Below are 46,792 nucleotides of genomic sequence, written 5' to 3' on the forward strand. Positions count from 1 at the left end.
CCATGACGTCGCCAGGGTTGTAATCCCAGAACTGCGTCTTGACGTGTTTTTCGTAGGCCACGTCGCGGATGATACCTAGGCCCAGCCCCTCCGTGCGGAAATAGCTGACTTCCTCCTTGATAGAGTGGTAGTAGAGCGTGTGGCAGTGCCCGGCGCGCGCAAAGCTGAAGCCACCCGCCTGGTAGTCAATGAGGTAAAAGGCGGCCGTAATGAAAGACGAGCGCTCTAGGCAGTGCGTGAGGGCTTCGTTGGCCTGCACCATAAAGCGGTGAGGGTCGGGGTAGCGGTCGCGCTCTTTCTTGGCCAGCGGGTTGGCCTGCATCAAGGCATGGAAGATGCCTTTCATCTGGGCGGTGTGGAAAGCCGCCGTGACGCCCTTGCCCGAAACGTCGCCGATGAGCACCGCCAGCTTCTGGCCCGGCAGGTGCAGGAAGTCGTAGAAGTCGCCGCCTACCTCCTTGGCCGCCTGGGCGTAGGTACTAATTTCAAACCAGTCGTCGGTGGGCAGGCGCTTCGGAATGAGGCGCTCTTGCACCAGTGCCGCAATGCGCAACTCATCCTGCGTGCGCTGGTTGTTGAGCGACTCTTGCGCAAGTTGCAGGTTTTCGAGACTAAGTACCGTCTGGGCCGTGAAGGTGTGCAGAATGCTCAGCACCTCCGAGTCGAAGGCGTGCGGCTCTTTGTGCAGCAGCAGCAGCGTGCCGTAGTTATGCGAGGCACTTTGCAGTGGCAGCACTGCCATAGACCCGTAGGGCATGGCTGAGCCCTCTAGGCGCTTGGAGCGCTCTAGGCTATTGTCAATCAGCTCAACTACGCGCGGCGTGCCGGGCAACGGGGTCAGCAGCGAAGCTATTAGCTCAAGGTCATCGGTAGGAAACTGATAGCGCAGCGGCGTAAGTGGCGACTTGGCCAGTTCGCCGGGTTGGCGCTCGGGCATCAAAACGGCTGCATTCGCCTTGATAGTTTGAATAGCCGAGTTGAACAGCATCTGGTAGATTTCGGGGGCCGACTGGCCGCGCTGAATAATCTGGCTCAGGTGCTGTAGGCCCAGAATCTCGGCCCGCCGCTGCTCAAAAACCTCGGCAATGGGCAGGTTGAATAGCGTAATGAGCAGACCCGCAATGGCGTAGAAACTAGCAAAAAACGAGCTCAGTACCAAAAAGGAGAGCTGCGTGGCGGGCGCCAGCAGCACGGGGTCGGCCTGGGCATTGCGCAGGTAAAACAAAAACAGCAGCGTAAAGCCCAGAATACCCAACTGTAGTAAAATGGCTTGCCACTTCTGCGAACTATTGAGGTACGCTACCCAGCGCTGATGCCCGCTCAGGTACACTCCAAACAGCCCCAGCCCAATACCTACCCCTAGGCGCAGGCTCGGCGACATTTGCCACACCAGCAGCTGCATGAGCAGGGCTAGCCCTAGGGTAAGCTCAAATACCATCCACTCGCGCCGCAGCTTAGCCCCACCCCGAAAATTGACGAGCGACCGCCAGGCATAAAGCACCTGCGCCAAAAAGACGATAAACAGCGCCAGCGCAATGGTATAGACTACCGCCGTTGTGACATTGCCAGGTAGGGGTAGCGCGTGCGTCGCCGCCGAGCGGTCGATGCCAATGAGCACTACTAGAGCCACACTGAGGGCCAGCCCCCGGCGAAACAGGGCCCGCAACAGCCCGATAAAGTTCTGACCAACCAGCGCGTCTGGCTGCACCCGCATATAGAGAAATACGCAGGCTGCAAAGCCACCTTGCGCCACCAGCAGCAGCCAGCGCGGCCAGTCGGCAGCTAGGCCCGGAATAGGTTGCCCGCGGCTTAGGGTGCTGAGTAGCAGAAGAAGCCAGCACAGGCCAGCGGCTATCAGGAACCAAGCAGAAGGGCGTATTTTGGGCATAAGAAGCGTGAAGGTAACCCCATCGGCGCTAGTACCCCGCTATTCTCCGCTGGCCGTTGGAAAAGCAAAAATACAACTTAGGCCAATACCACTAGCAGCGGCCCGCCCTAAGGCAAGCCGCCGCCGTTGGTACTAGCGACTCGAGTAGTTCGGCGCTTCGCGAGTAATCTGCACATCGTGCGGGTGGCTTTCGCGCAGGCCTGCCCCCGTGATGCGTACAAACTGGGCTGCCTGCAGCGCCGGCAGGTTGGCCGCGCCTACGTAGCCCATGCCGGCCCGCAGGCCCCCGGCCAGCTGGTACAGCACTTCATTAACATCGCCCTTGAAAGGCACGCGGCCCACGATGCCCTCGGGCACCAGCTTCTTCACATCGTCTTCCGCATCCTGGAAGTACCGGTCCTTCGAGCCGTCTTCCATGGCCTCGACCGAGCCCATGCCACGGTAGCTCTTGTACTTGCGGCCTTCGTAAATGATGAGGTCGCCGGGGGCCTCCTCGGTGCCGGCCAGCAGCGAACCTACCATCACGGCGGCTGCGCCGCCCGCGAGGGCCTTCACGATATCACCCGAGAACTTGATGCCACCGTCGGCCACCAGCGAGATGCCGGTACCCTCTAGGCCGCGGGCGGCTTCCATTACGGCCGATAGCTGCGGCACGCCAATGCCCGCAATAATGCGGGTGGTGCAGATGGAGCCGGGGCCCACACCCACCTTCACGACATCGGCGCCGGCATCGGCCAGGGCGCGGGCCCCGGCGGCGGTTGCTACGTTGCCGGCCATCACGTCTAGGTTCGGGTATTCTTTCTTGATGAGGCGCACCGCATCGAGCACACCCTTGCTGTGGCCGTGGGCAGTGTCAACGCTGATGAGGTCGACGCCCGCTTCGTGCAAGGCGGCCACGCGCTGTAGCAGGTCGGCGGTGACGCCCACGGCGGCACCCACGCGCAGGCGCCCTAGGTGGTCTTTGCTAGCGTGTGGGGCCCGGCGGCGCTTGCGAATGTCCTTGTAGGTCATCAGGCCGGTGAGGCGGCCCTGCTCATCCACGAGCGGCAGCTTATCTACCTTTTTGTCTTGCAGCATGTCCTCGGCTGCGCGCTGGTCAATGCCCGCCGGGGCGGCCACCAAGCGCGCCAGCGGCACCATAATAGTCGAAACCGGGGCTGAGAAGTCTTTCTCGAAGCGCAGGTCGCGGCTAGTGATGATGCCCACTAGGCGGCGGTCATCCTCAATAATCGGAATGCCCCCGATGTTGTGCTGGCGCATGAGGCTGCGCGCATCGGCCAAGGTAGCGGTGGGCGGCAGGGTGAAGGGGTCTTGGATGAGGGCCGACTCGGAACGCTTGACGCGGCGCACCTGGTTGGCCTGGGCCTTTACGCTCATGTTCTTGTGAATGATACCTAGGCCGCCTTCCTGAGCCAGGGCAATGGCCATGTCGGCCTCGGTCACGGTGTCCATCGCGGCTGAGATGAGGGGCAGGTGCAGCCGGATGCGGGGGGTGAGCTGGGTGCTGGGGTCGCAGTCGCGAGGTAATACCTCCGAATAAGCGGGTAGCAGCAGTACGTCGTCGTAGGTCAGGGCCTCGAAGGCGATTTTGGGGGTGGCGGGGTCGGCCATAGCAACAGGGGGTTTAGCAGGAAAACCGTATTGCCAGACAAATATACGCCAGCGGGCACTGACCTACCCAATAAGTGCCTAGGCTAAGTATTTATCTTTCTGGCACGGTCTTCGTTTAGGTATATACGTTCTCGATTTTCTTCAATCTTCTTTAAACAGACTTACTGCTATGTTGTCGCTCTTTCTTCGTCGGGCTTTGCCCCTCTTAATACTTGGAAGTATCACGCTCAGCTCGTGCGTAGTGCACGACCATGACCGAGGCCGCGGCTACGGCCGCCGGGGCTACGACCGCGGCCATGGCCACGGCCACCACGACCGGGGGTATGGCTACGGCTACGGCCGCCACTAATTCCTAGGTCAATAAAATAACCTTAGCTTAATGTAAAGCGCCGCTGCCTACCTAGGCAGCGGCGCTTTGCGTTGGGAGTAGTGCTAGCCGGGCAGTTCAGCGCCTTCACCCGTAATCGGCCGGCCCTGCGCCGACGAGTAGTGGCGGTGCAGCCAGCGGCTGAGGCCTCCTAGCCCGGGCATAAGCACACGCTCGGTGATGTTGGCTTGGTCGAGCTTGTCGCGCACTTCCCACTTGAGGCGGGCCGGAATACGGATGCGAAAGAAAAGCTCGGGCCGCTCGGCCAGCCAGTGGTGCAGCACGGCCTGTGGGGTGCTCATGCACGAAAACAGCGCGTACTGGTGCACGATGCGCGTGTCGAGGGAGGGCGGCTCTAGGAAGAGCACGAACGGCTCTTCCTGCAGGTCTTGCAAGGCGGGCAGCGAAGGCGCGGCGGGCGACAGCAGCTCGGAGGTGAATACGTTGGAGCCCTCGCGGGCCAGCACACCTTGCAGGGCAGGGGGCAGCTGGTCGGCAGCCTTCACGTAGTTGAGTGCCCAAATAATACCGTCTTGGTGGTAAGCGTGCAGGTCGTCGGTGGCGAAGTGCAGCGCCACGTAGGGCGAGTAGGTCCAGTCGAGCAAGCGCGTGGGCAGGCCGTGGTGCTGGGCCAGGGCTAGCCAGTCCCAAACGGTGGCGTTAGGCGGCGTCGTGGTGTCACGGGCGTATTTGCGGAAGTTGCGCAGCAGGTGGTGCTCTAGCTCGTGGTAATTACCACCTAGGCGCTGCAAGCTGGTGCTGAGCGTGTAGCCAAAGCTGCGCATGCCGCGATACACAAATGGTGAGCGGTAGCGACCGAGGCGCGCATCCCAGGTATCGCGAAAAACCAGGTCTTGCAGGTGCTGCCAGCTCTGGGCTTCAAAATCGTTGGCGGAGTAGGAGGGAGGTGCGGGCATAGGGCTAAGGTAAAAGCACGGACTTGCTCTATAGGCTAGCGCGCAGCTTACTGCCATAGGCGCGGCGGTAGGTTCGGCGTATTTTTGAAGCACTAAGCTTCTGCCCCACCCACCATGAAAATTTTGCTCGTTGAAGACCACGCTGAACTGGCGCGGAGCATTGCCAGCTACCTCGTGCAGGAGCACTACATCTGCGAGGTGGCGAGCACCTTCGACGAGGCGCGCGAAAAGCTGGCGCTGTTTAGCTACGACTGTGTGTTGCTTGATATCATGCTGCCCGATGGCAACGGTATCAACCTATTAAAGCTACTGCGCAAGGAAGGTGTAGAAAGCAGCGTTGTTATTATCTCGGCCCAAAACGCGCTCGACTTTAAGCTCACTGGTCTCAGCGAGGGTGCCGATGACTATATCACGAAGCCGTTTCCGCTGCCCGAGCTGCATGCGCGCATCAAGGCTATTATGCGCCGCCGCAGCCCGCACAAAAACAACATCATCACGTTTCGCGATATTACCGCCGACCTAGAGTCGCTGGAGTGCCGTGTGGGCGGCAAGCTGCTGAATCTCACGCGCAAGGAAACCAACTTGCTGCTCTACTTTATCAACAATAAGGGCCGAATGCTGACGCGCCAGGCCATTGCGGCGCACCTCTGGGGCGACTACACCGACAACCTAGATAGCGTGGATTTTGTGTATCAGCACGTCAAGAACCTGCGCAAAAAAATAACCGATGCGGGCGGCCAAGACTACATTAGCACAGTGTATGGGTTTGGATATAAGCTAAATGCGCCCGAGTAGTGAAGCTCAACTATCGCTACACCATCGCCTACGCGGTTATCACGTTTTTCGTGCTCAGCATCGGGTTTGCTATCGTGTATGCAGCCTTGTCGCGCAGCGTCACGCAGGCTACCATCGGCCGGCTCGAGCACCTAAACGAGGTAGTGGCCACCCACCTGCTCCGCAGCCGCGACGCTGGTGGCGAGTTCAGGCGCCCTAATGTGCGCATTCAACTGCTGCCCGATACCCTAGGTAGGCCGCGCACGGTGCTGGTGCGCCCAGAGTGGGACCCGGCCCTGCAAGCGCGGGTGGTAGTGGTACGCCTTACTACTTATCCACTCATCGGAGCATCGCGCTACGCTATCACTAGCCGGGCTTCGGTGGTCGAGCCGAGCGACGTGTACCTCACAGGCTTGATATTGGTTTTTGCCTGGACGTTCATATTTCTACTAGCCTTGGTGGTGATACTAAGCGAGTTGATTTCCTGGCGTATTCTGCGGCCCTTCAATGCCACGCTGCGGGGCATTCAGCAGTTTAAGCTCGGTCAGAAAACACCTATTGACTTGCCTACTACCCGTACTGCCGAGTTTGAGGAACTCAACAGCTTTTTGGTGCGCATGACGGCCCGCGCTCAGCGCGACTACCAGGGCTTACAAGAGTTTTCGGAAAATGCCTCGCACGAGCTGCAAACGCCCATTGCTAGCATCAAGGCCAAGATAGAATTGCTGATGGATGCAGATGAGCTGGCCGAAAAGCAGCTGCGCACATTGGCTGCCATGCACGACGAGCTAGAGCGCCTCGCCAAAATCAACCAAGCCCTCACGCTGCTGGCCAAGCTCGAACATTACGAGTCGCGCCCCAGTGACCTCGCCGACCTCAGCCAGATGGTGCCGGCCACCGAAGCTGCCTTTGCCGACCTCGCTGAGATGAAAGGCCTGACCACTAGCCAGCACGTGGCGGCTGGGGTGCGCGTGCCCTTTGATGAATCGCTAGCGCAATTGCTGCTTAATAACCTCTTCAGCAATGCCATCAGACACAATCTGCCAGGTGGCGAGGTGCGGGTAGAGCTGTCAGCCACCGAGCTACTGCTAGCCAACACGGGCCTCGCGCCAACGGCCCCGGTTGAAGAGCTATTTGGGCGCTTCAAGAAGGGCAATGCGGCTCTTGATTCTATCGGAATTGGGCTGGCCATTGTTAGGCGCATCGGCGAATTATACGGACACCAGGTCAGCTACGAGTATGCGAAGGGGTGGCACCGCTTGCGCGTAGTTTTTGGGTCGCTAGCGGAATAGAAGACAGGAGAAGGCGCATGAAATTTCAAGTAAATCATAAGGTTTATTTGAAATTTCTATAAAATTGGGTTTCTCCTTTGTATCGTCTTTTAGGGTGAGTGAATACTTACTCTGGCAAGGCATCCCACTCTCGCGCTTCCCAATTCTCACACTTCGGTGGCTCAACTGCTCTCGCCCGTTTTGCTTGCCCCCTCTGCTAACGCAGAGCCCGCCCGGCCGGAAAATATTTCCAATCGTCGGCTGCGGGCTATCCTGAGTGGGTCGGTAGGTAACCTAGTAGAGTGGTATGATTGGTACGTGTTCTCGTCGTTCTCGCTGTATTTCTCGGGCTCATTTTTTCCTTCCGACGATGCCACCGCGCAGCTCTTACACACGGCTGGTATTTTCGCCCTAGGGTTCCTGATGCGGCCTATTGGGGGCTGGATGTTTGGGCGCATAGCCGACAAAGTTGGCCGCAAGCAGTCGATGACGTTGTCGGTACTGCTCATGTCGCTGGGCTCGTTGCTCATTGCCCTCACGCCCACCTACCAAACCGTGGGCCTCGTAGCTCCGGTAATGCTGCTTACGGCTCGGCTGCTGCAAGGCCTGAGCGTGGGCGGCGAGTATGGCGTATCAGCCACGTACTTGGCCGAGATGGCGACGCCGCAGCGCCGAGGCTTTTATTCCAGTTTCTTATACCTAACCCTGATTGTGGCGCAATTGCTGGCCCTAGGTATCCAGCTGGTGCTACAGAAGTGGCTGCTCAGCGAGGCACAGTTGCTGGCCTGGGGGTGGCGCATTCCGTTTGCCATTGGTGCGGCCTTATCAGTGGTAGCGCTGCTGCTGCGCAGTAATCTCGACGAAACCAACGACTTTGAAGCGCAGCGGCACACGCCCGAAGAGCTGCGCGGCAGCCTACGCGTACTGCGGCAACACCCGCGTGCCGTGCTCACGGTGGTGGGGCTCACCATGGGCGGCACACTGGCGTTTTACACCTTCACGGCCTACATGCCCAAGTTTTTGGTGAACACCACGCACATGAGCAAGTCGGCCGCGGCCAATGTCTGCTTTCTATCGTTGCTGGGGTTTGCGGCCCTACAGCCGGTGTTTGGGGCGCTGTCCGACCGCATTGGGCGGCGGCCGCTGCTGCTGTTTTTCGGGGTGTTTGGGGCCTTGGGCACGGTGCCCCTGCTCATGGCGCTCAGCCATACCAGCAGCCCGTGGGCAGCGCTGGGGCTGCTGCTCGTGGCGCTCACTATCGTGAGCGGCTATAGCGGCATTAATGCCGTGGTGAAGGCCGAGCTGTTTCCGGTTGAAATCCGGGCCCTAGGTATCGGGTTGCCGCACGCGCTCACGGTAGCCGTGTTTGGCGGCACGGCCGAGTACATCGCCCTGTGGTGCAAGGGCGCGGGCCACGAGGCCTATTTCTACTACTACATCGCAGGCTGCATTGGCATCTCGCTCCTGCTCTTCTTTACGATGGCCGAAACCCGGCCTACCCGGCCGTTTGGTCAGGCAGCAAGGCCCTAGGCGGTCGTCATTCTCCTGCTGGATTTAAGCAAGATAAGCTTCGCTGTGCTGGCGATGGCTTCTACAGTTGTATTACCCTTTCCCACCCCACTTATATGAGCACTACCCTCACCGCCGATGCGCTGCAACGTCTTCAGCCGCTAGGTATTAGCCAAGCCAGCGAGGTATGCCTAAACCTGCCGCCCGCCGCCCTGGTCGAAGCTGCGCTGTGCCGCGGCGAAGCCGTGCTCACTGACACCGGTGCGCTCATGGCCGATACGGGTAAGTTTACCGGCCGCTCGCCTAAGGACCGGTTTGTGGTGCGCGACGAAAACACGGCGAATAGCGTGTGGTGGGGCGAGGTAAACATTCCCTTCGACGCTGACAAGTTTGACCAGCTGCACCAGAAAATGGTGGCTTACCTAGCCGACAAGACCCTGTATGTGCGCGAAGGCTACGCTGGGGCCAACCCCGATTACCAGCTCAAACTGCGTGTGGTGAATGAGCTAGCTTGGCACAACCTGTTTGCCTACAACCTGTTTCTGCGTCCCAAGGCAGGCGCCGATACTAGCTGGGCGGCCGATTTCAGTATTATCTGCGCGCCTGGTTTTGAGGCCGACCCAGCCGTGGACGGCACCCGGCAAGCCAATTTTGCTATCCTCAACTTCACCAAGAAGCTGATTCTCATTGGAGGCACGGCTTATGCGGGCGAAATGAAAAAGGGCATCTTTGGGGTGCTGAATTACCTGCTGCCCCACGAGCAGGACACGCTGCCCATGCACTGCTCGGCCAACGTGGGTGCCGACGGTGACACGGCCATTTTCTTCGGTCTATCGGGCACTGGCAAAACCACTTTGTCGGCCGACCCTAACCGTGGCCTCATTGGCGACGACGAGCATGGTTGGACACCCGCGGCCGGCATCTTCAACTTCGAGGGCGGCTGCTACGCGAAGGTTATCGACCTGAGCCAGGAGAAGGAGCCCGAAATCTGGCAGGCCATTAAGTTTGGCTCTATTGTCGAGAATACGCGCTTCGTGCCCGGCACCCGCTCCGTGGATTATGCTAACACCAGCGTCACCGAAAATACCCGTACGGCCTATCCCCTAGGGTACATCGCCAATGCGGTGGAGCCCTCAGTGGGCGCCGCGCCCAAGCACATTTTCTTTCTTACTGCCGATGCGTTTGGCGTGCTGCCCCCCATCAGCAAGCTCGATAAGAGCCACGCCATGTACCACTTCATGAGCGGCTACACGGCCAAAGTAGCCGGCACTGAGATGGGCATTACCGAACCGCAAACTACGTTTTCAGCTTGCTTTGGCCAGGTGTTCTTGCCTTTGCACCCCACCCGCTACGCCGAGATGCTAGGCCAGAAGATGGACGAGCACCCCGAGGTGAGCGTGTGGCTGGTAAACACCGGCTGGACGGGCGGCAGCTATGGCACCGGCTCGCGCATGAAACTGAGCTACACCCGCGCCATGATTACGGCCGCTCTCACTGGCCAACTCGACGAGGTCGATTTCCACGCGCACCCAGTGTTTGGGGTGCTGGTGCCGGCCGCCGTGCCCGGCGTGCCCACCCACCTGCTCGACCCGCGCCAAACCTGGGCCGATGCCGCTGCCTATGACACTACGGCCGCCGACCTAGCTCAGAAATTCGTAGACAATTTCCAGAAGTACGCTGATTATGCCAGCGCCGACATCTTGGCTGGTGCACCAAAGGTTGCTGCCGAGCAGCCCGCCTAGGTCGCTAGCTGCCCTTATTCGGCAGTTGTCTTAAGGCTTCTTGCTTGGTAGGGCGTGGTCTTCAATAAGCTTCACTGGGCCATGTCTTAGCCTTACTACCGCTACATTCCCACCCTCTTCTCTTTGCTTTAAATATGAAACGCTGGTATTCTAACCTTACCGTGCAGGTGCTCACGGCCATTGCCCTAGGGGTGGTGGTGGGCGCATTGTTTCCCAAGTTCGGCGCGGCCCTCAAACCAGTGGCCGACACGTTTATCAACCTCATCAAGATGTTGATTGCCCCCATCATTTTCCTGACTGTTGTGCTCGGTATTGCGGGCATGGGCAGCATGAAGAAAGTGGGCCGCGTGGGCGGCAAGGCTCTCCTTTACTTCGAAATAGTGACGACGCTAGCCCTGGCCATTGGCATTGGAGTAGCCAACCTGACGCAGCCTGGCGCGGGCGTGCAGGCCACCGCCCAGGCCGTGCTGCACGACAGCAAGAAAGCCGAGGAAGCCGCCAAATTCACCGAGAAAGCGGGCGAGATGAACTGGGTTGAGTTCTTCACCCACATTGTGCCTAGCAACGTAGTCGAGGCCTTTGCGAAGGGCGACATTTTGCAAGTGCTGCTATTTGCGGTGCTTTTTGGTCTGGCGCTCAATCGTATGGGCCAGGTTGCTCAGCCATTGGTAAAGACCTTCGACCGGCTATCGCACGCCATGTTTGGGGTGCTGGCCATCGTGATGAAGTTGGCCCCGCTGGGCGCGTTTGGCGGCATGGCTTTCACTATTGGCAAGTATGGTATTGCCACGCTGCTGCCGCTAGGCAAGCTTATGCTGGTCGTGTACACGACGATGTTCCTCTTCATCTTCGTAGTGCTCAATCTCATCTTGCGCTACTATAAGCTGCGCCTAGGTCCCTATTTGCGCTTTATAAAGGAAGAAATCCTGCTGGTGCTTGGCACATCGTCGTCGGAGTCGGCGCTGCCGCGCATGATAGACAAGATGGAGCGCCTAGGGTGCTCGCGCTCGGTGGCCGGGTTGGTTATTCCCACGGGCTACTCCTTCAACCTCGATGGCACGAGCATCTACCTGTCCATCGCGGTGATTTTCCTAGCGCAGGCTTTTAATATCCCGCTTTCCTTCACGCAGCAGCTCACGCTCATTGCTATTCTGATAGTTACGAGCAAGGGTGCGGCGGGCGTTACCGGCTCGGGCTTCATCGTATTGGCTTCTACGCTGGCGGCCACCAAGGTTATTCCGGTCGAGAGCGTAGCCCTGCTGCTGGGCGTCGACCGCTTCATGAGCGAGGCCCGCGCCATTACCAACGTTATCGGCAACGGCGTGGCGACGCTGGTCATTGCCAAGAGCGAGGGCGAGTTTGACGAGGCTCGCTACCAACTAGCCTTGCAAGGCAACTCGGTACCGGAGGCACGTGCCGCCGAGCCAGTGGCCGAACTGCCGCTCGTGGAAATAGCGCGGCACTAGGTTCCTCGCCGGGGTGAGTGTTTCTCACACCAGCATTATCACAGTTGGGTATTGTCTTTTTTCGGCCTAGGTCGAAAGCAGGCCACGCCTTGCTCTTTTTCTTCCATCCCCACCCATTTTACGCTCTTGATAATGAGTGCTTTTTACGGCCGCCTGCTGGCTGCGAGCTTATTGCTGCTAGGTGCTACGGCCCAGGCCCAGGTAGTGGTGCCACCTTCTACGGGCAAGGCCCCCGACCCGGCCCCAGTACAGTTACCCAAGCCCGCCCCAGCCCCTGCCAAGTCGGCGCCCTACGCGGGCGGCATGAAAATCAACCTCTCGCCCGACGGCTCGAAATACGTGCGCGTGATGACGGCCCATCAGTTTTGGGCGCGTTATACCGAGAATAATAGCAACACTACTAACGCCACCGAAGAGCTAGCCTACGACCAGGTAGACTTTGGCATCCGGCGCTCGCGTGTGCTACTGGTCGCACAACTCAATCCGCGGTTTCTTATTATTACGCAGTTAGGTATCAATGTGCAAACCACCATTTCGGGTGGTGCGCCCGGCGAGGCGACTGGCCCTGGCAAGAAGCCGTTCTTCTTCTTGCACGACGCGCTAGTAGAGTACAAGATTAATAAGTACCTCAACTTTGGCGGCGGCCTGCACTACGTCAATGGTATTTCGCGCCAGACCAGCTTCGCGGCCTTTTCGCTGCTCACGCTCGACGTGCCGGGCACGCAGTGGCCCGTCATCGACGCCATCGACCAGACCGGGCGTGGCCTAGGAATGTACGTGCGTGGCCGGGTCAAGAGCTTTGACTACAAGCTGTCGGTTAACGATGCCTTCCGCAGCAACCTTAGCAGCACGCCAGCCACCCTCACCACGGGCGTGGCCCAGTTCAACCCGCGTGCCCGCGGCATGGTGTACCAGGGCTATTTCGACTGGGAGTTTTTGGATAAAGAAGCCAACCTTGTGCCCTTCCAGGTGGGGTGCTACCTAGGGGCGAGGCGGGTGCTCAACCTCGGCGCGGGCTTCTTATTCTACAAAGACGGCATGTACACGCGCACCGTGGCCAACCCCACCACATTGCCCACCAACGTCTGGACCATTCCTTACGAGAAGCAAAATACCAGCACTATTGCGGCCGACCTCTTCTACGACACGCCCGTGGACACGGCTCAGCAAACGGCCTTCACGCTATATGCTGCCGCCTATCGCTACAACATGGGGTCCAACTTTGTGCGCTACGGCGGCACCATGAACCCCGGTACTGGCACGGCCACGCTGCGCGGCAACGCCATGCCCCTGCTCGGCACCGGTACCGCCCAAACTATCCAAACCGGCTTCTTGCTGCCCAAAAAGCTGCTTGGCCCTAAGGTGCGCCTGCAGCCTTATGCCGACTACATCCACGGCCGTTACGAAGGCTTGCGCACGAGCGAGGGCACTACGCGGGATGTCCATGTCTTCGACGGTGGCGTGAACGTGCTGCTCGACGGCCACCAAGCCAAAATCACGCTCAACTACCGCGCTAGGCCCGATTTCACCAATGTGAACGACGTAAAATACCGGCCCGAAATCACGACGCAACTCCAGGTGATTTTATAACCTGCGAAGATTGAAAACGCACGAGGGTGCGTAGGCTAGGAGAGGCCCAACAAGACAAAACCCCAGTCTGGTAGACCGGGGTTTTGTGTGTTTGAGACAAAAAAAGGAACCTATGCGCTAGCTCGGGAAATCGGCGCCGTTGCCGATGTGGGCGTACTGCTCTACTTCTTTGGTAATGGTAGCAAATTTGTCGAGCGCACCCTTCACGGCGGCCTTACCTAGGGGTAGGTGCAGCGGCGGGTTATCCATGCGCACTAGGTCAAACATGGCTTGCGCGGCGCGCTTGGGGTCGCCGGGCTGCTGCCCGCTGTACCCCTGAATGTCGGCCATGTTCTTGCCGGCCGTGGGGCGGTAGTCCTCAATGGCCGGCTCGGTAAACGTGGCCGAGCGGCCCGCCCAGTCGGTGCGGAAGCCACTGGGCTCCACATTAGTCACGTGGATACCTAGGGGCGCCACCTGCTGAGCCAGGCTCTCGCCGATGCCTTCCAGCGCAAACTTAGAGCCGTTGTAGATGCCCACGCCCGGAAAAGCGCGCAGCCCGCCAATGCTGGTGATGTTGAGAATGTGGCCGCTTTTGCGCTCGCGCAGGTGCGGCAGTACCGCCCGCAGCACCCGCAGCGGCCCAAATACATTGATGTCGAACTGCCGCTGCACTTCCGAATCCGGCACTTCCTCAATGGGGCCCATCGAGCCGTAGCCGGCATTGTTAACCACCACATCGATGTGGCCCAGTGCCGCAATGGCATCAGCTACGGCCTGTTTCACGGCGGCCTCGTCGGCTACGTCGGCCACCAGGCCTTTGCCGTTGGCGCCGGCTTTTGCGGAGAACTCGTCGGCCTGCTCCTGCTTGCGGAAGGTGGCGGCCACTTTATCGCCCTGGGCCAAGGCTAACTCGGCCAGGTGCTTACCAAAGCCGGTGCTTACGCCGGTGATAAACCAGTTTTTAGTCATGCTGCTTAGCTTAAAGAAAAGAACGTGGCTAAGACGGATGGCATGCCTAGAATGTTTGGCTGCGCCCCAGGCGCCCTAGGTGGCCCGGCCCGGTCCAGCGTGCTAGGCAGCGGCTTGAACTGCTGAGTAGCGGTGCACTGCCAAAAAATCAGAAAAGATGCCTCATAACTCGCGTCGCTTCCCTAAAAAGAGGTGGCGACTCATAAGAAGTTGGCAAAAAAAGCAAACCCGGTTTAGCAATAATTAGCCCACGCGTAGTGAATATTAAAGGATTAGTAAGGAATTGTATTAAGCAAGTAGATGCGATAGCATCTTGCTAGTGTTTACAATACTTTCTCTAATTCTAAATAACACATATCTACTTATAAGTTAGTTTGCTTACGTAGCGAGAATTTGGTAGCTGAGTAGGTGCTAAAGCACAGGCATAAAGCGTATAGCGTGCTCACTAATTGACCTTTTTAAAGCAGTGATGAAGAAGGGCACTGATTAAAAGCTGTAGCAATTCTGTGGTCTATCTAGGTAGTCTAGGTAAAGGCCAAAAATTATTTATAAGGTAATGGGCTAAATCGGATTGAATATTGCGGAGAGAAGAAAGAACTTTGCTTTTTTAAGAAAAACAAATTTTTTTTTCTTACGTCTGAAGGCAATAATCTATGATTCCACTTATCCTCGCCATGCTATTTCTTTACACTCTTTGCGGCCATTTCTGGCCCTCATGTGGCGCTAGTCGATTTAGGCCTTGTATGGCCATCGTGCTGGGCATCTGCATGCTGCTGGCGTCTACGGCGCGGGCGCAGTCACTGCCACCGGTGATAGGCTCGCCGGGGCTGGCGGCCGATTACTACCGGGGCTATTTCTACGACCAGGTCAGCTTCTTCACGGCCAATACCCCGGTCATTCGCAACCGCCCGGTAGAGCAGCTAAACTTTGAGGAGGCCGAAGATGATAATTTCCGCGTCGGAAACGTGGCTACTTATTACTCGCCCAACCGGCCCGACGAGTTTAGCGCTCAGTTTCGGGGGCAGCTCTATGTGACCACAGCCGGTAGCTACACGTTTTACCTGGGCTCGGATGATGCGGCTTACCTCTGGCTCGATAACCACCCGCAGCCGGTAGCTTTCAATAAAGGCGACTCCTTTCCGTACCGCGAAATGAGTGGCACCTGCACGCTCACGGCGGGCCTGCATACGCTGCGCGTCGATTATGGCGAGCACGGCGGCAGCCAGGGCTTGGTGCTGCAATACAGCGGCCCCGACATGCCCAAGCAGCTGGTGCCCAACGGGGTGCTATATAACCAAATGACGGCAGCCATTTTGCCCACGCTCCTGAACTTTGAGGCTGTGGCGGACAACCTGCAAGTAGCGCTGAACTGGGAAACCGCTGCCGAAGAGAACTGCACCGAGTTTGTAATTCAGAAGTCGAGGGATGGCAAGACTTTTACCGACCTGCTGCGCCGGCCCGGTGGGGCCACCACCGTGAAGGCCCGGAGCTATAGCGCCATCGACCCACAGCCCGCCATTGGCTGGACCTATTACCGCCTGCAGCAACTGCGCAGCGACCGCGAGCCAGTGTACTCGCCTATCAAAGCAGTCGAAATAAAGCCTATCGAGCTAACCGTTAGCATCTACCCCGTGCCCAACAACGGTACCTTTTACCTCGATGTGCAGCCAGGCAACGTGGGTACGGCCCAACTCAGGCTGCTCGATATGAGCGGCCGCCAAGTATATGAGAAAGAAATATCGCTAACTAATGGCGCACGCCAGATGATAGAGCCCGACATGGCAACCGGCATTTATATGCTAAAGCTGACTACTAACGCCGGCACTTTCAGCCGCAAAATATCGCTGGGGATTTAGAACTTATCTGATACCCCTAAGCCTCAATTCTGCAAAACCCCGCTGCCCTGTGTTCAGGGCAGCGGGGTTTTTTGGCACCTAGGCGCCGAAATAGAGCGGTTGAGAAAGGAAATTCTACTCGTTTACAGAGAAAGAAGCGCCATCGAGCGACTAAATAGCTACAATCATCGCCAATTGCGTGTTCCTACACGGTTTGCCTGTAATTTTGTATCAGATAATTTATTCATCACCCTACCAGCCGTGGCCTTGTGCTAGGTTGAGGTAGTTGCCTGCAAGAGGGTTCGAATAGATTTTCTAGAAACAGGAAAAGGAAAAGTTGGATTGCCCATCTCAGTTTGAGATGGGCAATTTGTTTTTGTGGCTATTGCATTATCTTTTAGTAGCTTATATCCTGCTGTCGGCGCTGTAGCGGCTACCTGGAAAATATACTAGCGCGTAAGTTTTTGTACTAGCAGATGAACTCCTTGTGCTACTACCACGGCACCTAGGACGTTCCCAGGCGCTTTTTGGTGAGCTTAGTAGGAATATGCTCCATCGGCTTATCGGGCCACGGGTGCTTGGGGTACTTGCCTTTCAAGTCTTTACGTACATCAAAGTAGCCCTTCTCCCAAAAAGACCGCAGGTCGCGCGTGACCTGGGCTGGCCGGCCGCCGGGCGAAAGCAAATGTAGCAGCAGCGGCACCCGGCCCGCGGCCACCGTAGGGGTCTCGGTGAGGCCAAACAATTCTTGCAGCTTCACGGCCAGCACTGGGGCGGCGGGGTCGCCGTAGTCGAGGGTGATGTGCGAGCCGCTGGGTACTTCAAGCGCAGCGGGGGCGAGGCGGTCAAGCTCTTGGCGCTGGGCCCAGTCGCCAGGCAGCCGCGCCAGCAAGGGCTCGGTCAGGTCGAGGCGCTGCACTTGGTCGAGGCTCTTGAGGCCGGCTAGGTGCGGGCCCAGCCAATCGCCTAGGTCAGCTAGCAGCGCCTCATCGTCGAAGGCTGGCCACGCTGCATCGCCTAACAGCTGGTGCAAGAAGGTGAGGCGCTGCTGCAACTGCCGGGCCCCGGCCGTCCAGTTGAGCTTGCCCAGTCCGCTTTCCTGCAAGTAGCCCAGCAGCGCCCGCGCCACTAGCGTAGCATCGGGCTGGCCAATCATGCTTTCGGCCAGCACAAGTGCCCCTAGGCGGCGTACTCGGCGGCCCACTACCCGCTGCGCGGTGGCATCGTAGCGCACCTCATCGGTGGTGCTGATTTGCTCGGCAAAGCCCTCTTCCAACTCTTCTAGGTCGAGCGGAGCGGCCAGGGTGGCGCGGGGCGCAGCGGCCGTGCCCGCCAAGTAAGCCACCGCAAAAAAGCGAGCCTGGGGGTCTACATCTTCGGTCTTGAGGCTCACGCGCTGGCCTGTGACGAGGCGCAGCCGGTCGGGAGCCTCGCGCTGGCCTAGCCGGTCGGGGTAGGCTAGGGCCGCCAGCAACCCCACGGGCGAAGCCGTGAGATGGGCCGCCGAAGGACTCTGCTTGCCGCCCGCGCGACCTTGCAAGTGGCGCGCCACCTCGCGCACGCGCTGCAACGTGGCGTGGTGCAAGGCCAGCCCCGCCAGTGGCGGCCGGCCGCTCGCCAGTGCCTCTAGGCGCAGGCGCAGGTCGGGGGGCAGGGGGCGCGGGTCGTGGGGCGTGGCCCAGCGCAGCAGGTCGCGCTCAGCCAGCAGGGCAGCTAGGGCCGTGGCGGCGGGGCCGTGCCCTAGGTCGGTGCCACGCACTACCAGGTGCCCTAGGCGCGGCGGCAGGCCTAGCTTGGCAAGCTGCCGGCCGTGGGGCGTAGGCTGGGTAATTTGAGTGATGGGTAATGGGAGTAATGCCGCCTCATTATCCTGGGCAAGACTAGGCTCATTGCTCTTATTACTCAAATTACCCCCATTGCTCATAGCCCCTAGGCGAACCAGCAGCTCGCGTGCCTGGGCCACGGCGGCCGTGGGGGGCACATCGAGCCAGCGCAGGCTGCTGGGGTCGTGGGTGCCCCACAGGGCCAGCTCCAACACCAGGCCGCTGAGGTCGGCGGTTTGAATTTCGGGCGGGCGATGGACGGGCAGCTGATAGTGCTCGGCTTCGGTCCAGAGGCGGTAGCAGGTGCCGGGCGCGAGGCGGCCGGCGCGGCCCCGGCGCTGGTCGGCCGCGGCCTGGGCCACGGGCACTGTTTCGAGAGTAGTAAAGCCCGTGCGCGGCACGAAGCGCGGCACCCGGGCAAAGCCCCCGTCTATTACCACCCGCACGCCCTCGATGGTGAGGCTAGTTTCGGCGATGCTGGTGGCCAGGATGACCTTGCGGCGGCCAGCCGCCGCGGGGCGCAGGGCCGCCTGTTGCGCTTCGAGGGGTAGCTCGCCGTGCAGCAGGTGTAGGTCGGTAGTGGGCGGCAGGCTGTCGGCCAGTTTTTTCTCGCTGCGCTGCAAGTCGGCTACGCCGGGCAGAAATACTAATATGTCGCCTTCATGGGCGGCGAGGGCGGCGCGTACCTGCCCAGGCACCAGTTCGGCCAGGCGCTCGCTGGGCTTGGGCGGCAGGGCGGCGGCCCGGCGCGGGTCGAGGTAATAGGTTTCGATAGGAAACAAGAACCCCGCCGATGACACTACGGGCGCCGGCAGCCACTGGCCTAGCCGCTGCGCCTCTAGGGTGGCCGACATGAGCAGGATGCGCAGCTCGGGCCGCAGCACGGCCTGTGCATCGAGCGCCAGCGCCAGGCCTAGGTCGGCGTTGAGGCTGCGCTCGTGGTACTCGTCGAACACTACGCAGGCTACGTCTTCCAGCGCGGGGTCGTCTTGCAGCATGCGCGTGAGAATTCCCTCCGTGATGACTTCCACCCGCGTATCGGCCGATATCTGACTATCGAGCCGCACACGGTAGCCTACGGTGCGGCCCACGGGCTCGCCTAGTAGCTGGGCCAGGCGGGCCGCTGCAGCGCGGGCGGCGAGCTGGCGGGGCTCCAGCACTAGTATTTTTTGGTGGGGCGCGCGCCACTCGGCGGCCAGCAGCTCTAGGGGCACCACGGTGGTTTTGCCGGCGCCCGGCGGCGCCTCAAGCACCACGCGGGGCTGTGTGGCCAGGGCTTCGCGCAGTGCGGGCAGCGCCGCTACGATGGGCAGGTCGGGCAGGGGAGGAAGGCGAAACGAGTGCGGCATCAAGCCAAAATTACGCGCTGGGTCCGCCTGCGCCCGGCGCGGATGGGCTGGCTTGGCAGCCGAACCGCGTGGCCGGGGCAGCAACAATTACTGGCCCTAGGTAGCCTGCTTGGGCAACGCGGGCCGTATATAGCAGCTATGATTCCACTGATTGTCCAGACCCCGCGTCTTATCATCTTGGCGGCCAGCCGGGCGCTGCTCACCGCCGAGCTGCACAAGCCCCAGTATTTCCCGGTGTTGCTCGGGGCCGCGCTGCCTACCGACTGGCCACCCCGCGGCTACGACCGCGAGGCCATGCACTACTTTTTGGAGAAGCTGACGGCGGACGGCCGCAACGCTGCTGGCTGGTACGGCTGGTACGCGCTACGCAAGGCCGAGGGCGACACGCCACGCACGCTTATTGGCACGGGGGGCTTCATGGGCCCGCCCGATGCGGCGGGCACGGCCGAAATCGGCTACTCCATCGCCGCCGATTGGCACGGGCAGGGCTTGGCTACCGAGCTGGTAAGTGGGCTGGTGCAGCAGGCCGCCGCCACCGGTCAGGTGCGCCGCTTGGTGGCCCACGCCCGCACCGACAACCCCGCTTCGCAGCAGGTGCTGGTGCGCAATGGCTTTGCCCTAGTGGGCCCCGCCCAAGAGGGCCACGTACGCTTCGAGCGGGTAGTTGAACCCGCCGCGGCGCTGCAAAGCTGATACAGGCCTAACACAGAAGAGCCCGGCTACGCACGTAGCCGGGCTCTTTTGCTAGAAAGCAGTAGATGCGTTATTTCTTTTGCGTGGTTGTCTTTTTGCCGTCAGGCTTGCTTTGCTCGACCACCTCGTTTTTCTTTTCTTTCTTCTTGGTTTCCGGGTCGGTATGATTGGGCGTCTTCATGGTCTATGGGCTAAAGGAGATACTTCTATTACGCGGTTGAAGCTCAATACGTTTTAGTCGGGAAGCTGGTTGATGTCCGTCGGCTCTACTTTGGCCGTGGCGTTCATCATATGGCGATACTTGGTGGAGGAGGCGTAGGCCTTGATGCGCACCCGGTTGATGCTACCTAGGGGCAGGTGCTCAGGCAAGCAATGGAAGGGGTTGAACGACAGTACATCGTCGGCGTACACGCGGCGGGCAGGGCTGAAAGCATCTTGCGCCGGCAGCACGATTTTGCCCAGCGTCTGGTAGGGGCTTTGGTCTTGGGGCCAGTCGATGGAGGCATCTTCGACGGGCATAGTTTTGAGGTCAGTGCAAAGCTGGGCGCGCAGTTCATACTCGGCACCCTGGGTACGGAAAAAGTCTACGACCATGTCGCGGTAAGCGCCCGGCTCGCTCACGTCCATTTCCTTGCCCGCCAACGCTTTCAGGTTCTCAGAAAGCGGCGCTACACTTACTTTGGCCACATAGTCGCCATAGCGAATGGCACCAAGCGTGGTGTATGTTTCGCCCAGCATGTGGTTGTTGGGGTGCGCCTGCACTACCATCTCCACTTCTTTCTTAGGGCCACCTAAGTCTTCGATAACTTCTAGCGCCTTGTCGGCTAGCACGCCTACTTTGTTGATGGCGGTTTGCAGTAGCTCGGGGCCGTGGGCCAGCTTTTCGATGCGCAGCTGCATGTCGTGGTAGCTTTTCACATCGCCGGTCGGGATGATGGTATCGTTCACCATCAGAAAGTCCTGGGTGAGGGCGTCGGCTTCCTCAGGCAGAAATTTCTTGCCTTCTACCCCAATAATTTTCAGGGCAAAGCCTTTCACGGCCGGCTGGCTATCGGGCTGAATAGCCCCTGGTGACGTGGACAGGCGGATGATAACCGGATATGTTTTGGCTTCCCTGAACATGCCTTGCGCCAAGTGCTCAGGCAAGTTGGGCGCCACGTGTAGCTCGCCGCGCAAAATACCGTGGCTTTTGGCGTGGGCATCGCGGATGGCGTGGCGGTTTTTCTCAAACATGAGGCGGGCCACCCGCGCCATTGAGGCCACAGTTTCGTCGCCTAGCTGGTCTTCATTAGGTTGAATTTCTTCGACGCCGTCGGCGAAGCGAACGTAGGAGGCAGGCGTGGTAGGCATAAGGAATAGATAAAGCAAGTGCCGCCCCATTGGTGAGCACGGTGCTGTCGGTACGGATGAGGTTAGGTATTGGTTAGTAGGCGTTAATCAATTAGTGTTTAGGGGCTGGCGAATAGTATATCTAAGAAGCACTGCTAGGCAGGGCCTTGGGTAGCTTTGGGCTGCCGAAGGCCCTAGGAGTGACAAGGTTGCCTAAGCCGATAGCTAAGCGCACCCAAAAGCCAGCCCTAGGTAGACAACTGCCGTACAAGGAAAGTGAAACTTTTCCATTCTTTCAGCACACTTTCGCCATGTCTCGATTTTTCAGTTTTCTACTGCTCGCGCTAGCGGTTGGGCTTGCGCGCCCAGCCGCGGCGGCCGACGGCATTCCGGCCCGGCCGGAGCCCTTTACTTTTGTTACAGACCAAGCCAACCTGCTATCGGCAGCCGACGCCAAAAAGCTGGAAGGCGGCCTACGCAAGTACGCCGACAACACCGGCACGCAGGTGGTGGTGGTGACGGTGCCCTCGCTGGGTGGCACCAACGTGGCCGACTACGCCCGCCAGCTGGGCACTGCCTGGGGCGTGGGCCAGCGCGACAAAAACAACGGCATTGTGGTGCTGCTGTCTGGCAAGGAGCACAAAATGAGCATTGAAGCCGGTTCGGGTCTGCGCAGCGCTATTACGCCCGAATTGACCCAGCGCGTAATGAACCAGGACATGGCTCCGGCGTTCAAGCAAGGCAACTACTTTGCTGGGCTACGCAAAGGCCTGAACACCCTGATGCTGGCGGCTAACCCCAGCTCGGACCCGCGCAAAAACAACGCGGCTGCGGCCGGCGCTGGTGCTGCATCGGCCACAGATGCTACCACCACCCCTAACGCTATGAATACTGCCAGCACCGAGCCAGCAGCTACTACGCCCGCCTACCCCGAGGCAACCCCAGAGCCTGCTTCTTCGGGTGGCGGCCTAGGCATCGGCTCGCTCCTCATTGGAGCGCTCGTGATTGGCGGTGGCATCTGGCTGGTAAAGCGCTTGTTTAGCCGCAATAACAACAATGCCGCGGCGCAGTCGCCGACGCCTAATTTCCGGGGCAATGGCCCTGTGGGGGGCAACCAGACGCCCAACTTTATGGGCAACCAAGGTAACCAGGGCTACCCGCAGGGTGGCAACTACGGTGGGGGCTATGGCGGCCAAGCGCCTAGCTCGGGCCCGGGCATAGGCGGCATGCTGGCTACTGGGGCCGCTGCTGCGGCTGGCGCCTATATAGGCAATCGCATGTCGGAGGGCCACGACACCTCGGGCAGCGCGGCGCACAACTTTGACACGGGCGCAGCGGGCGCGGGCCTTGGCGGGGCCGGGGCCGTGCCGCCCGCTAATGCAGCCAGCGACTACTTCGGCACCAGCAACAGCGGCGCCGACGCTGGCCCCGACTACTTCTCGGATACTAATAGCTCGGACAACTCGGGCGACTACTTCTCCGGCGATAGCGGGTCATACGATGATATGTCATCGGACGACACTGGCGGCGGGGGGTTTGACAGCACCGACGATAACCAAGGCTCGTGGTAAGTAGCTGCCCTAGGTAGCTTCCGGCAACAAAAAGGCCCGTTTGCAGCACGCAAGCGGGCCTTTTTGTTGCCGGAAGCTACAGCCACTGGCGCAGGTAGTGGTATACCTCGGGGTGGCGCAGCAGCCCGCCGTGGTGCTGCTGCCCAAAGCGCGCCGTACGCACGCTGGTGCCGGGCGGCAGGGCCGTTTCGTCGCCAAATAGCTGCCCCTGGCCACTGGCTGCGCCCACCAGGCCATCGCCAAAATAGTCGCGCACGGCGCGGGGCAGGTTGGCGCGCAGCCAGGCGCCCACCAGCACATGGTAGCGCACACCGGGTAGCAGCGGCACCACCGTGCGCGGGCGGGGTAGGGCTGGGTCGTCGGGCTGCTGCCAGTCTTCGTCTACCAGCAGGGCTTGCCCTAGGTCCTTGATTCCGTTGGAGCGGCGAGCAATGGCATTGCTCACAAAGCGCGTGGGCAGTAGGTTAATGCGCTTGAGCAGGCGCTCTACCAACTGGCCGTTTTGCTCTAGGTACGAGCCATCGTGCGGCACGCCCAGCAGAAAGATAGAGCGCACGTGCGCCAGCCAGGAAGCAGTAGTTGGCAGCGGCTCCTCGGCTGCTTTGGCCTTTTTAGCACCGGCTTTGGTGCGCAGTTCCTGCGATTTACTCGCGTAGTACCCCGCCGAGCGAATAACAAGCCCGCCCATGCTGTGGCCCACCAGCACGAGCTCGCCTAGGGCATCGGGGTAGGAGTGGTGCAGGTCGGTGAGCAGCTGGTGCAGCCCGCGGCCGTTTTCAGAAATGTGCAGGCCCGTGTTATAGCGCACGTAGAGCACCCGCACGCCGGCCTCGGCGGCTAGGCGCGGGCCGTAGCGCAGTGGGCCGCCGGGCGCTTCGGCCAGGCCGGTTTGCCAAATAAGCTCGTCGCCCATGAGCCCGTGCACGAACACCACCGTCTTTTGGTGCGGCTCGCTCAGGCCTAAGTCGGCCACGGTCACATCGCGGCCGCCTCGCCGAAAGCTCAGGGCAATGGCGCGCGGGTCGTGGCGGGCGGCCAGCTGGTCGCCGAGCGCGCCATTGAGCACGGGCAAGAAAAAATGCTGGTGCGCCCGCCCCGACTGGTACACCAGCGCGGCCCCGCGCACCGGCGCCAGGGCCACCTGCGTGAGGGTACCTAGGGCCCGGCGCAGCGGGGAGGGCGAGAAAAAGGCGGCCATAGCAAGCAGTAAGAAGAATGAACAGCGAAAGCGCGGGCGAAGCAGGCCCCGCGGCAACAAAAATCCGGCGGACCCGTCCAAGTCTAAACGCAGCCGGGCTGCATCTTTGCACCAACACTCCTTTTATTTTTTGTATGAACTTCTCCTTTCGCCCCGCCCTGGCGCTGTTGCTGGGTGCTTCGGCCGCGCTGCTCACGGCCTGCGACTACAAATACAGCCCTGGCGTAAATACGCAGTTTGAGCACGGCTTCAACGGCACGCCGGGCTTCACCAATGCCGATGTAAACCGCGATAGCGTTAACTACGTCCAAAACGTGCGCACGCCTATCGGCAAAGGCTCGGCCACCGACCTGCAAACGGCCAGCCCCGAAGAGCAGCAGCAGTCGGCACCGGCCGGCAAGAGCAGCGCCTCGCCCCAGTCGGCCAGCGGTGAGCTTGGCACCACCGACCAGGCCAAGCCCACCAGCAACGCCACGGCGCCCGACGGCAACCAATAAATAGTTGTGCGATGTCTTAACGCCCCCTGCCAGCCTGGCGGGGGGCGTTTTACGTATAGTGGCGGTGCAGCTAAGCAGCGGCGGCAGCCCCGGCCCTAGGTGGTAAAACCAAGCCTTAAGGTGCCGCGGGCCGTAGGCTATGTATATGCTGCGGCTGCCGGCCCAGGCAATTCATGTTTCCCATCCTTGCTGTCTATGCTTTCCAATGATGCTTCGCGGGCCACTACCCCCGCCTTCATGCCAGTGGTGCCCGGCCTGCACGCGCTGCGCGACGTATTTGTCAACCTCTACTACGCGGCCGCCGTGCCCGAGCAGCCGCACGGCCCCTGGGTGCTGATTGATGCCGGCCTGCCCGGCTCGGCCGATAAAATCAAGGTGTACGCCGAAGAGGCATTTGGCCCCGCCAACGCGCCCATCGCCATCGTGATGACACACGCGCACTTCGACCACGCCGGCAGCCTCGATGAGCTGCTGAAGCTCTGGCCCGAGGTGCCCGTGTATGCTCACCCCTTAGAGCTGCCCTACCTCACGGGCCGCTCGGGCTACCCGCCGCCCGACCCCACCGTGGGCGGAGGCCTCATGGCGTACATGTCTTTTGTGTACCCCAAGCATCCTTACGACCTAGGTAACCGCGTGCACCCGCTGCCCGAAGATGGCAGCGTGCCCGGCCTGCCCGGCTGGCGCTGGCTGCACACGCCCGGCCACACGCCGGGCCACGTATCGTTTTTCCGGGAAGAAGGCCGGGTGTTAGTAGCGGGCGATGCCTTCACTACCGTGAAGGGCGAGTCAGCCATTGCCACCTACACGCAGCGCCAGGAGGTGCATGGCCCGCCCGCCTACTTCACCCCCGACTGGGATTCGGCCCGCGTGTCGGTGGCCGAACTGGTAACGCTAGTACCCGAGGTGGCCGCCACGGGCCACGGCATTCCGATGCACGGCGAGGTGTTGCGCACTGAGCTGGCCCACCTGGCTGTGCATTTCAACACCATAGCTCGCCCCAAACTAGGTCGCTACGCTCATCAGCCCGCTATAGCCGATGCCGATGGTGTCCGCTCGGTGCCGCCACCCCTGGTTAGCCCCGTTATAAAAGGCTTAGCTGTGGCTGGGGTACTGCTGGCCGCTGCCGGCCTACTACTGGCCAACAAGAAGGGGGGTCGCAAAAGACATCGCCGTGCTTGGTACCGTGACCGTCCGGCCCGCCCGCGCCCCTATCGGCCCTAGGCCTTCGGGCTCTGGCTCAACGAATTATATTGAATAAAGAAAGCGGGCGTCTAAACCAATTGGTTTAGGCGCCCGCTTTCTTTATTCAGCTTTCGGAAACTGACCTGGCCGGGCGTAGCCGAAGCGCTGCGGCGGTGATACGGCGTGGTAGCCATCGAGCCCCGAAATGACGGCCTCGCCCAGCGCCACCAGGTCAAGCGTGCCATCGGGGCGCAGGCCCTCCTCGCGCAGGTACACGTGCTCTACGGTGCCCACGAGCAGCACGGTACCGTTGAAAATGGGGTGCTCCTCGCGCAGCCGCAGCCCAATGCTAAGCGGGCTTTCGGCCACGTAGGGCGCCGGAAAGCCATCGCGGTGCACGGCCGTAAAGCCGCACTCTTCAAACTCCGACACCTGGTCGTCGAAATTAGCCGACGTGTAGTGCGCCTGGGCTACTAGGCTCAGTGGCACGTGGTTGAGCGTGTAGCAGCCTCCATTGTCCTTAATATTTTGGTAGGTATGGCGCGGCACGGTATTGGGCCGCGTTACCATGCCCAGCACGGCCGGGTCGGACCCTAGGTGCAGTACTGAGCTGAAAATGGCCAGGTTAGTTTGGCCATCGGGCGCAGCCGTACCCACCAGGTTGGCCGGCTTGTAGCCTGGCAACCCATTGACAAGGTTGAGGCGATAGATTTTCTCGAAGGCCGAAATGTCGGCGGCGGTTATATGGACCACAGATTCAAACGGATTTTTAGGATTTAACGGATACGCCCGCCTACGGCGGGCTGACTATACCCGCGAAAAGCGATTGGCTAAGAAAGCTACCTAGGCTTGAGGGCTTACCACGTCGAGGCACAGGCGGTTGCGCTGCAAGTGCAGCACCAGCGTGATGATGTAGAGCCCGTACACGAGTTGGTCGCCTACCAGCGTCCACTTTTCAAGTAGGCTGCTGCCGAAGACTAAGCTCATTATCACGAGCATGGCAGCTATTAGGGCCGGCCGCGTAAAGAGCCCCAGCAGCAACAGCACGCCGATAGCACCCTCTACAAATGGCAGCGCCGTGGCAAACGCGCTCACCAGGGCCGGCAGCAGCGGGGCGGCGGCAAACTCCTTCTCGATGCCCGCCCGAAACACGGCTAACTTGGGGATGCGCACGAGCCCGTGCATCAGAAAATTGAGACCTAGGAGCAGGCGCCCCAGCACAAAGGCAAGCTCGAAGTTGTTGAATTTCATATAAAAAGAAAGCGGCGAACCTACTGATTCGCCGCTTTCCGCTAAATGGTTACAAGCCGTTACTTGACACTGGCTGCCCAAGCGTCCATTTTCTTTTCGAGCACGGCCAGCGGCATCGAGCCATCTTTCAGCAGCTCGTCGTGAAAGTCGCTGAGCTTGAACTTGCTGCCAAGCTGTTTTTCGTACTTCGTGCGCAGCTCCCTGATTTTGAGCTGCCCGATTTTGTAGCCCAGCGCCTGGCCCGGAATAGCCATGTAGCGCTCGATGGCCGAGGTGGCTTCGTCGGGCGTGGTGCTCAGGTTTTCGAGCAGGTAGGCAATGGCTTGCTCGCGCGTGAGCTGGCGCGAGTGCAAGCCGGTATCTACCACTAGGCGCACGGCGCGCAGCATTTCGTCGCCCATGGCGCCCATGCGCTGGTAGGGGTCTTTGTAAAGACCTAGCTCGGGCCCCAGGCTTTCGCAATACAGTGCCCAGCCCTCCACGTAGGCCGTCTGAAAGCCAAAGCGCCGGAACTTGGGTAGGCTGGTATTCTCCTGGGTCAGCGAAATCTGATAATGGTGGCCCGGAATAGCCTCGTGCAAAAACAGCGATTCCATGCCTGAGGTAGTGGCAAACTTGGTGGCGTCGGGAATGGGCACGTAGAAAATGCCCGGCCGCGAGCCATCAGGCGAGCCCTGGTTGTACTCCGCCGACGCCGAGGCTTCGCGAAATTTCTCGGTTTCGCGAATCTCAAACGGCGTTTTGGGCGTGCGCCCAAACATCGTTTTCAAGTTGGGCAGCATCCGCTGGTGAATGTCCTCGAAGGCCGCCAGCACCTGCTGCGGCGTTTTGAAGGGTCGAAACTTAGGGTCGGTGTTTAAGTACTTGAAGAAAGCCTTTAGGTCGCCCTTGAAGCCAACTTCGGCCTTAATCTGCTCCATCGAAGCTCGAATGCGCGCTACCTCGGCCAGCCCAATCTGGTAGATTTCGGCGGGCGTTTTGTCGGTGGTCGTCGCGTATTTTACCTCGTAGGCGTAGATGTCCTTGCCGCCGTTTACCGCGTCGATGCCGCTTGTGGCGCGGGACTTGGGCAGGTATTCGGTCTGCAAAAAGGTACCTAGCTTCTTGTACGAGGGTACCAACTCTGTGAGAATAGCCTTCTTGTAAGCTTCCGTCAGGCGCGTTTTGTCGGCGTCCGAAAAGTCCTTAGGCAGGCTAGCTATCGGGCCGTAGTACAGGCTCTTGGTTGGGTCAGTTACTACGATGTCTTTGGCCAAGAGCTGCGGCACCATGCGCACCACTAGGGCGCGCGGCAGCACCACGCCCGCCTTCAGACCCGTGCGGAAGTTGGCAATGGCCGAGTCGGTCCAGGCCGTGAAGCCGTGCACGCGCCCGAGCCAGTTGTCGTAGTCCTGCACTGTTTTGAAGGGCTGGATGCCCTGCCCCGAGCCGTACTGCCCTAGGGTGATGGGCAAGCCATAAAACTGATTGGCCGGTATCATCCAGCTGTTTAGCTTGAGCCCCGCCAGCCCGTGGTTCATCTCATACTGAAAGATATCGTAGCTGATTTTGTCGTTCGCATCCAGCTTCTCGCGGTCAAATTTTTGCAGCCGCGTGAGGTAGCCCTGGTAAAAATTGCGCAGCGTGTCGCGGAAGGCCCGCGCCTGGTTGTTGGGCAGCTGGTCGTTGTAGCGGTTGTCGCCGTAGGCCGTGGCATCGAGCGGAAACAGCTGTGAGTTTTTCTCCCAGTAGCTGTCAAACAAGGCATTGAGGTCCTTGTCACCGCTGGTAGTGGCCGTAGTTTCCGAGCTGGTTTTATCAGAAGAGGTAGACGACTGGCAGCCCGCCAGCCACAGGGCAGCAGCGGCCAACGCCGCCTGCGCGAGGTATTTCATGGAAGCGAAGTAAATTAAATCTGATAAGACAGGGCGGTGCCCGCGTCTTTGCCTAGGTTAGCCTCAAACTCGTCGAGCTTCTTAAGCGTGCCGCTGATGTTTTCGGTCAGCAGCACTACCACCGAGCCTTCGGGGGCCGTGGCCAGCACGTGGTCGATGGCGTCCATCTCATTTTCGATGTAGGTGATGGGCACTTCGGGCTTGTCGAGGCGCAGGCCGCGCGTCATTATCTCCCGCAGGAACTCCGCCGACTTGCCGCGCAAATCCCGGTCTTGGCGCAAGATTATCTCATCGAAGATGCGCCCTGCCACGCGCGAGAACCCTAGGGTATCCTCGTCGCGCCGGTCGCCGAGGCCGCTCACTACCCCAATTTTGCGGGTGGCCGGGGTAGCTTCCATAAACTCGGCAAAGCGCGTGATGCCCGCCGTGTTGTGGGCGTAGTCCACGATGACCTCGAAGCGCGGAAACTTGTAGCTGTTCATGCGCCCCGGCGTTTTGGTAGCCGAAGGGATGAAGGTGCGGAACGCTGTCTTAATCGCATCCTTGTCGAAGCCCGCCAGGTAGCCCGCCAGCGCGGCAGCCAGCGCATTCTCGATGTTGAAGGTGGCGCGGCCCCCTAGGGTCACCGGAAACTCCAGGGCCCGGTCGATGCGCAGCTTATAAGAGTTCTTGTAAATCGTGACGTAGCCTTCCTCGTACACCGCCGCCACGCCGCCAGCCTCCACGTGCTCCTGAATGCGTGGGTTGTTCTCGTTCATCGAGAAGTACGCCACCTTGCAGTCGAGCGTGCGGCCCATGTCATACACTAGGTCGTCGTCGGCGTTGAGCACCGCCCAGCCGTGCTTGGGCACGGTGCGGGGTACCACGCTTTTCACGGCCGCCATTTCCTCCACAGTGTAGATGTCGCGCAGCCCTAGGTGGTCGGCGGCCACGTTGGTCACCACTGCAATGTCGCAGCTATGGAAGCCCAGGCCCGAGCGCAGCATGCCGCCGCGCGCCGTTTCGAGCACCGCATAGTTCACAGTAGGGTCGCGCAGCACAAACTCGGCGCTCTGCCCGCCCGTGCAGTCACCCTTCTGCAGCTGCACGCCCTGAATGTAAATGCCATCGGTGGTCGTGAAGCCAACCTTGTAGCCGGTGCTGCCGACCAGATGCGCAATCAGGCGTGTGGTTGTCGTCTTGCCGTTGGTGCCCGTGATGGCGATAATCGGGATACGCGCCGTGGAGCCGGCCGGGAAGAGCATGTCAATAACCGGTGCGGCCACGTTGCGCGGCAGCCCGTCGGTGGGGGCAATGTGCATGCGGAAGCCCGGTGCCGCGTTTACTTCAATCACCGCGCCCCGCGTCTCGTTCAGTGGAATTGCGATATCGCTGGTGAGCAAGTCGATGCCGCAAATGTCGAGCCCCACTATGCCTGCCACGCGTTCGGCCAGCAGTAGGTTATAGGGGTGAATGAGGTCCGTAACATCGGTAGCCGTGCCGCCGGTGCTGATGTTGGCCGTGCTCTTGAGGTACAGCGTTTCGCCGGCCGGCAGCACCGATTCTAGGGATAGTTCCTTGCCCTTCAAAATGTCCAGCGTGTGCTGGTCGGCCTTGATGGAGGTTAGTACCTTTTCGTGGCCCACGCCGCGGCGCGGGTCCTCGTTTACTTTATCAATGAGCTGCTGAATGGTGCGCTCGCCGTCGCCGGTTACGGCGGCGGGGGTGCGCTTGGCCGCCGCAATGAGCTTGCCGTTCACCACCAGCAGGCGGTAGTCGTCGCCCTGCACGTACTGCTCCACTATCACGGCCCGCGAGTAGGCCTTGGCCGCTTTCAGGCCTTCCACCGCATCTTCCCAATTGGTAATGCGAATAGTAGCCCCCTTGCCGTGGTTGCCATCTAGTGGCTTAGTCACAATGGGGAAGCCTAGTTCTTCGATGGCGTCGCGCAGGCCATCTTCTGAATACACTGTGGTGCCGCGGGGCACGGGCACGCCGCCATCGGCCAGCATGGCCTTGGTGCGGTTCTTATTGCCGGCCACCTCCACGCTCGCGTGCGAGGTTAGGTTGGTGGTCGTGGCCCAGATGCGTCGTTGGTTTACGCCGTAGCCAAGCTGAATAATGTTGCTATTCTTGAGCTGGATGTAGGGGATGTTGCGCGAGGCGGCCTCGGCCACAATGCTCCAGGTGCTAGGTCCAAAAAACTCCTCTTCCCGAATATCGTGCAGCTCGTCAATAACCGGCTTTAGGTCGAAGGCCTCACCCTTGGCCAGGGCCTCTACCAACTCTACGGCAGCCTGCGCTGCGTAGCGGCCCGCCCGCTCCTCCTGGTAGGCAAATACTACGTACTCCACGCCTTCCTCACGAGCGGGATAGCTTTTGCCCCAGAACACCGGCATGCCGGCCTGGCGCTGCAGCTCCAGCGCCACGTGCTGAATAACGTGCCCTAGGGGCTCGCCGTCGGCTAGCTGCTCCTGGGTGAGGGGAGGGTGCTTAGCCAGCTGCTTGTTGGAGTGGCGGCCCGGCGCGTGCGGCTGGCCCAGCTGGGGCAGCAGGGCCGTGAGGCGCTCGGCAAAGCCATCGAGGGTATTGCTCCATTCGCCGGCAAGTTCTCCCAAATCAACTTTGCACACAATCAGTCGGAGGTGCTTCACCGACCAATAGCTCGGGCCGCGCATCGTGCGCAGGTCAATAATCTTCATATAAGCAAGTCAGGAAAAAGCCGCTAGTTTGGCCAGCGGATTAGCAATGTAGGCACCATACGTTGATAGCGCCCTATATACGCACAAAGCCCGCAAAAGAGGCATTACTAGCTAACTGGCAAGGATGCACCTGTAAGTAACCTGAACACTACTGATTCAGCTAGATGCCGCCGTTCAGCAGTATTTTGGAGCACTTCCTTGTTGTTTAATGTCTTCTGAAATTGCTACTCCGCTTACGCCCGTTGCCGGTGCAAAACCTTATTTCCCGGCGCTGACGGGTTTACGTGCCCTAGCAGCCTGGCTTATTTTTTTTCATCATGTCAATTCCTTCGAGCTCAAAAGCCTGCCCGAACGTATTACCGGCGAGTTTCACCTAGGGGTTACGGTATTTTTTGTACTAAGCGGCCTGCTTATCGGGGTGCGCTACGGGCGCCAGCTAACCCTATCGCGCCAGTGGTTAGTCAACTATGTTCGCCACCGCTTCGCCCGCATCTACCCGCTCTATTTTCTGCTTACCTGCTTGTACTTTGTGGTGTACCAGTTGGCTCCGCAATACGATAACACAGGACTCTTTACTGAGTCGCACCTACCAGGCAAGGCATTGGTGATAGGCATGAACCTGACTCTGCTACGCAGCTGGTTTACTGGGTTTCGATTCACGGGCATCTACACTGGCTGGACGCTGACCGTGGAGGAGTTTTTTTATCTGCTGGCGCCTTTTCTCCTGCTGGGTCTGCGGCGTCGGCCGGCACGCTTGCCGTTATATGTTGTAGGCTTCGTAGCTATCGGCTGCGCGTTAGTAGCCTTGCCCGCCCCCTTTCACCGGTTTGGATTCATGCCTACTTACACATTTATGCTAGCGGCTACTTTCTTTGGCCGTAGCTTCGAGTTTCTAGGGGGTATTTACCTTGCGCTACTATGGTTGCGCCAAGCGCCTGTATTGGATTGGCTTGTCCGACACGTTTCCTGTACTGCAGTAGGAGGGGCCTGGGTATTAAGCTGCCTGGGGCTGCTGGTACTAAATCATGCACTGCCTTGGAGCAACGAGCAGGCTGATTTGGGCCGTATCGTTATCAATAATCTGTTAGTCGTGCCTGGTATTTGCCTACTGCTGTACGGCCTGATGCACGAGTCTACTTGTTTGGGGCGCTTACTTAGTAGTCAGCCTTTCGACTTGTTTGGTAAAGCTAGCTACGCGTTCTACCTGATTCATGCCGAATTGCTCGACCGCTTCCTCATCCTGCACGTCACTACCAGCCTACCCCTGCGCTTTTTTATTACCAATGCGCTGGCCATTGCCCTTTACAAGGGTGTCGAAGATCCCTTACACCGGCTGCTGGCGCCACCTAGGGTAGCAAGCAGCGCTACTAAAAAACAAACCCCCAGGTAAGCAGCTAGCTTTCTGGGGGTTTAGTTGAGGTAACGGGCGGATTCGAACCGCCGTAGGAGGTTTTGCAGACCTCTACCTAGCCACTCGGTCACGTTACCGGCTTGGGCGGGCAAAGGTACGAAAAAAGACCACATTGCCAAAATTACTCGCCTAAATGCTGGAAATACTTACATAAAAAAAGCCCCGGCCTTTCGACCGGGGCTTCTTAGTTACCTTAATTCAAGGACTTACGAACCTTGAATTTCAGCGTTGTCGGGCGAGTTGCCAGCCAGCGGGGTGCCAGCTTCGGCGCGCGCCTTCAGGCGGTCTTCGCCAGCCTGGCGCTCGGCACCAGCAAGCTGGTCGCGCAGGGCGCTCAGGGCGTCGAGGTCACCTAGGGTGTTCTTCTCGGCGGGCTTCTTGAGGTCGCTCAGTTTGCCTTCGCCTTGGGCAGCGCCGCCAGCGGGGGCCTTCTTAGCAAACTTCGAGTTAGAAGCGCGGTTGCTCTCATCCTCTTTGTTGTACACCGCAGTGTGCGACAGCACGATGCGACGGTCATCTTTCGAGAACTCGGTAACGCGGAAGTCGAGCGACTCGCCGTTTTCGGCGTTCGAGCCATCCTCTTTCACCAAGCCTTTGGGGTAAGCGAAGCCCTCGATGCCGTAAGGCAGTTCGAGTACAGCGCCACGGTCCGACTTCTCGGTGATGGTAGCCTTGTGTACCGAGCCGGGGGTGAACACCGTCTGGAAGGTATCCCAGGGGTTTTCCTCCAGCTGCTTCACACCTAGGGCCAGGCGGCGAGCGGGCATGTCAAGCTCCAGTACTACTACGTCGAGCTTGTCGCCAACTTTAACCACCTCCGAGGGGTGCTTAATTTTCTTGGTCCACGACAGGTCCGATACGTGCACGAGGCCGTCTACACCTTCTTCCAGTTCTACGAACAGGCCGAAGTTGGTCAGGTTGCGCACGGCGCCGCTGTGCTTGGTGCCTACAGCAAACTTCTCAGCGAAGTCGCCACGGGTCCACGGGTCTTCGGTCAGTTGCTTGATGCCGAGGCTCATCTTGCGGTCTTCGCGGTCGAGGGTCAGTACTACTGCCTCTACCGTGTCGCCCTGCTTGATGAAGTCCTGCGGGTTGCGCAGGTGCTGGCTCCAGCTCATTTCCGATACGTGGATGAGGCCTTCAACGCCCGGTACCACTTCCATGAATGCGCCGTAGTCGGCTACGTTCACGATGCGGCCCTGAACACGCGAGCCAGGACCTAGGTCGGCCGGCAGCGAATCCCATGGGTGAGGCGTCAGCTGCTTCAAGCCCAGCGAAATACGCTTCTTGGCTTCGTCGAAGTCCAACACAACCACGTTGAGTTTTTGGTCGAGCTGCAGTGCTTCGCTCGGGTGAGCGATGCGGCCCCACGAAATGTCCGTGATGTGCAGCAGACCATCGACACCGCCGAGGTCGATGAACACGCCGAAGTTGGTCATGTTCTTGATGTTGCCTTCCAGAATCTGACCTTTTTCGAGGTTGTTCAGGATGGCTTCGCGCTGCTGCTCTAGGTCCTTCTCGATGAGGACTTTGTGCGATACAACCACGTTGTCGAAAGCGGCGTTGATTTTCACCACTTTCACTTCCATGCGGCGACCAACATAGATGTCGAAGTCGCGGATGGGCTTCACGTCAATCTGCGAGCCGGGGAGGAAGGCTTCAACGCCATCCATCTCCATGATGAGGCCGCCTTTGGTGCGGCGCTTCACCACGCCTTCCAGCACAGTATCATTCTCCAGAGCCGCATAAATAGCGTTCCAGGCCTGCTTGATTTTAGCTTTCTTACGGCTCAGGATGAGCTGGCCGTTTGCATCCTCTTGGTCTTCGATGAATACGTCAACCTCGTCGCCCACTTTCAGTTCGGGCAGGTCACGGAATTCGCTCAGCGGCACCAAGCCGTCCGATTTGAAGCCGATGTTCAGGATAACATCGCGGTCGGTGATACCTACCACGGTGCCTTTAATTACCTCTTCCTCCTGTACGGTGGTGAGGGTGTCGCCGTAAAGCTTTTCCAGCTCGGCGCGTTGCTCGGCGTTGTAGTTACCACCAAAGCCGCTGGCTCCGACATTGTCCCAGTCGAAATCGTCAACCAATTCTGCCATGTAATAGCAGGTTCCTAAGCTACTGAACGCCACACCGGAACCTAGGGCGGGGCGCATTTTGAGTTGGTTCCGAAAGAAAAATCTTCCGACCTGCCGCCTTGACAGGGCCGCAAAGGTACGGATTTTCAGTGAGTTTAGCAAATAGGCAAGCAGATTTTCAACGAGGCCAGACTCGCTTAGGCTCAAGGCTAAGCTGCCAATCGGAGTGGTCTTGTGGTGGAGTATCAATATCAATGACGTGCTCAGCCAAGAAGGGCACTTCTGCTCCTAGGCGGAGATAGAAATCATCTTCAAAATCTAAGCAGGCTGGTTGGTTATCAAGGATGCCGATATAAGTATCACCAATCTTCTCTTTGACGATAACCCACATTCTTTCTCCCACTACATCTATCGTCCTCTCATCATCAACTTCAATGTCAAATATTAGTCTTGCCGCTTGCCCGCGTTTTATAGCCTGTCTAGCTTCTAATGCAGGAATCCAGAAGCTATCGCCATACTTGGCATGTGATTCTTCGGCAGAGCGCAATTCCCAATAATCAGTTTTTATCGTTGGCTTCCGCATAAGATAGTTATACTAGTCACAATAGACGACATGAGAGCTACCTGAAAAATAAGGAGTTAGCAAGCTGCGAAGTAGCAACCTCACCACCCGTTCACTGGAGTTGCCGTATTTGCTGGCGTGCTATCTCAATAAGCACCATTATATGGAAAAACTCGTGCTCATCCGCCACGGTGAAAGCCAATGGAACCTCGAAAATCGCTTCACTGGCTGGGCTGATGTGGACCTGACCGATACTGGCCGCCAACAGGCGCGGCAAGCGGGGCAGATTCTGAAAAAGAACGGCTACACCTTCGACCAAGGCTTTACGTCGGTGCTGCGGCGGGCCATCAAAACGCTTGACTACGTGCTTGATGAGATGGACTGCATGTGGATTCCGATTCAGAAGTCGTGGCGGCTCAATGAGCGCTTCTACGGTGCGCTGCAAGGACTAAACAAAGCCGAAACAGCCGAAAAGTATGGGGCTGACCAGGTGCAGTTATGGCGGCGCGACCCGCACGCGCTGCCCCCGGCCGTTACGCGCGAAGACCCGCGCTTTCCGGGCCACGATATTCGATATAAGCACTTAACGGACCGCGAATTGCCGCTGACCGAAAACCTGAGTTCGACCATGGAGCGGGTAATGCCCTTCTGGACCGAGCGCATTGTGCGGGCCATGCGCCACCAGCAGAAGGTAGTGGTGGCGGCCCACGGCAACAGCATACGGGCGCTTGTGCAATACATCGACAAGCTTTCGGATGAGGAAGTGACCAAGCTAGAAATCCCCACCGGTGTGCCCCTGGTGTATGAGCTAGATGACAACTTGAACCGCATCAAGCACTACTACCTGCAGTAACAGAAAGAAGCTTAAACGTTGTAGTCCAAGCTACTGCTATTCGGGCCTCTTGATTAAGCGGCTAACCAGCAGTGCCCCAACGGCTAGCAACGAGCCAGTGGCCACGCGTCGCCAGCGCTTAGTAGCGGACGATTCGTAGGCTTTGCCGCCCGCCAACTCGGCCGTTACGGCGTTGAGGGACTTTACTTTATTGGCGAAGTCGCCCGCTAAGCGGTTGCGGATAACGGTCATTTGTTCTAGCACTTCGTCGAGTTCTTCAGGTAGAGTTTCTTCGAGTACGGCGCGTAGGCGCTTGCCCACGGTGGGCGACTTGCCATTGGTAGAAACGGCTACTTTGAGCTGGCCTTTCACGACGACCGAGGAAAGGTAAAAATCGCACAAGGCAGGCGTATCGGCCACGTTCACGAGCAGGCGGCGCTGGTGGGCGGCGGCCACGATGGTGCGATGTAGGCTGGGGTCGTCGGTGGCGGCAAAAACGATGTCGTGCGCGTCTAGGTCGGTTTCGGCGTAGGCGCGCGCCAAGAGTTGCACGCGGGGGTGCCGGGTGGCCAGTTCGCGCAGTTCGGCTAGCATGGTGATGCTAACCACGGTTACGGCTGTTTCGGGACTGTTGCGTAGGATGGCGGTTAGCTTTTCCAGCCCTACATTGCCTCCGCCCACGAGTAGCGCGCGCAGGTTTTCGAGCTTCAGAAAGGCCGGGAAAAGTGGATTTTGGTCGGGCATAGAGCGAAGGTAGCGGCGAGCCGCAACGTATGGTGTGCCAGGCCTAGGTCGTTTTACGCCGTGGCAAGCCGCTGGCTTTGGGGCGTGGGCACGGCTACGAACTGCTCTAGGCTTGCCTCGCAGGTAGGGCAGCAGTACGTAGCCAGCGCAGTAAACGGGGTGCCGGGAGCAATGCCCTGGGTCTCGTCGCCATACACCTCATCATACACCGTGAGGCAGCGCTGGCATTGGTAAAGCGGCGCGGTAGTGGGGGAGGCGGCCGTGACGGTTGCCGTTTCTTCGGGAAGAGGGGGTAGGGCCGGGGCGCTTTGCAATTCGTAGAAATAATCGCAGAGCTGCGCTAGGTACCACGGCAGGTTATCGCGGTTTACTTTTTTGCGAAAGCTGATAAAATCCTTGTTGTTAGGATTGAAGTCGCGGGTGTGCAGAATCTCGTATTGCTCGGCGTGCAGGCCGGTCTGGGTTAGGTTATCGAAGTGGCGGCGGACGACGATGGAGCCGAATAAGCCGGTTTTGGGCTGCGTTTTAATGGCAAAGCACAGCTGGTACGTGCGAATATCCTCCTCATTGAAGTAGCGCACTAGCTCGTGTTTCAGGGCCAGGCCGTGGGCGCAGTGGTCTTCGACTTGCCAGTTGAGCTCGTTGGCAGCGTGGCGCACATTGATGCGGTGCCGGCGCAGCACCACGTCCCAGAGCGGCCGGTCGGCCAGGTCGATGCCTTTAATAATGAGCGATTTCCAAGGTGTGGTGCACAGCTGACCTAGGCGCGTTTGGAGGCACAACTGGCAGATGTCCTTGAGGAAAGCTACCGAAAACTGCTCATCGCGCCGGTAGATGCCCAGCCACAGTTTGCTGCCGTAGCGGTTGAAGCCCTCGTAGTAGGGCAGCGTGAACGTGGGTAGCGCGAGGGGCGCAGTAAGCGGCTGCAATACGAAGGCCTGGCTGGCGCTCACCAAGCTGTGCAGCAGTGCCCCGTTGGCAGCGGGCTGGTCAAAGAATAGCTCCTTGTTCGCGTAAATGACGCGCTCCACGGCGCTGCTCAGGCCCGGAATATCCTCGGAATACACCAGCGCCGGCCAGTAGTAGAGCACATTGGTTTTGGGGAACCGCACGTAGCAATACCAGTAGTTGCTGGTATCCGAAGAGATGAAATTGAGATTGCCGGTGAAGAAGGGAACGAAGGTCTGGTTGTGGTCGATGAGATTGATTTTCAATCGAGGGTGAAAATCGAATAAGTCCAGAATGTCCTTGTACACGCCTTCGCGCAGCCACGTCGTGTTGTGAAACACGTCTTCGACCACATAGGAACTGCTGATGTTGGGGTGCAGGTCAGCATCGACTTCGCACAGAATATTGGCCTGAGCTAGGGCCTGCACCAAGGCGCGCCGCTGTGCAGTGGCCACCATAAAAAGCAACTGCTGGCGATTACCAAACTGGATATGCTCGACCTCCGCCGCCTCGGCAGCTTCGAGGATGGTGAGCAAATCGCCAGCTGGCACGATGCCGCCAGGTAGGTTGACTTTGACGGTATGGGTCGGAGTCGGCATGGGGTTTCGCCCGTAAAAGCAAGGCGCGTTACCTAGAAAATAATTAGCTCACTGTCACTAGGCTCTCCTCCAAAAGCCGTTGCACTTCGGGCCGGCACGAGCCGCAGCCGGTGCCCGCGCCGGTGGCGGCGCACAGTTCGGCGAGGCTGCCGCAGCCCGTGGCAATGGCTTGGCGCAGGTTGTCGGTGCCCACGTTGTTGCAGCTGCACACGAGCTTGCCGAGCACGGGCGTGGCGGGGGTGCCGCTACGCAGAAGCTGCAAGCGCTTATCGCTCAGCTCGGTTTTATTGGCAATGAGCTCGCGGTATTCCTGAAACTCATTTTTGTCACCGATGAGGATGGCACCCACCAGCCGGTCTTGGTGGATGATACACTTCTTATAGTAGCGCTGCGCCTGGTCGATGAAAACAATCTCTTCGTAATCAGTGATATTCGAGCGCTCGGGCAGGCCGATGCTGCACAAGTCGAAGCCATGAATCTTGATGATATTCATGAAGGTGCTGCCGCGGTATTGGCTGGCCACGTCGCCACTGAGGTAGCGGGCCAGCACGGCGGCCTGCTGCTCGGCGGCAGCCGTAATGCCGTAGAGCGTGCCTTCAAACTCAGCGATTTCGCCTAGGGCATACACGCTGGGGTCGCTGGTTTGGAGGTGGGCATCGACCACTACGCCGCGCTTGCAGGCCAGGCCGCAGTCGCGGGCCAGCTCTAGGTTGGGCACGGTGCCAATGGCCAGAATCACGGCGTCGCAGGCTAGGCGGCGGCCGCTTTTCAGGCCTACCCCCGTGAGGCGGGCGCGGCCGTAGTAGAGCTCCACCTCGTCGTTGAAGTAGAGGTCGCAGCCCTGGTTTTCCATTTCCTCTTGCAACAGCTGGCTGCCGAGCTGGTCGAGCTGCCGGTCCAGAAACCGCGACGTGCGCTGAATCACGGAGACCTTAGTACCCACTTCGCGCAGCGAGGCCGCCATTTCGAGACCTAGAAGGCCACCGCCCACTACTACCACGTGCGCCTCGGCAGGCAAGTGGTTTTTGAACTCGTCGGCGTCGGTGCGGCTGCGCATCGTGAAGATGCCGGGCAGCGTGGGCACATGGCGAGGCATGGCCGCCCGGCTGCCGGTAGCCATGAGCAGCACATCGTAGTCGGTGCGCTGGCCGCGCGAGTCGAGCACGTATTTCTCGGCCCGATTTACGGTTTCGACGCTCACGCCGCGCAGCAAGTCAATGTTGTAGGCGGGCTCTTCGGTGTCCTGCATTTTCACCAGCTGCGCCCAGTCCTGGTGGCCGCTGATGTAGTCGGGCAGCATCACCCGGTTGTAAAAGGGGAAATCTTCCTTGCTGAAAATGGTGATGCTATCTTCTTGATTGAGCTCGCGGTAGGACTTGACAAAGCCGTAGGCTGCTGCGCCCGCCCCGATAATGACAATACGCTGCGTGGGCTTCTCATACTTCACCACCTGCACCGCGCAGTACTTAAAATCGGGTTCCTTCGAGATGGGGTCGAGCGCACTCGAGGTAACGTTGTTGGCGCGGTTCAGGTCGGACCCTAGGAGCTTGCCCCAATGGATGGGCAAAAATACCACGCCCGGCCGGATGCCCGCTGACAGCCGTGCCGCCACGCGCACCTCGCCGCGGCGCGACTGCACAGTGACGAGGTTGCCCTCACGCACGGCCAGCGCTGCCGCATCCTGCGGGTTCAGTTCGAGGAAAGCCTGTGGCAGGTGCTTGCTGAGCTTGCTGACCCGGCCCGTTTTGGTCATGGTGTGCCACTGGTCGCGGATGCGGCCGGTAGTCAGGATGAAGGGGAAGTCCTCATCCGGCGCCTCGCTACGGAAGGTGGCCGCGACGGGGTGAATAACCGCTCGCCGTGACGGCGTATAAAACTGTTGGTCCGTGAATAAACGCGCCGTGTCGGGCGCGGCTTGGCTGGCGCGGTAGGGCCACTGCACCGAGCCACGCTCGCGCAGAATACTGTAGTTGAGGCCCGTGCTATCGAGGCTGGTGCCCGCCGTGAGGCGAATGTGCTCTAAGTAAATTGCCTCCATCGACGGGTAGTCGAAGCCCTGGAAGCCCATAGCCCGCGCAAAGCGGCAGATAATTTCGGCGTCGGGCAGGGCCTCGCCGGGCGCCGCCGCCACCCTAGGTAGGTAGCTGATGCGGCGCTCCGAGTTAGTCATGGTGCCCTCTTTTTCAGCCCAGGCAGCAGCGGGCAGCACCACGTCGGCGTAGGCCAGGGTTTCGGGCTTGGTGCTGACCTCCTGCACTACCACGTACTTGGCTTTGGCTAGGGCCGCTTCGGCCTGGCGCACGTTGGGTAGGCTGGTGAGCGGGTTGGTGCAGATTATCCAAATGGCTTTGAGGCGACCATCTTCCAAGGCCTCAAACATCTCGGTGGCCGTGTAGCCGGGCGTGGCCGCCAGCGGCCCGCTGCCCCAAAACTGCTGCACCTCGGCGCGGTGCGCCGGGTTGTTGAGGTTGCGGTGGGCGGGTAGCAGGTTGCTGAGGCCGCCGACCTCGCGCCCGCCCATGGCGTTGGGCTGGCCGGTGAGCGAAAGCGGCCCCGCGCCTGGCCGCCCAATCTGTCCCGTGATGAGGTGCAGATTGAGCAGGCTCAAATTCTTATCGACCCCGACAGCGCTCTGATTCAAGCCCATCGTCCACATCGACATAAACGCTTTTGCACCCCCTAGGTAGCTTGCCGCCAGCCGAATATCGGCCTCGGGCACGCCGCACAACTGCGCCGACTCGGCTAGCGTGCGCTCAAATACTACCTCGCGGTAGGCTTCGTAGCCCTCGGCGTGCTGCTCAATAAAGGCTAGGTCGATGTCGCCGTTTTCAATGAGGGCGCGCCCTAGGGCCTGGTTTAGCACCACGTCGGTGCCGGGGATGAGCTGCAAATGCAAGTCGGCCAGCGCGCAGGTATCGGTGGCGCGCGGGTCGATGACGATAATTTTGGTATCGGGATTGGCGGCTTTGTGGGCCTCTACTCGGCGCCACAGAATGGGGTGGCACCATGCCGGGTTGGCGCCCGCAACGAGGAAGCAGTCGGCTAGCTCAATGTCGTCGTAACACACCGGCACACTGTCTTCCCCTAGGGCCATTTTGTAACCCACCACGGCGCTGCTCATGCACAGGCGCGAGTTGGTGTCAATGTTATTGCTGCCAATAAAGCCCTTAATGAGCTTATTGATAACGTAGTATTCTTCCGTCAGGCACTGCCCCGAGGCGTAGAACGCTACCGAGTCGGGCCCATACTGCTCGATAAAGGTCTGGAATACCGCGGCAGTGCGCTGTAAGGCCTCGTCCCAGCTCACACGCTGGAGGGGGCGGCTTTTGCTGTAGCGCATCTGCGGGTACAGCAGCCGCTCGCTACGGTCGTTGACGGTGTATTGCAGGTTTAGCCCCTTGCTGCACAGTGCGCCTTTGTTGACGGGGTAGGCAGGGTTGCCCACCACGGCCACGTCGCCGTTTTTGAGCGGCTCGACCAGCACTCCGCAGCCCACGCCGCAGTAGCAGCAGGTGGAAGGAACCGTAGTAGTGGAAGGAGTGGGCATAATACTAATAGATAATCTGTTCGGGCAGGGTACCCCACCCCTGGCCCCTCCCCTCCGGGAGAGGGGAGCCTAGCGCCAACGGGTGTTAGCGAACGTGACCAATCGTCAGGCTCCCCTCTCCCGGAGGGCAGGGGCTGGGGTAATCTCCTATTAAGCCAGCGCCAACTCAGGCGCTGCTTCTGTCGATTCTTTCACCACCAAGCGCACTAGCAGCACCAGCGCGCCCACGGCCGCTACCCCAAAGCCGATGTAGAGAAAGGCTTGGCTGTAGCTGATAGCCGATGATTTGAACAGAAAGCCTACCAGCATGGCACCTAGGTTGCCGCCCGCGCCCACCACGCCGCTCACGCTGCCGATGGCTTCCTTCTTCACAAACGGCACGATGGAGTAGGTGCAGCCGTTGGCCATTTTAAGGAACAGCGCGAAGCCCAGCATGGCCACAATGGCGAGCGTCAGGCTAGGAGCGAGGGCAAAAAAGGCAATTCCAATGCCTTCAAAGACGAGTAGTGCGCTAAGCAGCATCCACTTGCCTTTGATGCCGTAGGCTCGTCCGGCGCGGTCGGCCACGATGCCCCCTAGGCCGCGGGCGAAGATGTTCATAAAGCCGAAGATGCCCGCCAGTACGCCCGCTGCCACCAGTGTGGCCCCAAAGTGGTCGACGAAGTATACGGCTGCCACGTTGTCAATCGTGATTTCGATGCCGAAGCATGCGCCGTAGGCCAGGGCTAGCAGCCAGGTGCGGTAGTCGCGCAGGGCTACCAGGAAAGTGCCCTTCTTCTTGGTAGGGGTAGCGCGCTCGATGTCGGCGTAGTTGCCGCGGGGCGTGTCTTCGGTGTATTTATAATACAACACGGCCATCACCAAGAGGACAACACCCGGCACCACCATGGCCAGGCGCCACGAGTTGGCCTTGTCCACGTAGCCCAAGCTCACGAATGCGGCGGCTACCAGCGGCATCAGCATATTGGCGATGCCGCCACCTAGGTTGCCCCAGCCGCCCGCTACAGCATTAGCCGTGCCCACGATGTTGGGCGCGAACATCATTGACGTGTGAAATTGTGTGATAACGAACGATGCCCCGATGATGCCAATGGCAAGGCGGAATAGCAGGAAGCTCTGGTAGCTGTTGCTCAGGCCAATAAGCATGACCGGTAGCGCGCCGACCGCCAGCAGTAGCGTGTAGGCCAGCCTAGGTCCGATGGTGTCGCAGAGCTTGCCCATGAGCAGGCGCGCCAAGATGGTGGCCGACACTGAGGCAATCACGATATTGCCAACTTGCCCTTTGTCGAGGTGCAATTGCTCACGCACCAAGGGCATGAGTGGCGCAATGCCGAACCACCCAAAAAAGCAAAAGAAAAACGTGAGCCAGGTCAGGTGAAACGTGCGCATCTGCACGCCCTTAGTAGCGAAAATATTGAGCCTATTCAGCGGCTGCTGCGTGGTAGTCGTGGCATCCATAAGCGGGGAAGTAGCGCGGGCTTTAAGTCCGCGAGTGAAACACTAGGTTGGGTTAGGCGGGCGGACTAAAAGTCCGCGCTACAGCACATCAGGCCCAGCCGATGTACACCACATCGTCTTCAACCTTAATGGGATAGGTTTGGATGGAACATTCGTCGGCGTTGAGGCACTCGCCGGTGAGCAGCGAAAACGTGCGTTTGTGGTAGGGGCAGGCCACCTTGGGCTCGCAGGCCTCGCCGGTGCTGCCTATCATGCCGCGCGCCAGTATCATTTGCTGCTTGTGGGGACACAGGTTTTGGGTGGCGTACCACTCGCCGCGCCGGGCAAAGTTGAAAATGGCTACCTGCTCGCCTTCCACCAAGGCGCAGGCCCCGCCGTCGGCGGGAATGTCGGCGGCCTGGCACACGGGCAGCCAGGTAACTTCCGTTAAAGTTTCCATGTGATTAGGTAGTTAGTTGGGTATGAGCAGGGTGTAGTGCAAGGCGAACGCCTCGCGCTACTGGCCTACCAGGCCTTCGACATCTTTTGGCCGCGCATGTCGGCAAACTCCATCGTGGGGTCCTTGGCCTTGGGCGCGTTCACGAAATGGGTGAATTGCTTGCGCAGCTCGGGGTTTTCCACCACTTCCTTCCACTCGCAGTGGTAGTTGTTGATGAGCAGCGCTAGCTCGGCCTCCAGGTCGGCACAGATACCTAGGCTGTCATTTACTATGACGTTGCGCAGGTAGGCAATGCCGCCGTCCATCTTGTTGAGCCAAGTGGCGGTGCGCATTAGCGGGTCGGCGGTTTTGATGTAGAACATCATGAACCGGTCGAGATACTTGATAAGTGTTTCCTTGTCGATGTCGCTGGCCAGCAGCTGGGCGTGCTGGGGCTTGGCACCGCCGTTGCCGCACACGTAGAGGTTCCAGCCCTTTTCAGTGGCGATTACCCCGAAGTCTTTGGCCTGGGCCTCTGCGCACTCGCGCACGCAGCCGCTTACGCCGCTCTTTAGCTTGTGGGGCGAGCGAATGCCCTTGTAGCGATTTTCGATTTCGATGGCAAACGACACGCTGTCGTGCAGGCCGAAGCGGCACCAAGTGCTGCCCACGCAGCTTTTCACGGTGCGCAGGCTCTTGCCATAGGCGTGCCCACTCTCGAAGCCTTCGGCGATTAGCTCTTCCCAAATGTTGGGCAGGTCGCTCACGTGTGCCCCAAACATATCGATGCGCTGGCCGCCCGTAATCTTGGTGTAGAGGTTGTACTTATCGGCAATGCGGCCGATGGCCATTAGTTGCTGGGGCGATACCTCGCCGCCCGCCATACGCGGCACCACCGAGTAGCTGCCGCCCTTCTGGATGTTGGCCAGGTAGCGGTCGTTGGTGTCCTGGATAACGTTTTGCTTAACAATCAACTCATTCCAGAGTCCTGACAAGATGCTGGCCACTGCCGGCTTGCACACCTCGCAGCCATCGCCGGTGCCAAAGTGGTCGAGGGCGGCGTCGTAGCTTCGGATATTGTTGATGTGCAGCAAATCAATCAGTTCCTGGCGCGAGTAGTCGAAGTGCTCGCACAGCACGTTTTTGATGTAGGCGCCCTGCGCCGTGAGCGTGCCGTTGATGAGGTCCTTCACCATCGGGATGCAGCCGCCGCAGCCAGTACCGGCCTTGTTGCACTTCTTCATGGCGTCCACGCTGGTGGCGCCTAGGTCGGTCACGGCGTTGCAAATCATGCCCTTGGTCACGGCTTCGCACGAGCAGACCAGCGCCTCGTCGGGCAGGCTCATCACGCCCGCCCCAGCCTCGGCTTCGCCGCCGCGGGCACCTAGGATAAGGTCTTCGGGGTGCGGCGGCAGGGCGATTTTGTTGTTCACCGTTTGCAGCAGCATGTTATAGGCCTCGGCATCGCCGATGAGCACGCCGCCCAGCAGGTACTTGCCGTCGGGGCTGATGTTGATGCGCTTGTACACACCGCTGTGCGCGTCCTCAAATACGATGCTGCGGCTGTGCGGCTCCGCAATAAACGGGTCGCCGAAGCTGGCCACATCTACCCCAATCAGCTTGAGCTTGCTGCTCATGTCGTAGCCCGTGAAGGCCCGCGCCCCTTGCAGCAACTGGCTCACTACCACCTCGGCCATGTCGTAGCCGGGCGCCACCAGACCGTATATCATGCCGCTGTGCAACGCGCACTCGCCGATGGCGAAAATGCGGGAGTCGCTGGTGCGCATCTCATCATTGACTACGATGCCGCCGCGCATGCCCACCTCCAGGCCCGCCAGCTTGGCGAGTTCGTCGCGGGGCCGAATGCCGGCCGAAATCACCAGCATATCCACCTCCAAGATAGAGCCGTCGCCGAAGTGCAGCGAGTCAATCTTACCCTCGCCGCCAATGTGCGACGTGGCTTTGCTGAGGTGAATTTTCAGCCCTAGGGCCTCTAGCTTGGTTTGCAGCATGGCGCTGCCAGCCGTATCTATCTGCCTGGGCATCAGGCGTGGCGCAAATTCTACCACGTGGGCATCGGCCACGCCCAGGTCGAGCAGGGCCTTAGCAGCTTCCAGGCCCAGCAGGCCGCCGCCCAACACCGCGCCGCTACGGGCGGTGGCGGCGTAGGCTTTTATCTCGTCGAGGTCCTCGATGGTGCGGTACACCATCACGCCCTTTTTCTCCACGCCCGGCACATCGGGCACGAAGGCCGACGAGCCAGTGGCCAGTACCAGGTAGTCGTAGGGCTGCACGAGGCCGCTGCGGGCGTGCACGGTGCGGCGGCTGCGGTCGATTTCCTGCACGGCATCTCCTAGGTGCAGCGTGATGCCGTGGTCGTGGTACCACTGCGTGGGCGCCATGAGCAGGTCATCGGCGGTTTTGCCGCCGAAGTACTCGCTTAGGTGCACGCGGTCGTAGGCCACGCGGGGCTCTTCGCCGAATACAACGAGGTTAAAAGCGGTCGACTTGGCGAGAAGCTTCTCGCAAAACTTATAGCCGACCATGCCATTGCCAACAACAACGACGGTGGGAGTTCCCTGCGGTGCCATACTAACCAATTAGGTATAGATAGAAAATGAAAGGCGGAGGCGAGGGGTGGGGAGGGGGAAGAAGAGTGTATAGGCTGCTCCTAAAAAGTATTTTTTCAGAATTACCCCCTCTTTTAGAAAGGGTACTTACGCCTTATATGACAAACATAATAAACAACCCCCTATAAATTGAGGGTCACTTTATAAAAATTAATATTAATTTTTATAAAGTGACCCTCAATTTATAGGGGGT

33 protein-coding genes and 1 tRNA gene (1 of these 34 running past the window's edge) are annotated in these 46,792 nt (G+C 59.5%); 14 read left to right on the top strand and 20 right to left on the bottom strand.

Annotated elements, in window-relative coordinates; translation table 11 throughout:
- Positions 1-1,888, bottom strand: partial view of a PP2C family protein-serine/threonine phosphatase gene (locus JAO77_RS14370; RefSeq protein ID WP_198991027.1) — the 5' portion only. 221 nt of this gene lie to the left of the window's left edge; only the first 1,888 of its 2,109 coding nucleotides appear in the window; it begins with the start codon at positions 1,886-1,888; the stop codon falls past the left edge of the window.
- A 132-nt stretch (positions 1,889-2,020) separates the two neighbouring features.
- Positions 2,021-3,499: an IMP dehydrogenase gene (gene guaB / locus JAO77_RS14375; protein ID WP_198991028.1), complete on the bottom strand. Its 1,479-nt coding sequence runs from the start codon at positions 3,497-3,499 to the stop codon at positions 2,021-2,023.
- Between the two features lie 196 nt (positions 3,500-3,695).
- Between guaB and JAO77_RS14380 the strand changes: the two genes are divergently transcribed.
- A complete protein-coding gene (locus JAO77_RS14380) occupies positions 3,696-3,848 on the top strand; it encodes a hypothetical protein (protein WP_198991029.1) in 153 nt (50 codons plus the stop codon).
- A gap of 83 nt (positions 3,849-3,931) precedes the next feature.
- Here the strand turns inward: JAO77_RS14380 and JAO77_RS14385 are convergent, their stop codons facing one another.
- Entirely contained in the window at positions 3,932-4,783 is an 852-nt protein-coding gene (locus tag JAO77_RS14385; RefSeq protein WP_198991030.1) for an FRG domain-containing protein, read from the bottom strand.
- A gap of 114 nt (positions 4,784-4,897) precedes the next feature.
- On the opposite strand from JAO77_RS14385, the gene JAO77_RS14390 reads away from it, so the two are divergent.
- From JAO77_RS14390 to JAO77_RS14415, 6 genes are all read left to right on the top strand, one after another.
- Positions 4,898-5,578, top strand: a complete 681-nt coding sequence (locus JAO77_RS14390; protein WP_198991031.1) for a response regulator transcription factor — start codon at positions 4,898-4,900, stop codon at positions 5,576-5,578.
- A complete protein-coding gene (locus JAO77_RS24555) occupies positions 5,578-6,849 on the top strand; it encodes a sensor histidine kinase (protein ID WP_198991032.1) in 1,272 nt (423 codons plus the stop codon). The genes JAO77_RS14390 and JAO77_RS24555 overlap by 1 nt, the downstream gene beginning before the upstream one ends.
- A gap of 180 nt (positions 6,850-7,029) precedes the next feature.
- Positions 7,030-8,358: an MFS transporter gene (locus JAO77_RS14400; RefSeq protein ID WP_198991033.1), complete on the top strand. Its 1,329-nt coding sequence runs from the start codon at positions 7,030-7,032 to the stop codon at positions 8,356-8,358.
- A 95-nt stretch (positions 8,359-8,453) separates the two neighbouring features.
- Entirely contained in the window at positions 8,454-10,079 is a 1,626-nt protein-coding gene (gene pckA, locus JAO77_RS14405) for a phosphoenolpyruvate carboxykinase (ATP) (RefSeq protein WP_198991034.1), read from the top strand.
- Positions 10,080-10,213: 134 nt separating this feature from the next.
- Positions 10,214-11,545 (top strand): dicarboxylate/amino acid:cation symporter, encoded by a 1,332-nt coding sequence (locus JAO77_RS14410; protein ID WP_198991035.1) that lies wholly within the window; start codon positions 10,214-10,216, stop codon positions 11,543-11,545.
- A gap of 132 nt (positions 11,546-11,677) precedes the next feature.
- Complete coding sequence (locus JAO77_RS14415) at positions 11,678-13,135, top strand: hypothetical protein (RefSeq protein WP_235998416.1); 1,458 nt, start codon at positions 11,678-11,680, stop codon at positions 13,133-13,135.
- Positions 13,136-13,252: 117 nt separating this feature from the next.
- Here JAO77_RS14415 and JAO77_RS14420 read toward each other — a convergent pair whose 3' ends face one another.
- The gene (locus JAO77_RS14420; protein ID WP_198991036.1) at positions 13,253-14,086 is read right to left on the bottom strand and encodes an oxidoreductase; all 834 of its coding nucleotides are present in this window, start codon (positions 14,084-14,086) and stop codon (positions 13,253-13,255) included.
- Positions 14,087-14,829: 743 nt separating this feature from the next.
- Between JAO77_RS14420 and JAO77_RS14425 the strand changes: the two genes are divergently transcribed.
- Positions 14,830-15,942, top strand: a complete 1,113-nt coding sequence (locus tag JAO77_RS14425; protein WP_198991037.1) for a PA14 domain-containing protein — start codon at positions 14,830-14,832, stop codon at positions 15,940-15,942.
- A 484-nt stretch (positions 15,943-16,426) separates the two neighbouring features.
- Here the strand turns inward: JAO77_RS14425 and hrpB are convergent, their stop codons facing one another.
- Positions 16,427-19,093, bottom strand: coding sequence for an ATP-dependent helicase HrpB (gene hrpB / locus JAO77_RS14430; protein ID WP_198991038.1), 2,667 nt, complete (start codon positions 19,091-19,093; stop codon positions 16,427-16,429).
- A 138-nt stretch (positions 19,094-19,231) separates the two neighbouring features.
- Here hrpB and JAO77_RS14435 point away from each other — a divergent pair, with 138 nt between their 5' ends.
- A complete protein-coding gene (locus tag JAO77_RS14435) occupies positions 19,232-19,786 on the top strand; it encodes a GNAT family N-acetyltransferase (protein WP_198991039.1) in 555 nt (184 codons plus the stop codon).
- Positions 19,787-20,020: 234 nt separating this feature from the next.
- Here JAO77_RS14435 and JAO77_RS14440 read toward each other — a convergent pair whose 3' ends face one another.
- Positions 20,021-21,136, bottom strand: coding sequence for a catalase family protein (locus JAO77_RS14440; RefSeq protein WP_198991040.1), 1,116 nt, complete (start codon positions 21,134-21,136; stop codon positions 20,021-20,023).
- Positions 21,137-21,426: 290 nt separating this feature from the next.
- On the opposite strand from JAO77_RS14440, the gene JAO77_RS14445 reads away from it, so the two are divergent.
- Positions 21,427-22,686, top strand: coding sequence for a TPM domain-containing protein (locus tag JAO77_RS14445; protein WP_198991041.1), 1,260 nt, complete (start codon positions 21,427-21,429; stop codon positions 22,684-22,686).
- Positions 22,687-22,762: 76 nt separating this feature from the next.
- Here the strand turns inward: JAO77_RS14445 and JAO77_RS14450 are convergent, their stop codons facing one another.
- The gene (locus tag JAO77_RS14450) at positions 22,763-23,884 is read right to left on the bottom strand and encodes an esterase/lipase family protein (protein ID WP_198991042.1); all 1,122 of its coding nucleotides are present in this window, start codon (positions 23,882-23,884) and stop codon (positions 22,763-22,765) included.
- Between the two features lie 134 nt (positions 23,885-24,018).
- Between JAO77_RS14450 and JAO77_RS14455 the strand changes: the two genes are divergently transcribed.
- Both JAO77_RS14455 and JAO77_RS14460 read left to right on the top strand, forming a co-directional pair.
- The gene (locus tag JAO77_RS14455) at positions 24,019-24,381 is read left to right on the top strand and encodes a hypothetical protein (RefSeq protein ID WP_198991043.1); all 363 of its coding nucleotides are present in this window, start codon (positions 24,019-24,021) and stop codon (positions 24,379-24,381) included.
- 195 nt (positions 24,382-24,576) lie between these two features.
- Positions 24,577-25,602 carry an MBL fold metallo-hydrolase gene (locus JAO77_RS14460; RefSeq protein ID WP_198991044.1) on the top strand — a complete coding sequence of 342 codons (1,026 nt, stop codon included), beginning with the start codon at positions 24,577-24,579 and terminating at the stop codon, positions 25,600-25,602.
- Between the two features lie 81 nt (positions 25,603-25,683).
- Here JAO77_RS14460 and JAO77_RS14465 read toward each other — a convergent pair whose 3' ends face one another.
- The 4 genes from JAO77_RS14465 to cphA all read right to left on the bottom strand — a co-directional run bounded on the left by JAO77_RS14465 (position 25,684) and on the right by cphA (position 31,369).
- Positions 25,684-26,316: a flavin reductase family protein gene (locus JAO77_RS14465; RefSeq protein WP_198991045.1), complete on the bottom strand. Its 633-nt coding sequence runs from the start codon at positions 26,314-26,316 to the stop codon at positions 25,684-25,686.
- A gap of 90 nt (positions 26,317-26,406) precedes the next feature.
- Positions 26,407-26,814 carry a DoxX family membrane protein gene (locus JAO77_RS14470; RefSeq protein WP_198991046.1) on the bottom strand — a complete coding sequence of 136 codons (408 nt, stop codon included), beginning with the start codon at positions 26,812-26,814 and terminating at the stop codon, positions 26,407-26,409.
- Positions 26,815-26,873: 59 nt separating this feature from the next.
- The gene (locus tag JAO77_RS14475; protein ID WP_198991047.1) at positions 26,874-28,688 is read right to left on the bottom strand and encodes a DUF885 domain-containing protein; all 1,815 of its coding nucleotides are present in this window, start codon (positions 28,686-28,688) and stop codon (positions 26,874-26,876) included.
- Positions 28,689-28,702: 14 nt separating this feature from the next.
- A complete protein-coding gene (gene cphA, locus JAO77_RS14480) occupies positions 28,703-31,369 on the bottom strand; it encodes a cyanophycin synthetase (protein ID WP_198991048.1) in 2,667 nt (888 codons plus the stop codon).
- 208 nt (positions 31,370-31,577) lie between these two features.
- On the opposite strand from cphA, the gene JAO77_RS14485 reads away from it, so the two are divergent.
- The gene (locus tag JAO77_RS14485) at positions 31,578-32,759 is read left to right on the top strand and encodes an acyltransferase family protein (RefSeq protein ID WP_198991049.1); all 1,182 of its coding nucleotides are present in this window, start codon (positions 31,578-31,580) and stop codon (positions 32,757-32,759) included.
- A 27-nt stretch (positions 32,760-32,786) separates the two neighbouring features.
- On the opposite strand, the gene JAO77_RS14490 is transcribed toward JAO77_RS14485, so the two are convergent.
- From JAO77_RS14490 to JAO77_RS14500, 3 genes are all read right to left on the bottom strand, one after another.
- Positions 32,787-32,857: transfer RNA gene (locus JAO77_RS14490), tRNA-Cys, on the bottom strand.
- Between the two features lie 129 nt (positions 32,858-32,986).
- On the bottom strand, positions 32,987-34,882 hold the full coding sequence (gene rpsA, locus JAO77_RS14495; protein WP_198991050.1) for a 30S ribosomal protein S1: 1,896 nt from the start codon (positions 34,880-34,882) through the stop codon (positions 32,987-32,989).
- Positions 34,883-35,039: 157 nt separating this feature from the next.
- Positions 35,040-35,408: a hypothetical protein gene (locus JAO77_RS14500; protein ID WP_198991051.1), complete on the bottom strand. Its 369-nt coding sequence runs from the start codon at positions 35,406-35,408 to the stop codon at positions 35,040-35,042.
- 178 nt (positions 35,409-35,586) lie between these two features.
- Here JAO77_RS14500 and gpmA point away from each other — a divergent pair, with 178 nt between their 5' ends.
- Complete coding sequence (gpmA, locus tag JAO77_RS14505) at positions 35,587-36,276, top strand: 2,3-diphosphoglycerate-dependent phosphoglycerate mutase (RefSeq protein ID WP_198991052.1); 690 nt, start codon at positions 35,587-35,589, stop codon at positions 36,274-36,276.
- A gap of 36 nt (positions 36,277-36,312) precedes the next feature.
- Here gpmA and JAO77_RS14510 read toward each other — a convergent pair whose 3' ends face one another.
- The 6 genes from JAO77_RS14510 to nirB form a co-directional block, all read right to left on the bottom strand.
- Positions 36,313-36,999 (bottom strand): precorrin-2 dehydrogenase/sirohydrochlorin ferrochelatase family protein, encoded by a 687-nt coding sequence (locus tag JAO77_RS14510; RefSeq protein WP_198991053.1) that lies wholly within the window; start codon positions 36,997-36,999, stop codon positions 36,313-36,315.
- A 53-nt stretch (positions 37,000-37,052) separates the two neighbouring features.
- Complete coding sequence (locus tag JAO77_RS14515) at positions 37,053-38,546, bottom strand: rubredoxin (RefSeq protein WP_198991054.1); 1,494 nt, start codon at positions 38,544-38,546, stop codon at positions 37,053-37,055.
- Positions 38,547-38,589: 43 nt separating this feature from the next.
- Positions 38,590-42,093, bottom strand: coding sequence for a nitrate reductase (locus tag JAO77_RS14520; protein WP_198991055.1), 3,504 nt, complete (start codon positions 42,091-42,093; stop codon positions 38,590-38,592).
- Between the two features lie 150 nt (positions 42,094-42,243).
- Positions 42,244-43,551 (bottom strand): MFS transporter, encoded by a 1,308-nt coding sequence (locus tag JAO77_RS14525; protein ID WP_198991056.1) that lies wholly within the window; start codon positions 43,549-43,551, stop codon positions 42,244-42,246.
- Positions 43,552-43,639: 88 nt separating this feature from the next.
- On the bottom strand, positions 43,640-43,990 hold the full coding sequence (nirD, locus tag JAO77_RS14530) for a nitrite reductase small subunit NirD (RefSeq protein WP_198991057.1): 351 nt from the start codon (positions 43,988-43,990) through the stop codon (positions 43,640-43,642).
- A gap of 65 nt (positions 43,991-44,055) precedes the next feature.
- Positions 44,056-46,560, bottom strand: a complete 2,505-nt coding sequence (gene nirB, locus JAO77_RS14535) for a nitrite reductase large subunit NirB (protein ID WP_198991058.1) — start codon at positions 46,558-46,560, stop codon at positions 44,056-44,058.
- Positions 46,561-46,792: the final 232 nt, after the last annotated feature.

It is taken from the genome of Hymenobacter sp. BT559 (genome assembly GCF_016427535.1).
GTDB lineage: Bacteria > Bacteroidota > Bacteroidia > Cytophagales > Hymenobacteraceae > Hymenobacter.

Excerpts from the sequence above, each read along its gene's own strand:
- guaB (WP_198991028.1), bottom strand. The coding sequence starts at position 3,499 with ATGGCCGACCCCGCCACCCCCAAAATCGCCTTCGAGGCCCTGACCTAC.
- JAO77_RS14385 (WP_198991030.1), bottom strand. The coding sequence starts at position 4,783 with ATGCCCGCACCTCCCTCCTACTCCGCCAACGATTTTGAAGCCCAGAGC.
- JAO77_RS14390 (WP_198991031.1), top strand. The coding sequence starts at position 4,898 with ATGAAAATTTTGCTCGTTGAAGACCACGCTGAACTGGCGCGGAGCATT.
- pckA (WP_198991034.1), top strand. The coding sequence starts at position 8,454 with ATGAGCACTACCCTCACCGCCGATGCGCTGCAACGTCTTCAGCCGCTA.
- JAO77_RS14410 (WP_198991035.1), top strand. The coding sequence starts at position 10,214 with ATGAAACGCTGGTATTCTAACCTTACCGTGCAGGTGCTCACGGCCATT.
- JAO77_RS14415 (WP_235998416.1), top strand. The coding sequence starts at position 11,678 with ATGAGTGCTTTTTACGGCCGCCTGCTGGCTGCGAGCTTATTGCTGCTA.
- JAO77_RS14420 (WP_198991036.1), bottom strand. The coding sequence starts at position 14,086 with ATGACTAAAAACTGGTTTATCACCGGCGTAAGCACCGGCTTTGGTAAG.
- JAO77_RS14425 (WP_198991037.1), top strand. The coding sequence starts at position 14,830 with ATGGCCATCGTGCTGGGCATCTGCATGCTGCTGGCGTCTACGGCGCGG.
- hrpB (WP_198991038.1), bottom strand. The coding sequence starts at position 19,093 with ATGCCGCACTCGTTTCGCCTTCCTCCCCTGCCCGACCTGCCCATCGTA.
- JAO77_RS14435 (WP_198991039.1), top strand. The coding sequence starts at position 19,232 with ATGATTCCACTGATTGTCCAGACCCCGCGTCTTATCATCTTGGCGGCC.
- JAO77_RS14440 (WP_198991040.1), bottom strand. The coding sequence starts at position 21,136 with ATGCCTACCACGCCTGCCTCCTACGTTCGCTTCGCCGACGGCGTCGAA.
- JAO77_RS14445 (WP_198991041.1), top strand. The coding sequence starts at position 21,427 with ATGTCTCGATTTTTCAGTTTTCTACTGCTCGCGCTAGCGGTTGGGCTT.
- JAO77_RS14450 (WP_198991042.1), bottom strand. The coding sequence starts at position 23,884 with ATGGCCGCCTTTTTCTCGCCCTCCCCGCTGCGCCGGGCCCTAGGTACC.
- JAO77_RS14455 (WP_198991043.1), top strand. The coding sequence starts at position 24,019 with ATGAACTTCTCCTTTCGCCCCGCCCTGGCGCTGTTGCTGGGTGCTTCG.
- JAO77_RS14460 (WP_198991044.1), top strand. The coding sequence starts at position 24,577 with ATGCTTTCCAATGATGCTTCGCGGGCCACTACCCCCGCCTTCATGCCA.
- JAO77_RS14470 (WP_198991046.1), bottom strand. The coding sequence starts at position 26,814 with ATGAAATTCAACAACTTCGAGCTTGCCTTTGTGCTGGGGCGCCTGCTC.
- JAO77_RS14475 (WP_198991047.1), bottom strand. The coding sequence starts at position 28,688 with ATGAAATACCTCGCGCAGGCGGCGTTGGCCGCTGCTGCCCTGTGGCTG.
- cphA (WP_198991048.1), bottom strand. The coding sequence starts at position 31,369 with ATGAAGATTATTGACCTGCGCACGATGCGCGGCCCGAGCTATTGGTCG.
- JAO77_RS14485 (WP_198991049.1), top strand. The coding sequence starts at position 31,578 with ATGTCTTCTGAAATTGCTACTCCGCTTACGCCCGTTGCCGGTGCAAAA.
- rpsA (WP_198991050.1), bottom strand. The coding sequence starts at position 34,882 with ATGGCAGAATTGGTTGACGATTTCGACTGGGACAATGTCGGAGCCAGC.
- gpmA (WP_198991052.1), top strand. The coding sequence starts at position 35,587 with ATGGAAAAACTCGTGCTCATCCGCCACGGTGAAAGCCAATGGAACCTC.
- JAO77_RS14510 (WP_198991053.1), bottom strand. The coding sequence starts at position 36,999 with ATGCCCGACCAAAATCCACTTTTCCCGGCCTTTCTGAAGCTCGAAAAC.
- JAO77_RS14515 (WP_198991054.1), bottom strand. The coding sequence starts at position 38,546 with ATGCCGACTCCGACCCATACCGTCAAAGTCAACCTACCTGGCGGCATC.
- JAO77_RS14520 (WP_198991055.1), bottom strand. The coding sequence starts at position 42,093 with ATGCCCACTCCTTCCACTACTACGGTTCCTTCCACCTGCTGCTACTGC.
- JAO77_RS14525 (WP_198991056.1), bottom strand. The coding sequence starts at position 43,551 with ATGGATGCCACGACTACCACGCAGCAGCCGCTGAATAGGCTCAATATT.
- nirD (WP_198991057.1), bottom strand. The coding sequence starts at position 43,990 with ATGGAAACTTTAACGGAAGTTACCTGGCTGCCCGTGTGCCAGGCCGCC.
- nirB (WP_198991058.1), bottom strand. The coding sequence starts at position 46,560 with ATGGCACCGCAGGGAACTCCCACCGTCGTTGTTGTTGGCAATGGCATG.